This is a genomic window from Enterobacter cloacae complex sp. 2015409, from assembly GCF_041365315.1.
In the GTDB taxonomy this organism is placed as follows: Bacteria; Pseudomonadota; Gammaproteobacteria; order Enterobacterales; family Enterobacteriaceae; genus Enterobacter; species Enterobacter pseudoroggenkampii.
Genome location: NZ_JBFTVM010000008.1, coordinates 1 through 55,637, shown reverse-complemented (window position 1 = coordinate 55,637; position 55,637 = coordinate 1). Strand labels below are relative to the sequence as shown.

59 protein-coding genes and 1 other annotated feature (1 of these 60 running past the window's edge) are annotated in these 55,637 nt (G+C 57.4%); of the genes, 38 read left to right on the top strand and 21 right to left on the bottom strand.

Annotated features, from left to right (window positions below; all coding sequences use genetic code 11):
* The 4 genes in view from yidC to rpmH are tightly spaced (at most 16 nt apart) and all read right to left on the bottom strand, a layout consistent with a single transcriptional unit that may run on beyond the window.
* Positions 1-228: the 5' portion of a membrane protein insertase YidC gene (gene yidC / locus ACDO57_RS21900; protein WP_032648576.1), read on the bottom strand. The gene continues 1,416 nt to the left of window position 1, outside the view; the window shows 228 of its 1,644 coding nt (coding positions 1-228); it begins with the start codon at positions 226-228; the stop codon falls past the left edge of the window.
* Between the two features lie 2 nt (positions 229-230).
* Positions 231-488: a membrane protein insertion efficiency factor YidD gene (gene yidD, locus ACDO57_RS21895; protein ID WP_001307474.1), complete on the bottom strand. Its 258-nt coding sequence runs from the start codon at positions 486-488 to the stop codon at positions 231-233.
* Positions 452-811, bottom strand: a complete 360-nt coding sequence (rnpA, locus tag ACDO57_RS21890; protein ID WP_032640303.1) for a ribonuclease P protein component — start codon at positions 809-811, stop codon at positions 452-454. The genes yidD and rnpA overlap by 37 nt, the downstream gene beginning before the upstream one ends.
* A 16-nt stretch (positions 812-827) precedes the next feature.
* Complete coding sequence (gene rpmH, locus ACDO57_RS21885; RefSeq protein ID WP_000831330.1) at positions 828-968, bottom strand: 50S ribosomal protein L34; 141 nt, start codon at positions 966-968, stop codon at positions 828-830.
* Positions 969-1,567: 599 nt separating this feature from the next.
* On the opposite strand from rpmH, the gene dnaA reads away from it, so the two are divergent.
* The 4 genes from dnaA to gyrB are packed head-to-tail and all read left to right on the top strand — an operon-like array spanning position 1,568 to position 7,580.
* Positions 1,568-2,962 carry a chromosomal replication initiator protein DnaA gene (gene dnaA / locus ACDO57_RS21880; RefSeq protein ID WP_010426558.1) on the top strand — a complete coding sequence of 465 codons (1,395 nt, stop codon included), beginning with the start codon at positions 1,568-1,570 and terminating at the stop codon, positions 2,960-2,962.
* 4 nt (positions 2,963-2,966) lie between these two features.
* A complete protein-coding gene (gene dnaN, locus ACDO57_RS21875) occupies positions 2,967-4,067 on the top strand; it encodes a DNA polymerase III subunit beta (RefSeq protein ID WP_008500170.1) in 1,101 nt (366 codons plus the stop codon).
* The gene (gene recF / locus ACDO57_RS21870) at positions 4,067-5,140 is read left to right on the top strand and encodes a DNA replication/repair protein RecF (protein WP_024907872.1); all 1,074 of its coding nucleotides are present in this window, start codon (positions 4,067-4,069) and stop codon (positions 5,138-5,140) included. The genes dnaN and recF overlap by 1 nt, the downstream gene beginning before the upstream one ends.
* A 28-nt stretch (positions 5,141-5,168) precedes the next feature.
* Entirely contained in the window at positions 5,169-7,580 is a 2,412-nt protein-coding gene (gene gyrB, locus ACDO57_RS21865) for a DNA topoisomerase (ATP-hydrolyzing) subunit B (protein WP_048030320.1), read from the top strand.
* Between the two features lie 34 nt (positions 7,581-7,614).
* On the opposite strand, the gene ACDO57_RS21860 is transcribed toward gyrB, so the two are convergent.
* On the bottom strand, positions 7,615-8,550 hold the full coding sequence (locus ACDO57_RS21860) for a LysR family transcriptional regulator (RefSeq protein WP_157188395.1): 936 nt from the start codon (positions 8,548-8,550) through the stop codon (positions 7,615-7,617).
* Positions 8,551-8,660: 110 nt separating this feature from the next.
* Here ACDO57_RS21860 and ACDO57_RS21855 point away from each other — a divergent pair, with 110 nt between their 5' ends.
* The 8 genes from ACDO57_RS21855 (at position 8,661) to ACDO57_RS21820 (ending at position 16,843) form a co-directional block, all read left to right on the top strand.
* Positions 8,661-9,686, top strand: a complete 1,026-nt coding sequence (locus ACDO57_RS21855; protein WP_048990806.1) for an NAD(P)-dependent alcohol dehydrogenase — start codon at positions 8,661-8,663, stop codon at positions 9,684-9,686.
* Between the two features lie 114 nt (positions 9,687-9,800).
* Positions 9,801-10,613: a sugar-phosphatase gene (gene yidA / locus ACDO57_RS21850; RefSeq protein WP_370884589.1), complete on the top strand. Its 813-nt coding sequence runs from the start codon at positions 9,801-9,803 to the stop codon at positions 10,611-10,613.
* Between the two features lie 226 nt (positions 10,614-10,839).
* Positions 10,840-11,529 carry a D-galactonate utilization transcriptional regulator DgoR gene (gene dgoR / locus ACDO57_RS21845; RefSeq protein ID WP_003861109.1) on the top strand — a complete coding sequence of 230 codons (690 nt, stop codon included), beginning with the start codon at positions 10,840-10,842 and terminating at the stop codon, positions 11,527-11,529.
* Positions 11,526-12,404 carry a 2-dehydro-3-deoxygalactonokinase gene (locus tag ACDO57_RS21840; RefSeq protein WP_370884588.1) on the top strand — a complete coding sequence of 293 codons (879 nt, stop codon included), beginning with the start codon at positions 11,526-11,528 and terminating at the stop codon, positions 12,402-12,404. Before dgoR ends, ACDO57_RS21840 begins: the two co-directional genes overlap by 4 nt.
* Entirely contained in the window at positions 12,388-13,005 is a 618-nt protein-coding gene (locus tag ACDO57_RS21835) for a 2-dehydro-3-deoxy-6-phosphogalactonate aldolase (protein ID WP_370884587.1), read from the top strand. The genes ACDO57_RS21840 and ACDO57_RS21835 overlap by 17 nt, the downstream gene beginning before the upstream one ends.
* A complete protein-coding gene (dgoD, locus tag ACDO57_RS21830) occupies positions 13,002-14,150 on the top strand; it encodes a galactonate dehydratase (RefSeq protein ID WP_047957400.1) in 1,149 nt (382 codons plus the stop codon). The genes ACDO57_RS21835 and dgoD overlap by 4 nt, the downstream gene beginning before the upstream one ends.
* 74 nt (positions 14,151-14,224) lie before the next feature.
* Positions 14,225-15,562 carry an MFS transporter gene (locus ACDO57_RS21825; RefSeq protein WP_080350511.1) on the top strand — a complete coding sequence of 446 codons (1,338 nt, stop codon included), beginning with the start codon at positions 14,225-14,227 and terminating at the stop codon, positions 15,560-15,562.
* Between the two features lie 51 nt (positions 15,563-15,613).
* Entirely contained in the window at positions 15,614-16,843 is a 1,230-nt protein-coding gene (locus ACDO57_RS21820) for a DUF3748 domain-containing protein (protein WP_370884586.1), read from the top strand.
* Here ACDO57_RS21820 and ACDO57_RS21815 read toward each other — a convergent pair.
* Entirely contained in the window at positions 16,840-17,172 is a 333-nt protein-coding gene (locus ACDO57_RS21815; protein WP_024907391.1) for a YceK/YidQ family lipoprotein, read from the bottom strand. The genes ACDO57_RS21820 and ACDO57_RS21815 overlap by 4 nt on opposite strands.
* A 249-nt stretch (positions 17,173-17,421) precedes the next feature.
* Positions 17,422-17,493: a sequence feature (ROSE (Repression Of Heat Shock gene Expression) occurs in the 5'-region of heat shock genes and acts as an RNA thermometer to modulate expression.), on the top strand.
* Here ACDO57_RS21815 and ibpA point away from each other — a divergent pair.
* The 3 genes from ibpA (at position 17,487) to ACDO57_RS21800 (ending at position 20,289) form a co-directional block, all read left to right on the top strand.
* Positions 17,487-17,897, top strand: coding sequence for a small heat shock chaperone IbpA (gene ibpA, locus ACDO57_RS21810; RefSeq protein ID WP_008500162.1), 411 nt, complete (start codon positions 17,487-17,489; stop codon positions 17,895-17,897). Its footprint overlaps the feature before it by 7 nt.
* A gap of 136 nt (positions 17,898-18,033) precedes the next feature.
* Positions 18,034-18,462, top strand: a complete 429-nt coding sequence (ibpB, locus tag ACDO57_RS21805; protein WP_024907389.1) for a small heat shock chaperone IbpB — start codon at positions 18,034-18,036, stop codon at positions 18,460-18,462.
* A 165-nt stretch (positions 18,463-18,627) separates the two neighbouring features.
* Positions 18,628-20,289, top strand: coding sequence for a putative transporter (locus tag ACDO57_RS21800; RefSeq protein ID WP_024907388.1), 1,662 nt, complete (start codon positions 18,628-18,630; stop codon positions 20,287-20,289).
* Here the strand turns inward: ACDO57_RS21800 and ACDO57_RS21795 are convergent.
* Complete coding sequence (locus ACDO57_RS21795) at positions 20,257-21,003, bottom strand: GntR family transcriptional regulator (protein WP_024907387.1); 747 nt, start codon at positions 21,001-21,003, stop codon at positions 20,257-20,259. The genes ACDO57_RS21800 and ACDO57_RS21795 overlap by 33 nt on opposite strands.
* A gap of 221 nt (positions 21,004-21,224) precedes the next feature.
* Here ACDO57_RS21795 and ACDO57_RS21790 point away from each other — a divergent pair, with 221 nt between their 5' ends.
* The 4 genes from ACDO57_RS21790 to ACDO57_RS21775 all read left to right on the top strand — a co-directional run bounded on the left by ACDO57_RS21790 (position 21,225) and on the right by ACDO57_RS21775 (position 24,943).
* Positions 21,225-22,847 carry an alpha-glucoside-specific PTS transporter subunit IIBC gene (locus tag ACDO57_RS21790; RefSeq protein ID WP_157188400.1) on the top strand — a complete coding sequence of 541 codons (1,623 nt, stop codon included), beginning with the start codon at positions 21,225-21,227 and terminating at the stop codon, positions 22,845-22,847.
* The gene (locus ACDO57_RS21785) at positions 22,844-24,166 is read left to right on the top strand and encodes a 6-phospho-alpha-glucosidase (RefSeq protein ID WP_370884585.1); all 1,323 of its coding nucleotides are present in this window, start codon (positions 22,844-22,846) and stop codon (positions 24,164-24,166) included. The genes ACDO57_RS21790 and ACDO57_RS21785 overlap by 4 nt, the downstream gene beginning before the upstream one ends.
* Before the next feature lie 92 nt (positions 24,167-24,258).
* Positions 24,259-24,606, top strand: a complete 348-nt coding sequence (locus ACDO57_RS21780; RefSeq protein WP_024907384.1) for a YidH family protein — start codon at positions 24,259-24,261, stop codon at positions 24,604-24,606.
* Positions 24,596-24,943, top strand: a complete 348-nt coding sequence (locus tag ACDO57_RS21775) for a DUF202 domain-containing protein (protein ID WP_024907383.1) — start codon at positions 24,596-24,598, stop codon at positions 24,941-24,943. The genes ACDO57_RS21780 and ACDO57_RS21775 overlap by 11 nt, the downstream gene beginning before the upstream one ends.
* Before the next feature lie 35 nt (positions 24,944-24,978).
* Here ACDO57_RS21775 and dsdA read toward each other — a convergent pair whose 3' ends face one another.
* Together dsdA and dsdX are read right to left on the bottom strand one after the other, a co-directional pair.
* The gene (dsdA, locus tag ACDO57_RS21770) at positions 24,979-26,265 is read right to left on the bottom strand and encodes a D-serine ammonia-lyase (protein WP_370884584.1); all 1,287 of its coding nucleotides are present in this window, start codon (positions 26,263-26,265) and stop codon (positions 24,979-24,981) included.
* A gap of 17 nt (positions 26,266-26,282) precedes the next feature.
* The gene (dsdX, locus tag ACDO57_RS21765; RefSeq protein WP_290094220.1) at positions 26,283-27,620 is read right to left on the bottom strand and encodes a D-serine transporter DsdX; all 1,338 of its coding nucleotides are present in this window, start codon (positions 27,618-27,620) and stop codon (positions 26,283-26,285) included.
* A gap of 204 nt (positions 27,621-27,824) precedes the next feature.
* On the opposite strand from dsdX, the gene dsdC reads away from it, so the two are divergent.
* Together dsdC and ACDO57_RS21755 are read left to right on the top strand one after the other, a co-directional pair.
* A complete protein-coding gene (gene dsdC, locus ACDO57_RS21760; protein WP_024907380.1) occupies positions 27,825-28,751 on the top strand; it encodes a DNA-binding transcriptional regulator DsdC in 927 nt (308 codons plus the stop codon).
* An 84-nt stretch (positions 28,752-28,835) separates the two neighbouring features.
* Complete coding sequence (locus ACDO57_RS21755; RefSeq protein ID WP_248166094.1) at positions 28,836-29,924, top strand: cellulase family glycosylhydrolase; 1,089 nt, start codon at positions 28,836-28,838, stop codon at positions 29,922-29,924.
* On the opposite strand, the gene emrD is transcribed toward ACDO57_RS21755, so the two are convergent.
* From emrD to tisB, 4 genes are all read right to left on the bottom strand, one after another.
* A complete protein-coding gene (emrD, locus tag ACDO57_RS21750; RefSeq protein ID WP_032648550.1) occupies positions 29,827-31,011 on the bottom strand; it encodes a multidrug efflux MFS transporter EmrD in 1,185 nt (394 codons plus the stop codon). The two genes, ACDO57_RS21755 and emrD, sit on opposite strands and share 98 nt — an antisense overlap.
* A gap of 175 nt (positions 31,012-31,186) precedes the next feature.
* Positions 31,187-32,020, bottom strand: a complete 834-nt coding sequence (locus ACDO57_RS21745; protein ID WP_032648548.1) for an EamA family transporter — start codon at positions 32,018-32,020, stop codon at positions 31,187-31,189.
* A 62-nt stretch (positions 32,021-32,082) separates the two neighbouring features.
* Positions 32,083-32,529 carry a GNAT family N-acetyltransferase gene (locus ACDO57_RS21740; RefSeq protein WP_025910712.1) on the bottom strand — a complete coding sequence of 149 codons (447 nt, stop codon included), beginning with the start codon at positions 32,527-32,529 and terminating at the stop codon, positions 32,083-32,085.
* Positions 32,530-32,593: 64 nt separating this feature from the next.
* A complete protein-coding gene (gene tisB / locus ACDO57_RS21735; RefSeq protein WP_023309830.1) occupies positions 32,594-32,683 on the bottom strand; it encodes a type I toxin-antitoxin system toxin TisB in 90 nt (29 codons plus the stop codon).
* A 488-nt stretch (positions 32,684-33,171) separates the two neighbouring features.
* On the opposite strand from tisB, the gene ACDO57_RS21730 reads away from it, so the two are divergent.
* From ACDO57_RS21730 to uhpT, 9 genes are all read left to right on the top strand, one after another.
* On the top strand, positions 33,172-33,486 hold the full coding sequence (locus tag ACDO57_RS21730; RefSeq protein WP_024907375.1) for a type II toxin-antitoxin system HigB family toxin: 315 nt from the start codon (positions 33,172-33,174) through the stop codon (positions 33,484-33,486).
* Complete coding sequence (locus ACDO57_RS21725; protein WP_148769206.1) at positions 33,483-33,902, top strand: type II toxin-antitoxin system HigA family antitoxin; 420 nt, start codon at positions 33,483-33,485, stop codon at positions 33,900-33,902. The genes ACDO57_RS21730 and ACDO57_RS21725 overlap by 4 nt, the downstream gene beginning before the upstream one ends.
* Before the next feature lie 147 nt (positions 33,903-34,049).
* Complete coding sequence (ivbL, locus tag ACDO57_RS21720; protein ID WP_057979964.1) at positions 34,050-34,148, top strand: ilvB operon leader peptide IvbL; 99 nt, start codon at positions 34,050-34,052, stop codon at positions 34,146-34,148.
* 106 nt (positions 34,149-34,254) lie between these two features.
* A complete protein-coding gene (gene ilvB, locus ACDO57_RS21715; protein ID WP_370884583.1) occupies positions 34,255-35,943 on the top strand; it encodes an acetolactate synthase large subunit in 1,689 nt (562 codons plus the stop codon).
* A 3-nt stretch (positions 35,944-35,946) separates the two neighbouring features.
* Entirely contained in the window at positions 35,947-36,234 is a 288-nt protein-coding gene (ilvN, locus tag ACDO57_RS21710; RefSeq protein WP_008500144.1) for an acetolactate synthase small subunit, read from the top strand.
* Positions 36,235-36,316: 82 nt separating this feature from the next.
* On the top strand, positions 36,317-36,910 hold the full coding sequence (gene uhpA, locus ACDO57_RS21705) for a transcriptional regulator UhpA (RefSeq protein WP_024907372.1): 594 nt from the start codon (positions 36,317-36,319) through the stop codon (positions 36,908-36,910).
* The gene (gene uhpB, locus ACDO57_RS21700) at positions 36,907-38,412 is read left to right on the top strand and encodes a signal transduction histidine-protein kinase/phosphatase UhpB (RefSeq protein WP_148769208.1); all 1,506 of its coding nucleotides are present in this window, start codon (positions 36,907-36,909) and stop codon (positions 38,410-38,412) included. Before uhpA ends, uhpB begins: the two co-directional genes overlap by 4 nt.
* A complete protein-coding gene (locus ACDO57_RS21695; protein ID WP_024907370.1) occupies positions 38,405-39,715 on the top strand; it encodes an MFS transporter in 1,311 nt (436 codons plus the stop codon). Before uhpB ends, ACDO57_RS21695 begins: the two co-directional genes overlap by 8 nt.
* Positions 39,716-39,847: 132 nt before the next feature.
* Complete coding sequence (uhpT, locus tag ACDO57_RS21690) at positions 39,848-41,239, top strand: hexose-6-phosphate:phosphate antiporter (protein ID WP_023309834.1); 1,392 nt, start codon at positions 39,848-39,850, stop codon at positions 41,237-41,239.
* A gap of 63 nt (positions 41,240-41,302) precedes the next feature.
* On the opposite strand, the gene ACDO57_RS21685 is transcribed toward uhpT, so the two are convergent.
* Complete coding sequence (locus ACDO57_RS21685) at positions 41,303-42,103, bottom strand: MBL fold metallo-hydrolase (protein WP_290094987.1); 801 nt, start codon at positions 42,101-42,103, stop codon at positions 41,303-41,305.
* A gap of 197 nt (positions 42,104-42,300) precedes the next feature.
* Here ACDO57_RS21685 and ACDO57_RS21680 point away from each other — a divergent pair, with 197 nt between their 5' ends.
* Together ACDO57_RS21680 and nepI are read left to right on the top strand one after the other, a co-directional pair.
* A complete protein-coding gene (locus ACDO57_RS21680; protein ID WP_024907368.1) occupies positions 42,301-42,753 on the top strand; it encodes a DUF1198 domain-containing protein in 453 nt (150 codons plus the stop codon).
* A gap of 102 nt (positions 42,754-42,855) precedes the next feature.
* Positions 42,856-44,046 (top strand): purine ribonucleoside efflux pump NepI, encoded by a 1,191-nt coding sequence (nepI, locus tag ACDO57_RS21675; RefSeq protein WP_370884582.1) that lies wholly within the window; start codon positions 42,856-42,858, stop codon positions 44,044-44,046.
* Positions 44,047-44,094: 48 nt separating this feature from the next.
* Here the strand turns inward: nepI and ACDO57_RS21670 are convergent, their stop codons facing one another.
* The 6 genes from ACDO57_RS21670 to ACDO57_RS21645 form a co-directional block, all read right to left on the bottom strand.
* A complete protein-coding gene (locus ACDO57_RS21670; protein WP_370884581.1) occupies positions 44,095-45,000 on the bottom strand; it encodes an EamA family transporter in 906 nt (301 codons plus the stop codon).
* A gap of 134 nt (positions 45,001-45,134) precedes the next feature.
* On the bottom strand, positions 45,135-46,514 hold the full coding sequence (locus ACDO57_RS21665) for a carbohydrate porin (RefSeq protein ID WP_370884580.1): 1,380 nt from the start codon (positions 46,512-46,514) through the stop codon (positions 45,135-45,137).
* Positions 46,515-46,652: 138 nt separating this feature from the next.
* Complete coding sequence (locus tag ACDO57_RS21660) at positions 46,653-46,955, bottom strand: PTS lactose/cellobiose transporter subunit IIA (RefSeq protein ID WP_008500136.1); 303 nt, start codon at positions 46,953-46,955, stop codon at positions 46,653-46,655.
* Positions 46,956-46,960: 5 nt separating this feature from the next.
* Positions 46,961-48,337: a glycoside hydrolase family 1 protein gene (locus tag ACDO57_RS21655; protein ID WP_032654357.1), complete on the bottom strand. Its 1,377-nt coding sequence runs from the start codon at positions 48,335-48,337 to the stop codon at positions 46,961-46,963.
* 17 nt (positions 48,338-48,354) lie between these two features.
* Positions 48,355-49,683 carry a PTS sugar transporter subunit IIC gene (locus tag ACDO57_RS21650; protein ID WP_031275290.1) on the bottom strand — a complete coding sequence of 443 codons (1,329 nt, stop codon included), beginning with the start codon at positions 49,681-49,683 and terminating at the stop codon, positions 48,355-48,357.
* A gap of 11 nt (positions 49,684-49,694) precedes the next feature.
* Positions 49,695-50,009, bottom strand: coding sequence for a PTS sugar transporter subunit IIB (locus tag ACDO57_RS21645; protein ID WP_021242703.1), 315 nt, complete (start codon positions 50,007-50,009; stop codon positions 49,695-49,697).
* Between the two features lie 293 nt (positions 50,010-50,302).
* Between ACDO57_RS21645 and ACDO57_RS21640 the strand changes: the two genes are divergently transcribed.
* A complete protein-coding gene (locus ACDO57_RS21640; protein WP_023293714.1) occupies positions 50,303-51,253 on the top strand; it encodes a LacI family DNA-binding transcriptional regulator in 951 nt (316 codons plus the stop codon).
* A 61-nt stretch (positions 51,254-51,314) separates the two neighbouring features.
* Here the strand turns inward: ACDO57_RS21640 and ACDO57_RS21635 are convergent, their stop codons facing one another.
* Positions 51,315-51,611, bottom strand: coding sequence for a YicS family protein (locus ACDO57_RS21635; protein ID WP_048992761.1), 297 nt, complete (start codon positions 51,609-51,611; stop codon positions 51,315-51,317).
* Between the two features lie 141 nt (positions 51,612-51,752).
* Between ACDO57_RS21635 and ACDO57_RS21630 the strand changes: the two genes are divergently transcribed.
* From ACDO57_RS21630 to ACDO57_RS21610, 5 genes are all read left to right on the top strand, one after another.
* Entirely contained in the window at positions 51,753-52,172 is a 420-nt protein-coding gene (locus ACDO57_RS21630; protein ID WP_148769209.1) for a GNAT family N-acetyltransferase, read from the top strand.
* 147 nt (positions 52,173-52,319) lie between these two features.
* Positions 52,320-53,120 (top strand): lipoprotein NlpA, encoded by an 801-nt coding sequence (gene nlpA, locus ACDO57_RS21625; protein ID WP_370884579.1) that lies wholly within the window; start codon positions 52,320-52,322, stop codon positions 53,118-53,120.
* A gap of 122 nt (positions 53,121-53,242) precedes the next feature.
* Positions 53,243-54,022: an MBL fold metallo-hydrolase gene (locus tag ACDO57_RS21620; protein WP_370884578.1), complete on the top strand. Its 780-nt coding sequence runs from the start codon at positions 53,243-53,245 to the stop codon at positions 54,020-54,022.
* A 26-nt stretch (positions 54,023-54,048) separates the two neighbouring features.
* Positions 54,049-55,002, top strand: a complete 954-nt coding sequence (locus tag ACDO57_RS21615; RefSeq protein ID WP_061716241.1) for a GlxA family transcriptional regulator — start codon at positions 54,049-54,051, stop codon at positions 55,000-55,002.
* A 182-nt stretch (positions 55,003-55,184) separates the two neighbouring features.
* Positions 55,185-55,637, top strand: a 453-nt coding sequence (locus ACDO57_RS21610; protein WP_370884593.1) for a POTRA domain-containing protein, incomplete at its 3' end; no start/stop codon positions are given.

Genomic DNA, 55,637 nt, shown 5'->3' with positions numbered 1-55,637 from the left:
ACCACCACGGGTGTTGATAGTCAGCTCAAGCACATCGGTCTTAACCGTAATCTGTTTCCCCTGGCCACTGGCCGGTACGCCCTGGTCGGCGGCGCTACCCGCTGCGGTGGTCGTTGTCTGCGTGACCTGCTGTTGTGGTTGAGGATTTTTATCCTGCTCCCACGCCTGCCAGATCATGAAAGACACGAACAACAAAGCGATGATAAGAAGATTGCGTTGCGAATCCATCGTTAGTGTTCTCTGGTATCAAAGGGTCCTGGGGGGACGGGGTCGTCTCCACCTGGGTGTAAAGGGTGGCATTTTAATACGCGTTTCACCGTCAACCAACTGCCTTTTATCACTCCAAACCTGCGCAATGCCTCAATTCCGTAGCTTGAGCATGTTGGTGTGAAACGGCAGTGCGGCCCGAGTAGCGGACTAATCAGGCGTTGATAGACCCGAATGAGGGCTATCAGGACCCGTGAGCCAGGCGACAGTGGCGGCGCCATAATTTTTCCAACGCTTCCGAGAGAGCACGGTTATCGAGGTCGGCAACCCCTTTCTTCGCCACCACCACGAAATCCATTGAAGGCAGTTCGTGCTGACGTAAACGGAAGCTTTCACGCGTCAGACGTTTAATCCGATTGCGTTCATGCGCACGCTTAACATTTTTCTTGGCGACTGTGAGACCGATACGGGGATGCCCCAGCGAATTTTGGCGGCCGAGGATGGTGATTTGCGGCGTGCCAGCCCGTAGTGGCTGCTGGAAGACGAAAGTGAAATGAGCGGGAGTTAACAAACGTAACTCCCTGGGAAATGCTAGCTTAACCACTCAGGGGTTAGCTTTATTACTTGGAAACGGTCAGACGAGCGCGGCCTTTAGCACGACGACGTGCCAGAACCTGACGACCATTTTTAGTAGCCATACGAGCACGGAAGCCGTGAGAACGGTTGCGCTTCAGTACAGACGGTTGAAAAGTGCGTTTCATGGCGATTTCTACCTAAACTTGAATAAATTCACTGACTTTTGCGTATACCCGAACGAGTTTCGAACGACTAACGCCTCAGCGTGGGTGATTAAAGAGGCCGGATTGTAATAATTGTACACTCCGGAGTCAATTCTCTTTCCTTATTTCCCGCGTATTTCCGCACGTTTTCGCGTGGAAAATGAGCAACGGACGACGCAGGAAGATGAGCATCACGCGCCGGGTCGAGGATTATACGGGCTCAACGATAAAGCGCAAGGATCGTCCCGGATCTTCGTTAGATCATTTAAGCAAAAAATTGTCTGTGCTCATTAATTTTTCCAATATGCGGACTAAATCGTGGGGCACTCCCGTCAGGATCGTTTACACTTACCCGGTTTCGGATCTTCCTGTGGATAAATCGGGAAGAATCTGTGAGAAACAGAAGATCTCTGGCTCAGTTTAGGCTATGATCCGCGGTCCCGATCGGGATCCCAGGATCCTGGTCAGGATAAATTGCAGATAGCAATTCGCACGTCCCCCTTTACACAGGGTCATGTCGATGTGCGCCAACAATCATGAATATTCAATAGTTTTCTTTTATTGTTCGAGTGGAGTCCGCCGTGTCACTTTCGCTTTGGCAGCAGTGTCTTGCCCGATTGCAGGATGAGTTACCAGCCACAGAATTCAGTATGTGGATCCGCCCGTTGCAGGCGGAACTGAGCGATAACACGCTGGCTTTGTATGCGCCAAACCGTTTTGTGCTCGATTGGGTAAGGGACAAGTACCTTAATAACATCAATGGACTGCTGAACGATTTCTGCGGGTCAGATGCCCCGCAGCTGCGCTTTGAAGTGGGTACAAAGCCGGTCACCCAAACCGTTCGTGAAACCGTGAACGTCGCAGCGCCTGCTCAGGCCGCTCCTGCTCCGGCCCCTCGCGTCGCCCCCGCTCGTCAGGGCTGGGATAATGTTCCCGCACCGGCTGAGCCAACCTACCGCTCTAACGTTAACGTGAAACACACGTTCGATAACTTCGTTGAAGGTAAGTCGAACCAGCTGGCGCGCGCGGCGGCTCGCCAGGTTGCTGATAACCCCGGTGGAGCCTACAACCCGCTGTTCCTTTATGGCGGCACGGGTCTGGGTAAAACGCACCTGCTGCATGCGGTGGGCAACGGCATTATGGCGCGCAAGCCCAATGCCAAAGTGGTGTATATGCACTCCGAGCGCTTCGTTCAGGACATGGTAAAAGCCCTGCAAAACAATGCGATCGAAGAGTTTAAACGCTACTATCGTTCCGTTGACGCGCTGCTGATCGATGACATTCAGTTCTTTGCCAATAAAGAACGATCGCAGGAAGAATTTTTCCACACCTTCAATGCCCTGCTGGAAGGTAATCAGCAGATCATTTTGACCTCGGATCGCTATCCAAAAGAGATCAACGGCGTTGAAGATCGTCTGAAATCCCGCTTCGGCTGGGGCCTGACCGTGGCGATCGAGCCACCGGAGCTGGAAACCCGCGTCGCGATCCTGATGAAGAAAGCCGATGAAAACGACATTCGCCTGCCGGGCGAAGTGGCGTTCTTCATTGCCAAGCGTCTGCGCTCCAACGTGCGTGAGCTGGAGGGGGCACTGAACCGCGTTATCGCCAATGCCAACTTCACCGGTCGTGCGATCACCATCGATTTTGTGCGTGAAGCGCTGCGCGATTTGCTGGCATTGCAGGAAAAACTGGTCACTATCGACAATATTCAAAAGACAGTGGCTGAGTACTACAAGATCAAAGTGGCAGATTTACTGTCTAAACGTCGTTCCCGCTCGGTGGCGCGTCCGCGTCAGATGGCGATGGCGCTGGCAAAGGAGTTAACCAACCACAGTCTGCCGGAAATCGGGGACGCGTTTGGTGGCCGTGACCATACGACCGTGCTGCACGCTTGTCGCAAGATTGAGCAGTTACGCGAAGAAAGCCACGACATAAAAGAAGATTTTTCCAATCTAATCAGAACATTATCATCGTGACGCTATGAAATTTACCGTTGAACGTGAACATTTATTAAAACCGCTGCAACAGGTGAGTGGCCCATTAGGTGGCCGCCCAACGCTGCCTATTCTCGGAAACCTGCTGCTTCAGGTCGCGGACGGTACGCTGTCGCTGACCGGTACAGATCTGGAAATGGAAATGATCGCGCGCGTTACGCTGACGCAGCCGCACGACGCGGGCGCGACCACGGTTCCGGCACGTAAATTCTTTGACATCTGCCGCGGGCTGCCGGAAGGCGCTGAAATCGCCGTCCAGCTGGAAGGCGACCGTATGCTGGTGCGCTCTGGCCGCAGCCGTTTCTCGCTCTCCACGCTGCCTGCTGCGGACTTCCCGAACCTGGACGACTGGCAGAGCGAAGTTGAATTCACCCTGCCGCAGGCGACGATGAAGCGTCTGATTGAAGCCACGCAGTTCTCCATGGCGCATCAGGACGTTCGTTACTACTTAAACGGCATGCTGTTCGAAACCGAAGGTGAAGAGCTGCGTACCGTGGCCACCGACGGCCACCGTCTGGCGGTCTGTTCTATGCCGATTGGCGACTCACTGCCAAACCATTCGGTGATCGTGCCGCGTAAAGGGGTGATTGAGCTGATGCGTATGCTCGACGGTGGCGACACGCCGCTGCGCGTGCAGATCGGCAGCAATAACATCCGCGCCCACGTGGGCGACTTTGTCTTCACATCGAAGCTGGTTGACGGTCGTTTCCCGGATTATCGCCGCGTATTGCCGAAGAACCCGGACAAAACGCTGGAAGCAGGCTGCGACAGCCTCAAGCAGGCCTTTGCCCGTGCCGCGATCCTCTCTAACGAGAAATTCCGCGGCGTGCGCCTGTATGTGAGTGAAAACCAGATCAAAATCACCGCTAACAACCCGGAGCAGGAAGAAGCAGAAGAGATTCTGGACGTCACCTACGCCGGGGCTGAGATGGAAATCGGCTTCAACGTCAGCTACGTGCTGGATGTGCTGAACGCGCTGAAATGCGAGAACGTGCGCATCCTGCTGACCGACTCCGTTTCGAGCGTACAGATTGAAGATGCCGCATCACAGTCGGCTGCCTATGTTGTCATGCCAATGAGACTGTAATGTCGCTCACCCGTCTGTTGATCCGCGACTTTCGCAATATCGAAAGCGCGGATCTCGCTTTATCCCCTGGCTTTAACTTCCTGGTTGGCGCGAACGGCAGCGGCAAAACCAGCGTACTTGAGGCCATCTATACGCTCGGCCACGGCCGGGCGTTTCGCAGTTTGCAGATTGGTCGCGTCATTCGCCACGAGCAGGAATCCTTTGTTCTGCATGGGCGTTTGCAGGGCGAGGAGCGGGAGACCGCCATCGGCCTGACCAAAGACAAGCAGGGCGACAGCAAGGTGCGCATCGACGGTACCGACGGCCACAAGGTGGCGGAGCTGGCGCTGCTGATGCCAATGCAGCTGATAACGCCGGAGGGGTTTACTTTACTCAACGGCGGCCCCAAATACAGAAGAGCGTTCCTCGACTGGGGATGCTTTCACAACGAAGCCGGATTTTTTAACGCCTGGAGCAACCTGAAGCGTCTGCTCAAGCAGCGTAACGCCGCGCTGCGCCAGGTGACGCGCTACGCTCAGCTGCGTCCGTGGGACATGGAGTTAATTCCTCTTGCGGAACAGATCAGCCGCTGGCGTGCCGAATACAGCGCAGGTATCGCCGAAGACATGGCCGACACCTGCAAACAGTTTTTACCCGAATTCTCTCTCACCTTCTCCTTCCAGCGCGGCTGGGAGAAAGAGACGGATTATGCCGAGGTGTTAGAGAGAAACTTCGAGCGCGACCGCATGTTGACCTACACCGCGCACGGCCCGCACAAGGCGGATTTCCGCATTCGTGCCGACGGCGCGCCGGTGGAAGACACGCTGTCGCGCGGGCAGCTCAAGCTCCTGATGTGTGCGCTACGTCTGGCACAGGGGGAGTTTCTCACCCGCGAGAGCGGGCGGCGCTGCCTGTACCTGATAGATGATTTTGCCTCGGAACTTGACGACGCGCGGCGCGGGCTGCTTGCCAGCCGCTTAAAAGCCACGCAGTCGCAGGTTTTCGTCAGCGCCATTAGCGCTGAACACGTTATAGACATGTCGGACGAAAATTCGAAGATGTTTACCGTGGAAAAGGGTAAAATAACGGATTAACCCAAGTTGAAATGAGCGAGAAACGTTGATGTCGAATTCTTATGACTCCTCCAGTATCAAAGTCCTGAAAGGGCTGGATGCGGTGCGTAAGCGCCCGGGTATGTATATCGGCGACACGGATGACGGCACCGGTCTGCACCACATGGTATTCGAGGTGGTAGATAACGCTATCGACGAAGCGCTCGCGGGTCACTGTAAAGACATCGTGGTCACCATCCATGCGGATAACTCCGTCTCCGTCACCGATGACGGTCGTGGCATCCCAACCGGTATTCACCCGGAAGAGGGCGTCTCTGCGGCGGAAGTGATCATGACCGTCCTGCACGCAGGCGGTAAGTTCGACGATAACTCCTATAAAGTTTCCGGCGGCCTGCACGGCGTAGGTGTTTCGGTAGTAAACGCCCTGTCGCAGAAGCTGGAGCTGGTTATCCAGCGCGAAGGCAAAATCCACCGTCAGCTCTATACGCACGGCGTGCCGCAGGCACCGCTGGCCGTCACGGGCGACACCGACAAAACCGGTACCATGGTGCGTTTCTGGCCGAGCCTCGAAACCTTCACCAACGTCACCGAGTTCGAGTACGACATCCTGGCGAAACGCCTGCGTGAACTGTCGTTCCTGAACTCTGGCGTCTCGATTCGCCTGCGCGACAAGCGTGACAACAAAGAAGACCACTTCCACTACGAAGGCGGTATCAAGGCGTTTGTTGAGTATCTGAACAAGAACAAAACGCCAATTCACCCGAATATCTTCTACTTCTCCACCGAAAAAGACGGTATCGGCGTGGAAGTGGCGCTGCAGTGGAACGACGGTTTCCAGGAAAACATCTACTGCTTTACCAACAACATTCCACAGCGTGACGGTGGTACTCACCTTGCGGGCTTCCGTGCGGCGATGACCCGTACCCTGAACGCCTACATGGACAAAGAAGGCTACAGCAAGAAAGCGAAAGTCAGCGCCACCGGTGACGATGCCCGTGAAGGCCTGATTGCCGTTGTCTCCGTGAAGGTGCCGGATCCGAAGTTCTCCTCACAGACCAAAGACAAGCTGGTCTCTTCTGAGGTGAAATCGGCGGTTGAGCAGCAGATGAACGAACTGCTGAGCGAATACCTGCTGGAAAACCCGTCCGACGCGAAAATCGTGGTGGGTAAAATTATCGATGCGGCGCGTGCCCGTGAAGCGGCGCGTAAAGCCCGTGAAATGACCCGTCGTAAAGGCGCGCTGGACTTAGCTGGCCTGCCGGGCAAGCTGGCTGACTGCCAGGAACGCGATCCGGCGCTGTCCGAACTGTACCTCGTGGAAGGGGACTCCGCGGGCGGTTCTGCGAAGCAGGGCCGTAACCGTAAGAACCAGGCGATTCTGCCGCTGAAGGGTAAAATCCTCAACGTTGAGAAGGCGCGCTTCGACAAGATGCTCTCTTCTCAGGAAGTGGCGACACTCATCACCGCGCTGGGCTGCGGCATCGGCCGTGACGAGTACAACCCGGACAAACTGCGCTACCACAGCATCATCATCATGACCGATGCGGACGTCGACGGCTCGCACATTCGTACGCTGCTGTTGACCTTCTTCTATCGTCAGATGCCTGAAATCGTTGAACGTGGTCACGTCTACATTGCCCAGCCGCCGCTGTACAAAGTGAAGAAAGGCAAGCAGGAACAGTACATCAAAGATGACGAAGCGATGGATCAGTACCAAATCGCGATCGCACTTGATGGCGCAACCCTGCACGCGAACTCGCACGCTCCTGCACTGGCCGGTGAGCCGCTGGAGCGGCTGGTGTCCGAGTTCAACGCCACGCAGAAAATGATTACGCGTATGGAACGCCGTTATCCGAAAACGCTGCTGAAGGAGCTGGTTTATCAGCCAACCCTGACCGAAGCCGATCTGAGCGACGAGCAGACCGTCACCCGCTGGGTGAATGCCCTGGTGACCGATCTGAACGAGAAAGAGCAGCACGGCAGCCAGTGGAAATGCGATGTTCAGCAGAACGCCGATCATCAGTTCGAGCCGATCGTTCGCGTGCGTACCCACGGCGTCGATACCGACTACCCGCTGGAGCACGAATTTGTGACCGGTCCGGAATACCGTCGTATCTGCACGCTTGGCGAGAAGCTGCGCGGCCTGATCGAAGACGATGCGTTCATCGAACGTGGCGAACGTCGTCAGCCGGTAGCCAGCTTCGAGCAGGCGCTGGACTGGCTGGTGAAAGAGTCCCGTCGTGGCCTCGCGATCCAGCGCTATAAAGGTCTGGGCGAAATGAACCCGGAGCAGCTGTGGGAAACCACCATGGATCCGGAAAGCCGCCGCATGCTGCGCGTTACCGTTAAAGACGCGATTGCTGCAGACCAGCTGTTCACGACCCTGATGGGTGATGCGGTTGAACCACGTCGTGCGTTCATCGAAGAGAACGCCCTGAAAGCGGCAAATATCGATATTTAATCGGTTTGAAACCGCACGATAACTGGCCGCGCTTTTAGCGCGGCTTTTTTATGGGCGCAGGCATATCCAGCGACATTGCGGACGGTAAACGGCTCGCCAGCGTATCTATCGCAATTCTTACCCTCAGCGGCAGGTGCGGCGTCTGCTGCCACACCGCATGAACGTCGAAATGCACGTCCGGTGCCTGCTTCAGGAGCGGGACGAGTTTACCCTGGTGAATATCTTTAACGACCATCCAGCAGGGCAGCCATGCAATGCCGTGTCCGGCCAGCGCAGCGTCGCAGATCGCCTGCAAATCATCCATATTAAGTGATGACCGGGGAGTAAAGGTGTGCGACGTTCCTTCGTTATCCATCAGTTGCCAGGACAGCACTCTGCCTGCGCGCAGATAGTTAATAGCCGTATGCTGGGGTAAATCAGCCACGCTTTGCGGTTGGCCTTTCTTCTGCAGATAATCCGGCGCGGCGCATAGCACCATGCGGTGTTCTCCCAGCCTTCTGGCGACCAGCACGCTGCTGTCCTGAAGCGTGCCGTTACGCACCGCCATATCAAACCCTTCCTCGACGAGATCCACCACCCGGTCACTGAATGACATTTCCAGTTCAAGCCCGGGGTGTTCCTGCGCCAGCGCTATCAGCAGCGGGGCGACGCACTGGCGACCAAACAGCACCGGCATGGCAACGCGCAGGCGGCCACTGACCTGCTGTTTCCCTGTTTCCAGCAGCGATTCCGCGCCCCGAATCTCCTCCAGCGCGCGCAGGCAGCGTTCATAAAAAAGGGCGCCGTTATCGGTCAGCCTCTGGCTACGGGTGGTGCGGTGAAAAAGACGTACCCCCAGCCGCTCTTCAAGGCGAGCGATGCTTTTCCCTACCGCCGAGCGTGACAAATGCAGGCGAATTGCGGCCTGAGCGAAACTTCCCGCCTCAACGGCGGCCACAAAAACAGGAATATCCTTCAGCGTATCGGTCATGGATTGTATCGATTATGGCGTCAATAAAGAGAAAACTTATCGCCACAGGTGACCTTTAGTCAACGGTAGACTGTCAGGACTAAAGCTCATCTGATGGCAGGAGAAATAAAATGACAGAGACAATGCAACGCTGGTCCATGGACGCCCTCGGGCGCGAGAACCTCAAGCTGACTCAGGCACCCGTTCCACAGCCCGGCCCGGGTGAAGTGCGCGTGCGGGTGAATGCCGTTGCGCTCAACTATCGCGATAAAATGGTTGTTGAAGGCACAATGCCAATCCCACTTTCCTTCCCGTTTACCCCGGCGTCTGACATGGCGGGCGTCGTAGACAGCGTGGGTGAAGGCGTCACGCGCTTCCAGCCCGGCGCTCGCGTTATCTCAACCTTCTTCCCGGAATGGATCGACGGTAAACCGCAGGCGGACGCGCGCAATTTGCCCTATAAAACGTCCGGTGGATACTTCCAGGGGATGCTGGCCGAGTATGTGATTGTGAAGGAAGACGCGCTGGTGGCCTCCCCGGAGACCCTGGATGACGCCGAGGCCAGTACCTTACCCTGCGCAGGGCTTACCGCCTGGTTTGCGCTGGTGGAACGCGGACAGCTGCGCGCCGGGCAATCGGTGCTGGTGCAGGGCACGGGCGGGGTGGCGATTTTCGCCCTGCAAATTGCAAAAGCGCACGGCGCAGAGGTATTTGTCACCTCGGGGAGCGATGAAAAGCTGGCGCTCGCCAAAAAACTGGGGGCCAGCCAGGGCATCAACCGCCTGAAAGGCGACTGGGCTGAAAATACGCTGGCGCTCACGCAGGATCGCGGCATCGACCATATTATTGAAACCGTGGGGGGAGAGAACCTGAAGCACTCCCTGCGCGCCGTTGCCGTTCACGGACGTATCTCCGTTATTGGCGTGCTGGCCGGGACGGAGATTACCCTCTCTGCTGGCGAGCTGTTGCTGAAATCCCCCGTCATTCAGGGAATCGGCGTGGGACACCGCCGGGCGCTGGAAGATTTCGTCCGCGCTGTTGATGTCACCGGACTGAAACCCGTGATTGAGCATCGCTACCGTTTTAACGAGCTTGAACAGGCGTTTGAACATCTCGATCGCGGCGCGTTCGGTAAAATCGTTCTCACCCGCGAGTAGGTCTTTGTTCCCCGGGATAAGCGTAAAAGGGGGCTTTTGTTGCGCAATGTAGCTCTATTTTTGTGTGCTTAATCGCGTTAGCATGAGGCAGCACTCATTTATTCCGGGGAACTCATGGCTATCAAACTTATTGCAATCGATATGGACGGCACGCTGTTGCTGCCAGACCACACTATCTCTCCAGCCGTTAAGAACGCGATCGCCGCGGCACGCGCAAAGGGCGTGAATGTAGTCCTGACCACGGGGCGTCCGTATGCGGGCGTGCACAGCTACCTGAAAGAGCTGCACATGAATCAGCCTGGCGACTACTGCATCACCTATAACGGCGCGCTGGTGCAGAAAGCCGCGGATGGCAGTACGGTTGCGCAAACCGCGCTGAGCTACGATGACTATCTGTTCCTGGAAAAACTGTCCCGGGAAGTGGGGTCCCACTTCCACGCCCTCGATCGCAATACGCTTTACACCGCCAACCGTGATATCAGCTACTACACGGTGCATGAATCCTACGTTGCGACCATTCCGCTGGTGTTCTGTGAAGCGGAGAAAATGGACCCTGCCACCCAGTTCCTGAAAGTGATGATGATCGACGAGCCGGAGATCCTGGATAAAGCGATTGCACGCATTCCGGCCGAGGTGAAAGATAAATACACCGTGCTGAAAAGTGCGCCGTACTTCCTCGAAATCCTTGATAAACGCGTCAATAAAGGCACCGGCGTGAAATCACTGGCCGATGCGCTGGGCATTAAGCCGGAAGAGATTATGGCGCTGGGCGACCAGGAAAACGACATCGCGATGATTGAATTCGCGGGCATGGGCGTGGCGATGGATAACGCCATTCCGTCGGTGAAAGAAGTGGCCAACTTCGTGACCAAATCCAACCTGGAAGACGGCGTTGCCTACGCGATCGAGAAGTTTGTGCTGCAGTAACGCTTATTTCTAATCATCGGCCTCGGTTATCAACCGGGGCTTTTTTTTGCGCTGAATTTATCGAATTGTTCTTTTTGTGATCTTTATTGTAGTACAACATTGATTGATTGTACTACATTGTCACCACAGCAAAGTCGAACGCTCTCACGTTTGTACTGCAAAAGTGAGGTGAAATTCAGCGGTCGCGGTAAAGTAGTGATGGACATACAGAGCACAAGGACTCTCCATGACTCTCAATAAAACCGATCGCATCGTCATTACGCTGGGCACCCAGATTGTGGGTGGCAAATACGTTCCCGGTTCGCCGCTGCCTGCAGAGGCCGAACTGTGTGAGGAGTTTGAAACCTCGCGCAACATCATCCGGGAAGTCTTCCGCTCGCTGATGGCGAAGCGGCTGATTGAAATGAAGCGCTATCGCGGCGCGTTTGTTGCCCCGCGCAACCAGTGGAACTACCTCGATACCGACGTACTGCAGTGGGTGCTGGAAAACGATTACGACCCACGGCTTATCGGCGCGATGAGCGAAGTCCGAAACCTGGTTGAACCGGCCATCGCCCGCTGGGCGGCGGAGCGCGCAACCTCTGGCGATTTGGCGCAGATTGAGTCGGCTTTAAACGACATGATCGCCAATAACCAGAACCGGGAGGCGTTTAACGAGGCGGATATCCGCTACCACGAAGCGGTGCTGCAGTCGGTGCATAACCCGGTATTACAGCAGCTTAGCGTGGCGATCAGCTCGCTACAGCGAGCAGTATTTGAACGTACCTGGATGGGCGATGAGGCCAACATGCCGAAAACGCTCCAGGAACATAAAGCGCTGTTCGATGCGATACGGCATCAGGACGGCGATGCGGCAGAGCAGGCGGCGCTTACCATGATTGCCAGCTCGACACGAAGGCTGAAGGAAATCACATGACATCTCGCTACATCGCAATTGACTGGGGATCGACCAATCTGCGCGCCTGGCTGTACCAGGGCGAACAGTGCCTGGAGAGCAGGCAATCAGAAGCAGGCGTGACGCGCCTGAACGGTAAATCCCCCGAGGCGGTGTTAGCAGAGGTCACACAAAACTGGCGCGACAGCGCCACGCCGGTGGTCATGGCGGGAATGGTCGGCAGCAACGTTGGCTGGAAGATAGCGCCTTATCTACCGGTTCCTGCCCATTTCTCCGCGATTGGCGAGCAGTTAACGTCCGTTGGCGACAATATCTGGATAATTCCCGGTTTGTGCATCTCTCGCGGGGATAACCACAACGTGATGCGCGGCGAAGAGACGCAGCTGCTTGGCGCGCGCACGCTTTCTCCTTCTTCTGTCTACGTCATGCCCGGAACGCACTGCAAGTGGGTCCAGGCCGACGCTGAGCAAATCCACGATTTTCGCACCGTGATGACCGGCGAGCTGCACCATTTGCTGCTCAATCATTCACTGGTGGGAGCCGGTTTGCCGGAGCAGCAAGCCTCGTCAGAGGCGTTTGCTGCCGGGCTTGAACGTGGGATCGCTTCTCCTGATGTTTTGCCGCAGCTTTTTGAGGTTCGCGCCTCGCACGTGCTGGGAAATCTCCCGCGCGAGCAGGTCAGCGAATTTCTCTCCGGCCTGCTAATTGGCGCAGAGGTCGCCAGCATGCGTGATTTCGTCGCGCACGAGCAGGCCATCACCCTTGTCGCTGGCACATCGCTAACGTCGCGCTATGAGCAGGCGTTTCGCGCCGTTGGACGAAACGTTTTAACGGTATCCGGCGACACGGCATTTCAGGCAGGAATAAGGAGCATCGCTCATGCAGTGGCAAACTGATCTTCCCCTTATCGCGATTTTGCGCGGCATCACGCCCGATGAGGCGTTAGCCCACGTCGGCGCGGTTGTTGACGCCGGATTCGACGCGGTGGAAATCCCGCTTAACTCTCCGGAGTGGGAAAAAAGTATTCCGGCCGTGGTGGAGGCCTTCGGCGATAGGGCGCTGATTGGCGCAGGCACCGTGTTACGGCCTGAGCAGGTAGATCGGCTGGCAAAGATGGGCTGTAAGCTTATCGTCACGCCCAACATTCAGCCTGAGGTGATCCGCCGCGCGGTGGGTTACGGCATGACCGTCTGCCCGGGATGCGCCACCGCCACGGAAGCCTTCACTGCTCTGGATGCGGGCGCACAGTCGCTCAAAATTTTCCCGTCATCGGCTTTTGGACCGGACTACATCAAAGCGCTGAAAGCGGTATTACCCACCAGCGTGCCGGTCTTTGCCGTGGGTGGCGTAACGCCAGAAAACCTGGGCCAGTGGATGAGCGCGGGCTGTGTGGGCGCGGGGCTGGGCAGCGATCTTTATCGCGCCGGTCAGTCCGTGGAACGTACCGCACAGCAGGCGGCAGCATTTGTGAAAGCGTATCGAGAGGCAGTGAAATGAAAATAACCAAACTCACCACGTACCGTTTACCCCCGCGCTGGATGTTCCTGAAAATCGAAACCGATGAAGGGGTCGTGGGCTGGGGCGAACCGGTAATTGAAGGACGTGCGCGCACCGTAGAAGCGGCGGTGCACGAGCTGGGTGAATACCTGATTGGCCAGGATCCGGCTCGCATCAACGACCTGTGGCAGGTGATGTACCGCGCGGGCTTCTACCGCGGGGGGCCGATCCTGATGAGCGCCATCGCCGGTATCGACCAGGCGCTGTGGGATATCAAAGGCAAAGTGCTGAACGCGCCGGTCTGGCAGCTGATGGGCGGCCTGGTGCGCGACAAAATTAAAGCCTACAGCTGGGTCGGCGGCGACCGTCCTGCGGAAGTGATCGACGGCATTACGCAGCTGCGCAACATCGGTTTTGACACCTTCAAACTCAACGGCTGCGAAGAGATGGGCGTTATCGACAACTCGCGCGCGGTGGATCGCGCGGTGAATACTGTCGCGCAAATCCGTGAAGCCTTCGGCAACGAGATCGAATTTGGCCTGGACTTCCATGGCCGCGTTAGCGCGCCGATGGCCAAAGTGCTGATCAAAGAGCTGGAGCCGTATCGTCCGCTGTTTATCGAAGAGCCGGTGCTGGCCGAACAGGCCGAGTACTATCCGAAACTGGCTGAACAGACGCACATTCCCATCGCGGCGGGTGAACGCATGTTCTCGCGCTTCGAGTTTAAACGCGTGCTGGAAGCGGGCGGCATTGCCATCCTGCAGCCGGATCTCTCTCACGCGGGCGGCATCACCGAATGCTACAAAATTGCCGGGATGGCCGAAGCCTACGATGTGGCGCTGGCGCCGCACTGTCCGCTTGGACCGATTGCGCTGGCGGCCTGCCTGCACGTCGACTTTGTCTCCCGCAACGCGGTGTTCCAGGAACAAAGCATGGGGATTCACTATAACAAGGGCGCGGAACTGCTCGATTTTGTGAAAAATAAAGAAGACTTCAGCATGGAAGGCGGTTTCTTTAAACCGTTAACGAAGCCGGGCCTTGGCGTAGAGATTGACGAAGCCAAAGTCATTGAGCTGAGTAAAAACGCGCCGGACTGGCGTAACCCGCTGTGGCGTCATGAAGACGGTTCCGTAGCCGAGTGGTAAATCGCCGGTAAGCGCAGCGCCATCGGCCAAAAAAACGTACCTACAAAAATATAACCCTCTGTAAATTACAGGGCATGGTGAGCGGCTTCGCTATGCCCAAAATCTGGAGACAGATTGCGATGGATATTCCAGTTACCGCTACAAAAACCGGGCGTCGCCGCTACCTGACGCTGATTATGATCTTTATTACCGTGGTCATTTGCTATGTCGACCGCGCCAACCTTGCCGTGGCATCGGCCCATATTCAGGAAGAGTTTGGCATCACCAAAGCGGAAATGGGTTACGTCTTCTCGGCGTTTGCCTGGCTGTATACGCTCTGCCAGATCCCGGGCGGCTGGTTCCTTGACCGCGTGGGTTCACGTTTGACCTACTTTATCGCCATTTTCGGCTGGTCCGTGGCGACACTTTTCCAGGGCTTCGCTACCGGGCTGATGTCGCTGATTGGCCTGCGTGCCATTACCGGGGTTTTCGAAGCGCCCGCGTTTCCGACCAATAACCGCATGGTGACCAGTTGGTTCCCGGAACACGAGCGCGCTTCCGCCGTTGGCTTTTACACCTCCGGGCAGTTTGTTGGTCTGGCGTTCCTGACGCCGCTGCTGATTTGGATCCAGGAGCTGCTGAGCTGGCATTGGGTGTTCATCGTCACAGGGGGGATTGGCATTATCTGGTCGCTGATCTGGTTCAAGGTCTACCAGCCGCCGCGTCTGACCAAAAGCATCACCAAAGCCGAGCTGGACTACATCCGCGACGGCGGTGGCCTGGTGGACGGTGATGCGCCGGTGAAAAAAGAGGCGCGCCAGCCGCTGACCAAAGCGGACTGGAAGCTGGTCTTCCACCGTAAGCTGGTGGGCGTTTATCTGGGCCAGTTCGCGGTGACCTCCACGCTGTGGTTCTTCCTGACCTGGTTCCCGAACTATCTGACCCAGGAAAAGGGCATCACGGCGCTAAAGGCGGGCTTTATGACCACCGTGCCGTTCCTCGCGGCGTTTTTCGGCGTACTGCTCTCCGGCTGGCTGGCCGATAAGCTGGTGAAAAAAGGCTACTCGCTGGGTGTGGCGCGTAAAACGCCGATTATCTGCGGCTTGCTGATCTCCACCTGCATCATGGGCGCCAACTACACCAACGATCCGGTGTGGATTATGGCCCTGATGGCAGTGGCGTTCTTCGGTAACGGTTTCGCCTCTATCACCTGGTCGCTGGTGTCGTCTCTCGCGCCGATGCGGCTGATTGGCCTGACCGGCGGCGTGTTCAACTTTGTCGGCGGGCTTGGCGGGATCACCGTACCGCTGGTCATCGGCTACCTGGCGCAGGACTACGGCTTCGGCCCGGCGCTGGTGTACATCTCCGCCGTGGCGCTGATCGGTGCGCTCTCCTACATCCTGCTGGTGGGTGATGTGAAACGAGTAGGCTAATCCCTGCGGATGTTTTACCCTGATGCACTCACCGTGCATCAGGGTATCCTCATGAAACAAATCACCTTCGCTTCCCGCAACCACCAGCTGACCAACATCAATACCTGGACGCCGGACAGCCAGTGGCTGGTCTATGACGTGCGCCCGTCCGGTGCATCGTTCACCGGTGAAACCATCGAGCGGGTCAACGTCGGTACGGGCGAGGTCGACGTGGTTTATCGCGCCACCGATGGCGCGCACGTTGGCGTGGTGACCGTTCATCCCGCGCAGGAGAAATACGTCTTTATCCACGGCCCGAGAAACCCGGATGCAGACTGGCACTACGATTTTCATCATCGTCAGGGAGTCATTGCCTGTAACGGTCAGGTGAGCAATCTTGACGCGATGGATATCACTGCGCCCTACACCGCAGGCGCGCTGCGCGGCGGCAGCCATGTGCACGTCTTCAGCCCGAACGGTCAGCTCGTCAGCTTCACCTATAACGACCACGTGCTGCACGAGCGCGATTCGAAGCTCGATTTACGCAACGTCGGCGTGGCTGCGCCTTACGGCCCTGTGAACCCGCAGGGGAACCATCCCCGTGAGTATCCGGGAACCTTCTGGAGCGTGCTGGTCAGCCGCACGACGCCCAACCCGCAGCCGGGCAGCGACGAGATTAACCGCGCCTATGAAGAGGGCTGGGTAGGCAACACCAGGCTGGCGTTTATCGGCGATACCCTCTCTGCGCAGGGCGAAAAAGTACCCGAACTGTTTATCGTCGACCTGCCGGAAGACGAGCAGGGCTGGAAGCGTGCGGGCGATGCGCCGCTGCAGGGCACCGAAGAGACCCTGCCAGCCCCGCCAGCAGGGGTAATGCAGCGTCGTCTGACCTTTACGCATCAGAGGGCTTATCCGGGCCTGGTGAACGTGCCGCGCCACTGGGTTCGCAGCAACCCGCAGGGGACGCAGATCGCGTTTCTGATGCGCGACGATAACGGCATTGTGCAGCTGTGGCTGATCTCGCCTGAGGACGGTGAGCCTCGGCAGCTGACGCGTAACGGGAGCGATATTCAGTCTGCGTTTAACTGGCATCCGGCGGGTGACCGACTGGGATTTGTGCTCGAAAACCGGATCGCCTGCTGCGACGCGCAGACTGGAGAGGTGACGTTTTTGACGTCCGATCACGGCAATCCGCCGTCTGCTGATGCCGTCGTGTTTTCTCCGGACGGGCGCTTTATCGCGTGGATGGAAGAGACAGGGGGTTTCCGTCAACTTTGGTTAACGGAAACCGCGCAGAACTAGCGTGGAGGCATCTCTGCGGGCGGGATAACGGCGTTTGTCGCCAGATTCTCCTGCTCGCTTTTTTCTACCCGTGAGCGCACGGAGTTGTCCTTACGAAACATATCCCACGGCAGCAAAAGCGTATCCGCCACAGCCGTAAACGGCATATCCAGGATAACCAGGGATTTGGTGCCCCAGTTTGTATCGTCATCGGAGATCATCGCCGCGCTGGCGCGCGTCCCCGGATATGTTCCTTCTTTACCGCCGGTGTGAGACATCACGCTCGAACACCCGCAAAGTAAAACTACCCCGCTGAACGTCGTCAGCTTTATCAGAACATTTTTCATCATCACTCAGTCATCGTTAATGGCACTGCATAGACCTGCAACTCAGGGTTATAACGAGCCTTAACCAAAATGGATAGCCCGATAACCCCGCACTGTGGCAGCCATCGCAATTTAACCCTTTGTGCTGTTGTCCCAGTCTAAGCGAGATGCAGGAAAGTGCAAAAAAAAGTGCAGTCGTCGCGCTTGAAAAGCCCGGTTGTAGACCCATTTTAAGAATACGACCCGATAACGAACTCGCCTGATGGGTGTTCGGGGGGCGCAAAGGCCTGTCCATGGTGGAAGGCTACATTTTCTCGCTGATTTCAGGAGTTTTATTTATGCGTAACTTCGATCTTTCTCCGCTATACCGTTCTGCAATTGGTTTTGACCGCCTGTTTAACCATTTAGAAAATAACCAAAGCCAGAGCAACGGCTACCCTCCATACAATGTTGAGCTGGTTGACGAAAACCACTACCGCATTGCCATTGCCGTCGCCGGTTTTGCAGAAAACGAACTGGAGATCACCGCGCAGGACAACCTGCTGGTGGTGAAAGGTTCCCATACGGCCGAGCAGAAAGAGCGTACTTACCTTTACCAGGGCATCGCCGAGCGCAACTTTGAACGCAAGTTCCAGTTAGCCGAGAACATTCACGTTAAAGGCGCGAACCTGGTCAACGGCCTGCTGTTTATTGAACTGGAACGTGTGATTCCGGAAGAGAAAAAACCGCGTCGTATCGAAATTAACTAATTATGCGGGTCGCGCGAGCGGCCCACCCAGAATTGCTTGCCGTAACGGGAGCATATGCGAATCCATCAGGATTTGCAGGAACAACTGCGCACAAAATTAAACTGTGCCGAACTCGCTTCTCAGAAGGAGATTTAGTATGCGTAACTACGATTTATCCCCCCTGCTGCGTCAGTGGATTGGTTTTGACAAACTGGCTAATGCCCTGCAAAACACCGCTGAGCAACAGACGTTTCCGCCGTACAACATCGAAAAAAGCGACGATAACCACTATCGTATTACCCTGGCGCTGGCCGGCTTCCGTCAGGAGGATCTGGATATCCAGCTCGAAGGCACCCGCCTGACCGTGAAAGGTACGCCGGAGAAACAAGAGACCGAGACCAAATGGCTGCATCAGGGGCTGGTTAATCAGCCGTTTAGCCTGAGCTTTACCCTGGCAGACCATATGGAGGTGTCCGGCGCCACGTTTACCAACGGGCTGCTGCATATTGACCTGACCCGCAACGTGCCGGAAACCATCCCGCCGCAGCGTATCGCCATTAGCGACCGGCCGGCGTTAAACAGTTAACAGTGTGCGGGTTGATGCCCTCACCCCGGCCCTCTCCCACAGGGAGAGGGTGAAAAGATAAAGCCCTGCCCCGGCAGGGCTTTTTTGTGCGCCATCGCCCATACAACCGCCCACGGCTCTGAGAGAATCCTTAGCATAGCTAAGGTTATGCCAAGGAAGTGGATCATGAGTGATATCGCGTTAACCGTCAGCGTGTTGGCCCTGGTCGCTGTTGTTGGCCTGTGGATAGGGAATATCAAAATCCGCGGCGTCGGGTTTGGGATCGGCGGGGTGCTGTTTGGCGGCATTTTTGTCGGCCACTTTGCCGACCAGCTCGGGCTGGTGCTGAGCGCCGAGATGCTCCACTTTACTCAGGAGTTCGGCCTGATCCTCTTCGTCTATACCATCGGGATTCAGGTGGGGCCGGGGTTTTTCGCCTCACTTCGGGTTTCCGGATTGCGGCTCAACCTGTTTGCCCTCGGCATTGTGGTGATGGGCGGGCTGGTCACCGCCATTCTGCATAAAATCTTTGCTATCCCGCTGCCCGTGGTGCTGGGCATTTTCTCCGGAGCGGTCACCAACACGCCCGCGCTCGGTGCCGGACAGCAAATCCTGCGCGATTTGGGCATCGAACCCGGCATCGTCGACCAGATGGGGATGAGCTACGCCATGGCCTATCCGTTTGGCATTTGCGGCATTCTGCTCTCCATGTGGCTGGTCCGCGTCCTGTTTCGCATTAACGTTGATAAAGAGGCGAAAGACCACGAAACCACGCTCACCAACGGCCATATGCCGATTAAAACCATCAACATTCGGGTTGATAACCCCAACCTGAACAATATGGCGATTCAGGACGTACCGATCCTGAACAGCGCCAATATCATCTGCTCGCGCCTTAAGCGCGACGATATGCTGATGGTGCCCGCGCCTGGCACCATCATTCAGCAGGGCGATCTGCTGCATCTGGTCGGCCAGCCCGGCGATTTAAACAACGCGCGGCTGGTGATTGGTCAGGAAGTGGATACCTCTCTCTCAACCCGTGGCACCGATATGCGCGTGGAACGCGTTGTGGTGACTAACGAGCATGTTCTTGGCAAAAAAATACGCGATCTGCAGGTAAAAGAACGCTATGACGTGGTGATCTCCCGCCTCAACCGTGCGGGCGTTGAACTGGTCGCCAGCCCGGAGGCCAGCCTGCAGTTCGGGGATATCCTCAACCTGGTTGGGCGACCGTCGTCCATCGACGCCGTGGCGGATATGGTGGGTAACGCCCAGCAAAAACTGCAGCAGGTGCAGATGCTGCCGGTGTTCATCGGTATCGGGCTTGGCGTACTCCTTGGCTCGATCCCGCTGTACGTGCCGGGCTTCCCGGTGGCGCTCAAGCTGGGCCTGGCGGGCGGGCCGCTGATTATGGCGCTGATCCTCGGGCGTATCGGCTGCATCGGTAAGCTCTACTGGTTTATGCCGCCGAGCGCCAACCTGGCGCTGCGCGAGCTGGGCATCGTGCTGTTCCTGGCGGTGGTCGGGCTGAAGTCCGGCGGGGATTTTGTCGATACGCTGATCAAGGGCGAAGGGATGAGCTGGGTCGGCTATGGCATCTTTATCACGGCGATTCCTCTGCTGACGGTGGGCATACTGGCGCGGATGTTCGCCAAAATGAACTACCTGACGCTGTGCGGCATGCTGGCGGGCTCCATGACCGATCCGCCCGCGCTGGCCTTTGCCAACAACCTGCACGCCACCAGCGGCGCGGCCGCGCTCTCCTATGCCACCGTCTACCCGCTGGTGATGTTCCTGCGCATCATTACGCCACAGCTACTGGCGGTGCTGTTCTGGGGGATGGGCTAGCAGGTCGTCCGGGTGGATGCGCCGCAGATGGTAGTCCACCTGGTAATCGCTGGTATTTCGGAACATCACGGAATAATTGAGGAACTCGCCGCTGTCGCTGTAGGAGAGGGACGTAATGCGCAGCAGCGGCGTCTGTTCCGGCAGGTTCATATAACCGGCCAGCGTTTTATCTGCCAGCACCGGCGTCAGGCTCTCGTAGTTGCCGCTGATGGTGATCCCGCACTCCTTCTCGATGTAATCAAACTTTGACCCTTCAAGATGCGCCAGCGACAGATTGCGAAACAGCTTCACCGGCATAAAACTGTCCTCCAGCATCAGCGGCTTTCCGTCCACGTAGCGCACCCGTCGGGAAAAGTAGATCCGCTCATCCACCTGAATTCGCAGCTGGCTGGCGATGGCGGGCGGGGCGGGCATCACTTCGAACTGCAGCACCTTGCTCTGCACCTCTTTTCCCTGCTGGCGCAGCACCTCCACCAGCCCGGTCAGGTTGGTGGTTTCGTGGTGAACGTCTTTGCGCGACACAAACGTTCCGCTGCCGTGCCGCCGCTCAACCAGCCCCCAGCTCACCAGCAGATCCAGCGCCTTGCGGATGGTCATTCGCGCCACACCGAACTCTTGCGCCAGCGCTTTTTCGCCGGGCAGCGGGCTGCCGATGTTGTAGTCCGACGAATTCAGCCGCAGCCGCAATCTGTCGGCAATAGATTTGTAGATCACCAGTAGACCTCTCTGCCCTTATCAGGGCGTGGATGGCGTCCTGACATGTCTATATTTACCGCAAAAAGTAGACCTGATTGGTCAAAATAAAACCATGAATGCGATCACGAATCGCAGCGGCACGCCATGTTCGCGCATCAGTAAGTTCTTATGCTCACCTCAGGCCAGCAAAAAACCATAAAGGCCTCTACCCCTACAGGTTGTTTCATGAGGATTTAAAAATGCTCAGTCAAATACAACGTTTTGGCGGTGCCATGTTTACCCCGGTGTTGCTGTTTCCGTTCGCCGGGATCGTGGTGGGAATCGCCATCATGCTTCGCAACCCGCTGTTTGTCGGCGAAGCCTTAACGGCCCCCGATCATCTTTTCGCGCAGATTGTTCACATCATTGAAGAGGGCGGCTGGGCGGTGTTTCGCAATATGCCGCTGATTTTTGCCGTCGGCCTGCCGATTGGCCTGGCGAAGCAGGCCCAGGGCCGCGCCTGCCTGGCTGTGCTGATTAGCTTCCTGACCTGGAACTACTTCATCAACGCGATGGGGATGACCTGGGGCCACTTCTTTGGCGTCGACTTCTCCGCCGAACCGACGGCGGGAAGCGGGCTGGCGATGATTGCCGGCATCAAAACGCTCGATACCAGCATCATCGGTGCCATCGTGATTTCAGGCATCGTCACCGCCATCCACAACCGCTATTTTGACAAGCCGCTGCCGGTATTTCTGGGGATTTTCCAGGGCAGCTCGTTTGTCGTTATCCTCGCATTCTTCGTCATGATCCCCTGCGCCTGGCTGACGCTGCTGGGCTGGCCGAAAGTGCAGATGGGCATTGAGTCTCTGCAGGCGTTCCTGCGCTCTGCCGGGGCGCTGGGCGTGTGGGTGTATACCTTCCTGGAACGCATTCTGATCCCAACCGGGTTACACCACTTCGTCTACGGCCCGTTTATCTTCGGCCCGGCGGCGGTTGAGGGGGGGATTCAGGTCTACTGGGCGCAGCACCTGCAGGAATTCAGTCAGAGCACCCTGCCACTGAAAACTCTCTTCCCGGAAGGCGGCTTCGCCCTGCACGGTAACTCAAAAGTGTTTGGTTCGGTCGGGATTGCGCTGGCGATCTGGTACACCGCGTCGCCGGAAAACCGCGTCAAGGTCGCGGGGCTGCTGGTCCCGGCAACGCTCACCGCCGTGCTGGTGGGCATTACTGAACCGCTCGAATTCACCTTCCTGTTTATCTCGCCGCTGCTGTTTGCCGTTCACGCCGTGCTGGCGGCGACCATGGCGACGGTGATGTACACCTTTGGCGTGGTCGGGAACATGGGCGGCGGCCTGCTGGATCAGTTCCTGCCGCAAAACTGGATCCCGATGTTCCATAACCACGCCGCGACGGTCTTCACCCAGATCGGCATTGGCCTCTGCTTCACCGGAATTTACTTCGTGGTCTTCAAAACGCTGATTGCACGTCTGAACCTGAAAACCCCGGGCCGGGAGGAGAGCGAAATCAAGCTCTACAGCAAGGCCGACTATAAGGCGGCGCGTGGGCAAACCACAGCTCCGGCTGCGGCCAGCCAGCAGGTCGGGCAGGCCGCCGGATTCCTGCAGGCGCTGGGCGGTGCGGCCAACATCGAAAGCATCAACAACTGCGCCACCCGCCTGCGCATCGCCCTGGTCGATATGGCGAAAACGCAAAGCGATGACGTCTTCAAAGCCCTCGGCGCCCACGGCGTGGTACGACGTGGCAATGGCATTCAGGTGATTGTCGGCCTGCACGTTCCTCAGGTGCGCGACCAGCTGGAATCGCTGATGAAAACCCCCTTAACGAATGAACAAACCACCCTGACAGAGGCTATATCATGAAAAAATTCTCAGTTGTCATTGCAGGCGGCGGCAGCACCTTTACGCCTGGTATCGTCCTGATGTTGTTAGCCAACCGTGACCGTTTCCCGCTGCGCGCCCTGAAGTTCTATGACAACGACGGCGCGCGTCAGGAGACCATCGCCGAAGCGTGCAAAATTATCCTTAAGGAACAGGCTCCGGAGATTGAGTTCAGCTACACCACCGACCCGAAAGCGGCCTTTAGCGATGTCGATTTCGTGATGGCGCATATCCGCGTGGGTAAATACCCGATGCGCGAAAAGGATGAAAAAATCCCGCTGCGCCACGGCGTGCTGGGTCAGGAAACCTGCGGTCCGGGCGGGATTTCCTACGGCATGCGCTCTATCGGCGGCGTGCTGGAGCTGGTGGATTATATGGAGCAGTACTCTCCGAACGCGTGGATGCTGAACTACTCCAACCCGGCGGCGATTGTCGCGGAAGCCACGCGCCGCCTGCGTCCGAACGCCAAAATCCTCAACATCTGCGATATGCCGATCGGCATTGAAGGGCGCATGGCGCAGATTGTCGGCCTGAAGGACCGCAAAGAGATGCGCGTGCGCTACTACGGCCTGAACCACTTCGGCTGGTGGACGTCGATTGAAGATCTGAACGGCAACGATTTGATGCCGAAACTGCGCGAATACGTGGCGAAAAAGGGCTATGTTCCGCCTTCAGAAGATGCGCATACCGAAGCGAGCTGGAACGATACGTTCGCTAAAGCAAAAGACGTGCAGGCGCTGGATCCGGACACCATGCCGAACACCTACCTGAAGTATTACCTGTTCCCGGACTACGTGGTCGCGCATTCCAACCCGGAACGCACCCGCGCCAATGAGGTCATGGATCACCGTGAGAAGCACGTGTTCAGTTCCTGCCGGGCGATTATCGAGGCGGGTAAATCCTCTGCCGGTGAGCTGGAAATCGACGAACATGCGTCGTACATCGTCGATCTGGCGACGGCAATCGCCTTTAACACCCAGGAGCGGATGCTGCTGATTGTGCCCAACAACGGGGCCATCCATAACTTTGATGCCGACGCGATGGTGGAGATCCCGTGCCTGGTGGGCCATAACGGGCCGGAGCCGCTTACGGTGGGCAATATTCCGCACTTCCAGAAAGGGCTGATGAGCCAGCAGGTGGCGGTGGAAAAACTGGTGGTGGATGCCTGGGAGCAGCGCTCGTACCAGAAACTCTGGCAGGCGATTACCCTGTCGAAAACCGTGCCGAGCGCGTCCGTCGCGAAGGCGATTCTGGATGACCTGATCGAGGCCAACAAAGAATACTGGCCAGAGCTGCATTAATCGTCCTGACCGGCATCGTCCGATGCCGGTCTCCTTGTCCTTGTCGATTTACGCTATGCTGAAGCCTGCCCGTAGCTCGACAAGGAACCTTCATGAAAATTTCCCGCCTCGGCGAAGCGCCGGACTACCGCTTCTCGCTGGCTAATGAACGCACGTTTTTAGCGTGGATCCGCACCGCGCTGGGATTCCTTGCCGCCGGGGTGGGGCTCGATCAGCTCGCGCCCGATTTCGCCACGCCGCTGATCCGCGAGGTGCTGGCGCTGCTGCTGTGCCTGTTCGCGGGCGTGCTGGCGATTTACGGCTACCTGCGCTGGCTGCGCAATGAGAAGGCGATGCGTCTGAAGCAGGATCTGCCCTATACCCGCGGGCTGCTTATCATCAGCGCGATTCTGCTGGCGGTGGCGGGCGTAGTGATGGTGCTGGTGTTCTATGGCGGATAGCCGCAAAGCGCGACGCGAAGCGGACCCCGGCCTGCAGCCGGAGCGGACGTCACTCGCCTGGCTGCGCACGCTTCTGGGGTATGGCGCGCTGATTGCCCTCGCGATTAAGCACAACTGGCACCGCACCGGGGTGCCGTTCTGGATCTCGCTTGTCGTGCTGGCGCTGGTGGCGATTATTTTATGGCGCTATACCCGCAGTCGAAACCTGATGGACGTGGCGCAGAACGATTTTGTGCAGCCGAAGGCGGTGAGGGATAAGTTCCTGATCGCCCTGGCCGTGCTGTCTCTGTCTTTACTCTTCGCAGTGACTCACATTCAGCAAATTGTGAGCTTTTAAAGCCCGGTGGCGGCTACGCCTTACCGGGCCTACGATTAACGGCCTTTTGCTAAATACTTCGCCATCTCGTCTTCCGGCACCATGCCGCCGCCGGTCGCCCATACCAGGTGGGTAACGCTGGCATCTGAACGCACGCGCAGCGGCCCGGCCATGCCCGCCAGCGCGGACGGTTCCAGCCGAATGCCTTCCTCCTGCGCCAGCCAGCCGAGCATGTCGTACATGCTTTGGTCGGAAAGGGTGTAGAACCCGTCAAGCAGGCGTTCCATCGCACGCCCCACGAAGCCGGACGCGCGCCCTACCGCCAGACCGTCCGCCGCCGTAACGTTATCAATGCCCAGATCCTGCACCGCAATCTCATCGTGCAGGCCGGTGTAAACACCCAGCAGCATGCACGGGGAGTGCGTTGGCTCCGCGAAGAAGCAGTGGACGTTATCGCCAAAGGCCAGCTTCAGGCCAAACGCCACGCCGCCAGGGCCGCCGCCGACGCCGCACGGCAGATAGACGAACAGCGGATGATCCGCATCCACCACGCGGCCCTGTGCGGCAAACTGCGCCTTCAGTCGCTCGCCTGCCACCGCGTAGCCCAGGAACAGGGTGCGGGAGTTTTCATCGTCAATGAAGAAACAGTTCGGATCGCTTTCTGCCGCCTTGCGTCCCTGCTCCACCGCCACGCCATAATCCTGCTCATATTCCACGACGATCACGCCGTGGCTGCGCAGTTTGGCTTTCTTCCACTCGCGGGCGTCGGCAGACATATGCACCGTCACCTTAAAGCCGATGCGTGCGCTCATAATGCCGATGGACATCCCGAGGTTGCCGGTTGAGCCGACCGCAATGCTGTACTGGCTGAAGAAGTCCTTAAAGCGCGGCTCCAGCAGAACGCTGTAGTCGTCTTCAACGCTCAGCAATCCGGCTTCCAGCGCCAGTTTCTCCGCGTGGGCCAGCACCTCATAGATACCGCCGCGCGCTTTAATCGAGCCGGAAATCGGTAGATGGCTGTCTTTTTTCAGCAGCACGGTGCCGGGAATAGACTTAGCAGATTCTTTCTCCAGCCGCGCCTGCATTGCCGGGATCGCGACCAGCTCGGATTCGATAATCCCGCCCGTGGCGGCCGTCTCCGGGAATGCTTTCGCCAGATACGGCGCGAAGCGTTTCAGGCGAGCGTGCGCGTCGTCCACGTCGGCTTTGGTCAGCCCGACATAGGGCAGCCCTTCCGCCAGCGTGGTGGTACGCGGGTTAAGCCAGGTGGTTTCTTTCAGGGCAATCAGATCCTCAACCAGAGGAAACTGTGCGGTTAAAGTAGTGATAGTTGCGTTTTCCATAATACGTCTCTTCGCGCTCAGATAATGAAGGAAAGCAGGAATGTGCCGCCAAGTGCAAGCACCGAGGCGATAAACGTCGCCGTCGTATAGTATTTGAAGGTCTCATTCAGGGTCGCGCCGCAGTATTGCTTCACCAGCCAGAAGAGGGAATCGGTCACGATCGTGCAGCCAATGGCGCCGGAACCGATGGCAATGGTGATGATCTCAGGGCTGACGTTCGGGTAGAGCGGCAGCATCGGCGCGACTATCGCCGTCGCCCCCATCATCGCCACCGTCGCGGAGCCGACAGCGGCATGCAGCACCAGCGCCACCAGCCAGGCAAGCAGGATAGGATGCATGTGCAGGTTCGAGAGAATATGCGCCAGTGAGTCCGCCAGTCCGCTGGTTTTCAGGATGGCGTTGAACGCGCCGCCCGCGCCGATAATCAGCAAAATGTTGGCGATAGAGCCGAAGCCGTGCTCGGTGTGCGTCAGCATCGCGCCCATGCCCATGTGCTGGCGGATCCCCAGCAGGTAATAAGCGACAAACACGGCGATAAACATGGCGGTGATCGGGTTGCCGATAAACTCCAGCACCGTATACAGCGTGCCTTCTTTTGCCATATTCAGTTCGGCGATGGTCTTCACCAGCATCAGGGCAATCGGCAGCAGCACCGTGAACAGCGTGGCGCCCAGCGACGGCAGGGTGTGCTCTTCCCGTACCTTCAGGTCTGAAAATTCTGCCGGAACCGGTTTAAACGGCAGACGATTGCCGAGCAGTTTCAGGAACAGCGGGCCGCCGACCAGCGAGGCCATCAGGCCTACCATCAAACCGTAGACAATAACCGTCCCGACGTCCGCACCTAATTTATTGGTCACAAACAGGGCAGCAGGATGCGGCGGCACCACGCAGTGCACCGCCATCAGCGCGGTACAGAGCGGAATAGCCAGCTTGAGCAGCGACGTGTGGGTCTTTTTGGCGATGGAAAACGCCAGCGGGATGAGCAGGACTACGCCCACTTCCACGAACAGCGTGATACCGCAGATCAGGCCCACCAGCACCATAATCACGTCTGCTGACAGCCAGCGGCAGCGCTGCAGTGCGATCCCGATGCGCTCTGCCGCGCCGGAGACTTCCATCATCTTGCCGAGAATGGTGCCCAGACCAATCACCGCCGCCAGGAAGCCCAGCGTGCCGCCAATGCCGTTCTCAATGGCGTTCACCATATCCAGCGGGCTCATCCCCATCATCGCGCCGACGAAAAAGCTCGCCAGCAGCAGCGCGAGGAACGGGTGAAACTTCAGTTTTACGATGGTTAAAACAATCAACACAATGCTGACCAGCAGCGTTGCCACAACCCAGACCTGAGATCCCATATCTCACCTCACCCTTATGTCATCTGAGGGTATTGGACGAAAAATCGGCGTGGGCTGACAAACGATATAAATTGGCGTTCAGGTGAGCCAGATTGGATCAACTGAGTGACTGCGCTCTAAAAAGCGCACTTAATCCGCATTAGGTTCACATAAATTCACCCTTAAACAGTATGCTGAGCGCAGAAACCACGCGTGAGAATTGTGATGACCGATGCAAATGAAGCCAGAAACCGGCTGTTAAACGGCTGGCAGCTGTCGAAAATGTACACCTTTGAAGTGGCCGCCCGGCATGAGTCCTTCGCGCTGGCGGCGGAGGAACTGTCGCTTAGCCCCAGCGCGGTGAGCCACCGCATCAACCTGCTGGAAGAAGAGTTGGGCATTCAGCTGTTCGTCCGCTCGCACCGTAAAGTCGAGCTGACGCAGGAGGGAAAGCGCGTCTACTGGACGCTAAAATCATCCCTCGACACCCTGAATCAGGAGATCCTGGATATCAAAAATCAGGCGCTCTCCGGTACGCTGACGGTCTACTCCCGGCCATCGATCGCCCAGTGCTGGCTGGTGCCCATGCTGGGTGATTTTACCCGTCGCTACCCGTCGATTTCGCTCACCATCCTGACCGGCAATGATTACGTCAATATGCAGCGAACAGGTATCGATCTGGCGCTTTATTTCGACGATACGCCGCCTAACCATCTCTCTCATCACTTCCTGATGGACGAGGAAATTTTGCCCGTCTGTTCACCACAATATGCCCGTGAGCATGAACTGTTGAAAAACCCCGATAACCTCAGCCACTGCACGCTGCTGCATGACCGTCAGGCCTGGAGCAATGATTCCGGTACGGATGAGTGGCTGAGCTGGGCGCAGCACTTTGCGGTGAATATGCCGCCATCGTCTGGTATTGGTTTCGATCGTTCTGATTTGGCGATTATTGCTGCCATCAACCACGTCGGCGTTGCGATGGGGAGAAAGCGGCTTGTGCAGAAACGGCTGGAACGAGGCGAGCTGATCGCCCCGTTTGGCGAAAAGACCCTGAAATGCCATCAGCACTACTATATTTCGACGCTTTCTGGCCGTCAGTGGCCGAAAATTGACGCCTTTATCGGCTGGCTGAGAGAACTGGCAGGTTGAAGAATTATTACGCTTTCGCTCTACACCAAATATGAAAAAGCGTGCTAAATACAGGTAATGCTTTCGATTTATCCAGGGTAAACCGTGTTAAAGCCTTTTATTGTCTCTGCATTACTGATCTCTTCCGGCTGGGCGATTGCCGCTGAGCCGCCGCTGACGGCTGCCCATTATGCGCAGCAGCTTGGCGTCGGGATGGATGTGGACTGGGCGCGCACCGAGCGCGGCATACGCGAATTCGACCCGCTGGTGGTCCGCGATTTTCGTGCAAAAGGCATTACTCACGTGCGCATCCGCGTGGCCGATGAGCCGACGGAAGCGCGGCTGATTCACCTGCGCAAGCTGGTGGAAGCCTGCGAGCAGTATGGCGTGATCCCGATAATCGCTTATCAGGCTGATGAATATAAAAACGACCCAAAAGCCGACAACGAAAAAGAGACGATCAACTGGTGGATTGCCGTTGCGCACTATTTCGGTCAGAGCTACCCGCTGCTGGGTTTTGATCTCATTTATGAGCCAGCCGACAAGCTTAACCACAACCTCGCGTCGCTAAACCGCGTGTATGAAAAAACCATTAAAGCGATCCACGACATGGACCCGCAGCGCATGATCTTTATTGCGCCGCGCCTGCGTGCCGCGCCGGAGGATTTATCCAGCCTGAAGCTGCCTGCGCACAGCCAGAACTACCTGCTGGCGGAGTGGCATATTTTCCCGTGGGGGCCGCTGAAAAATAGCGGTAAATACCCGTGGACGTCCGGCACGGCGGCGGAGAAAGCGGCTATCCATAACCGCATCAACGCCGCGCTGCACTGGCAGCAAAAAACCGGGCACGTTAGCTGGGTCGGGGGCTGGGGCGTGGGAGAATCAAGCCGCTTTACGCCAACCGCTTCGCAGCTGGCCTTCGCCACCTTTATGGCCTGCGAGCTGCAAAAGGCGAAAATCCCGTATGCGCTTAACGCGGATTTCCAGTTTTACGACGGAGAAGAGGGCGCCTGGCGGCCAGCGCCAGAGCCGTTATTGCAGGCGATGATCGCCCCTGTCTGTGAAAAGCCCGGCGATAAGCCGGGCCATCATGCGGTTAAACCGGCTGCTCGTGATGCGGGACACGCGACGCCAGCGGCAGCCAGCACAGTAAAATCAGCAGCCCCATCAGCGTCATCAGCAGGCCCAAACTAGCCTGCCCGGTCTGCGGCATCATCGCCGAGAGCCAGGCCAGCGCGCCGGAGCCGATATTCTGCAAGCCGCCCACCAGCGCGCCCGCCGTACCTGCGAGGAACGGGAACGGCTCCATCGCGCCGCTGGTGGCGAGCGGGAACAGCATCCCCGCGCCGAAGAAGAACAGCGCTGCCGGGATGAGCAGCGTCCAGACCGACATCACGTCAAACAGCCCCGGGATCCACATCATCAGACCCGCCAGCAGACAGCTGATCACCGACTGCCACATCAGGGTGGAGAAGCGTTTGTTTGGTCGCCCGGCAAACCACGCGCCAAAGAACGCCGCCGGGATCGGCAGAATAAACAGAATGCTCACCACCATGCTGCTCAGGCCCAGCCCCGCGCCCAACAGCACGCCGGAACAGGCTTCGAACACCGCAATGCCCGCCAGGCCGCCGATCAGCATCAGCAGATAGCAGGTAAACGCGCCGTTGCCGAACAGCGTTTTATAGCTGGTGATAAGCTTCGTGCGCGGCGCATCCTGCGGGCGCGTTTCCGGCATCCAGCGCGCCATGCTGAAGGTGACAATCACGCAGAGCACCAGCAGGAAGGCGTAGCAGGCGCGCCAGGACCACATCGTGTCCAGCAGGCCGCCGATCAGCGGGGCCAGCAGCGGGCTGACCAGAATACCCATGTTTAACAGGCTGTTGGCATGGCGCAGCTGGGTACCCTGATACATATCGCGCGGTAAGGTACGCGCCATCACCCCGCCGACGCCGGTCCCGACGCCCTGCAGGGCGCTGGCGGCAATCAATACGGTCAGGCTGTGGGTGGTAATGGCAATTACCGTCGCCACCATGAAAATGCTCATGCCCACCAGGATCACCGGGCGACGTCCGACGCGGTCGGACAGCGGGCCGTAGAAGAGCTGCGAAACGCCATAGGTCAGCAGATAGGCTGCCATTACGCTCTGTACCGCGCCCTCGCGGACGTTTAATTCCTTTGCCATGTCGGCAATCGCCGGAATGTAGATGGTTTGCGCCATCTGACCGACGGCCACCAGTAACACCAGCATCAACAATAAGTTAACGTTCCGTTGCTTTTTCATGTCGCTGAATACTTTTGCCAAAAGAGAAAAATGAAGAATAAGTGACTGCGCATTCCCATAAATGCGCGAGGAATCTACCACAGAGAGATGACAATTTAAGCATTGTCTTGGTGAATGAAAAAACCGGCAAAGGCAGGATTTGTAAACAAGAACGGCAACTAATGTTGCCAGTGCTTTACGCCAGGCGCAGCAGAATGGCGCCGCCGGCAATGCCCAGCGCCGCCGCGATGCGCAGGCCTGCAACCTTCTCTTTTAAAAGCAGAAAAGCGATCAGTGCGCCAAAGAGTATGGAGGTTTCCCGCAGCGCCGCGACCACCGCCAGCGGTGCCTGCGTCATTGCCCACAGCGCCAGACCATATGAGCCCATCGTGCCAACGCCGCCGAGCAACCCCTTTTTCCAGTGCAGACGCAGGTAGCCGGACGCCTCGCGCCGACGCGCCACCATCGCCCAGCTCAGCAGGCAGAAGCCGTTCATAAAGAAGGTCCATAGCGTATAGCCCAGCGCGGTGTCCGACAGCCGTACGCCGGTGCCGTCCACCAGCGTATATCCGGCAATAAAACAGGCGTTCAGCAGCGCCAGCCAGATCCCTTTCCGCGACTGCGTGCGCCCGTTCATCGCCATCGCCAGAATCGACAGGCAAATTACCCCGATCCCGGACCAGGCGAGCCACGAAAGGCTATCGCCGAGCGCCAGCACGCTGATCAGCGCCACCAGCAGCGGGGCGGTGCCGCGCATCAGCGGGTATGTCTGGCTCATGTCGGAGACCTGATAGGTTTTCGCTACCAGCACGGTGTACACCACCTGCAAGGCGCAGGAAACAATTAAAAACGGCCAGCTTGCGGCAGAGGGCTGTGGAGAAAACGGCAGTAAGACCAGAGCGATAACCGTGGCGGAGCCGCTGACGCTTATGGCGGAATAGAGCTTGTCCGTTCCGGCTTTAACGATGGCGTTCCAGCTGGCATGCAGCAGTGCGGCGAACAGCAAAATGCAGAAAACGGTGATGGTCATGGCGTATCGGGTGGTGAATTGTCACTCAACTGTAACATTCACATCCTGATGCTGCCAGCCGGTTACACCGCACAAAAAAGGCGGTGCGTTACCCGCGGTTCGTCCGAGACCAGCGTAAATCCTGCCCGGCGATAAAACCCGTAGGCAGCGTCCGGCGCATGGGTATTGAGGAAATCAAACCAGATGCTGGCATCGGCCATCACGACGGTTAAAAGCTGCTTGCCAATCCCCAGCCCGCGGCACTTCTCGCTGACGTAGAGATGGCGAATACGTCCGGCGCGCGGCTGCTGGCTGAACGGATCGCGGTTGAGGCCGCACACGCCCACCAGCTTGCCGTTAAGAAACGCACCTAACAGCTTTTCACCCGGCGCGTTAAAGCGGTTCTCACCCCGCTGCCAGCTCTCTTCGAGCCTGCGCAGCATGTTAAAATTCAGTGCAATACTTTCCGCCTTCAGGGCGATATACCCCGGCTCATCCGGTGTGACAGGCTCAATTAACAGACGCGACATAGCATTCCCTCGTTATTAAAGAGGGGCGGTTGCCCGCCCCTCTCAGGTGCGACTTGAACCTGAATTACCGAAGGAATTTCAGGACAGCATCAAGCAGTTGCAGTACAGCAACAATGAGTTTGAGGATAAGTATCACCATATCCACTACGCTCATACGCGTCTCCTTTTGGTTAAAAGGAGCACGATGCTGGCGTACCTTTCCGCCGCCTGTTGCCAGCACCTGGATTGACGTAACACAGTGTGCTCACTTCAGGGGTTAAGGCACTGACGGCACCACCCGTTTCAGCCAGGACTTCGTTGCGCCGGTAGAACTGCGGCCCCCTCGCTCACTGCGAACACCCTCAGTATAGATAAATACTGTATGTATGAACAGTATTTTTTGGACAAAAATCGAAAGGCGATCCATACTCAAAAACGTCAAAATCCGTGCCGGAATTGCGCGTTCGTCTTCGATCGCGTATACTTTTTGCGTTGACGTAACACAGTGTGTTCTGCGGCGACCAACCGCAAAACCCTGATAAAAACCTCGCTCCGGCGGGGTTTTTTGTTTTCAGATGTTAGATGGCGCAACGATGTTTGTTGACACATTGGCAATGCATGGTATTGTTGCCATAATGGCAACGGACGCGGCAGGCATGCAGTATGCATTTAATCTCTATGAAGGCAATTTATGATGCGGTAACTCAGTTTCCGCAGCACAAGGAAGAGCTCCTGTTTTTAGGCCGCACCATCGAAAAGAGCCATTGCCCGACACCTGCTGCGCTGAAAAAACTGTTTCCGACGCTGGATAACTTTAAGTATCTGGATAAGCATTATGTTATTGATATTGCAAACAACAATCTCAGAGTAGTGGCTCTCATCTTCTTTGAAAGCCAAAAGTTTTATGTGCGCCATGTTTTTACTCATAAGGAATATGACCGTTTTACGGAGAAACATCGCACTAAGGGGAAGAAATGATGATCGTCGCTGATGCAATGAAAGCTACGCATGCCCTTGTTGCGGCTGTTCCTTTACTGGGTGAACAGCCGAGCGAGAAAGATTATAAAGATGCGCTTGAGCTGGTTGAGTATCTGCTCATGAACGAGCCCGATAGCCCCTTGCTGGATATTGTGTGCGCCAGGATTAGCCGTTACGAAGCCAACCGGCCAGAGATAGTCGCATTACGCAAGGAGATGGAGTCCGTTCCCGTCGGTGTTGCGGTTTTAAGAACCTTAATGGATCAGTACAACCTGACGATATCGGATTTTCAGGATGAAATTGGCAGTAAATCGATGGTTTCACGGGTTCTGAATGGTCAGAGACAGCTTACGCTGAACCATATTAAAAAGCTGGCGGCCAGATTTGGGGTATCACCTGCGCTGTTTATTGAGTGAGTCAAAGTCGACTTTTTGAGTGTCACCACCCAACAAACGAAACGTGATCCCTGACGCATTTTTGCGCAGATGAAAATATTTCCATTGTCACGCCCGAAAACCTGTGTTTGTATAAATTCAATCAATGATTCCAAACACAGGTCCCCAATGACTTCATCCATCTTCACTTCGACCCTACTAAAAACTGCGCAACCAGCCGCAGTGGTCGTCGTGCGTGTGGTGGTGGTCGTCGGCAATGCGCCGTAGGGACTGGATCAACACACGAATCCAAAACCCCGCCGGCGCAAACCGGGCGGGGTTTTTCGTTTAAGAGCCTCCCCGGAAAGTCGGCCCAGAAGAAAAGGACTGGAGCATGGCAAGTTCGGGCACAACATCCAACAAGACGCGTTTTACTGGCGCGCAGCTGATCGTTCATCTGCTGGAGCGACAGGGCATCACCACGGTTGCGGGCATCCCCGGCGGCACGGTGCTGCCGCTGTACGATGCGTTAAGCCAAAGCACGCAGATCCGCCACGTCCTGGCACGTCACGAGCAGGGGGCAGGCTTTATCGCTCAGGGCATGGCGCGTACCCAGGGTAAACCGGCGGTCTGTATGGCCTGCAGCGGGCCGGGCGCAACCAACCTGGTGACCGCTATCGCCGACGCGCGCCTCGACTCCATTCCGCTGATCTGCATTACCGGCCAGGTGCCGTCCTCGATGATCGGCACCGATGCGTTCCAGGAAGTGGATACCTACGGCATCTCTATCCCCATCACCAAACATAACTATTTAGTTCGCGATATCAGCGAACTTCCTCAGGTTATCAGCGATGCGTTCCGCATTGCGCAGTCCGGCCGCCCGGGCCCGGTGTGGATAGACATTCCTAAGGATGTCCAGACCGCAGAGATCGAGATCGACGTGCTGCCGGAGCCGGGCGACCGTGCCCCCGCGCCAGCATTCAGCGCGGAGAGCGTGCGCGATGCTGCCGCCATGATCAACGCCGCTAAACGTCCGGTGCTCTATCTGGGCGGCGGGGCGATTAACGCTGCGGATGAAATCCGTGAGTTTGCGGAAAAAGCCAACCTGCCGACCACCATGACCCTGATGGCGCTCGGCATGCTGCCAAAAGCGCACCCGCTGTCCCTGGGGATGCTGGGCATGCACGGCGCGCGCAGCACCAACTACATCCTGCAAGAGGCGGATTTGCTGATTGTGATGGGCGCGCGTTTTGATGACCGGGCGATTGGCAAAACCGAGCAGTTCTGCCCGAACGCGAAAATCATTCACGTGGATATCGACCGCGCCGAGCTGGGTAAAATCAAGCAGCCGCACGTGGCGATTCAGGGGGACGTGGCGGAAGTGCTGGCGGAGCTGATCCCGCAGACGGACGCAGCCGACCGCGCCGACTGGCGCCAGCTGGTGGCGGATCTGCAGCGCGAGTTCCCGGGCTCCATCCCAACCGAAGGCGATCCGCTGAGCCACTATGGTCTTATCAACGCCGTTGCCGCCTGCGTGGACGACAGCGCGATTATCACCACCGACGTGGGCCAGCATCAGATGTGGACCGCCCAGGCCTACCCGCTGAACCGTCCGCGCCAGTGGCTGACCTCCGGCGGCCTCGGCACCATGGGCTTTGGTCTGCCTGCAGCAGTAGGTGCGGCGCTGGCGAATCCGGACCGCAAGGTCATCTGCTTCTCCGGCGACGGCAGCCTGATGATGAACATTCAGGAGATGGCGACCGCGGCCGAAAACCAGTTAGACGTGAAAATCATCCTGATGAACAACGAGGCGCTGGGTCTGGTGCATCAGCAGCAGAGCCTGTTCTACAAGCAGGGCGTGTTTGCGGCGACCTACCCGGGAATGATTAACTTTATGCAGATTGCCGCCGGTTTTGGCCTGCACACCTGCGATCTGAACGCTGAAGAGGATGCCCACGCGGCGCTGCAGGCGGCGATTTCTCGCCCTGGCCCGGCGCTGATCCACGTGCGTATCGACCCTGAACAAAAAGTGTATCCGATGGTGCCGCCGGGTGCGGCAAATACTGAGATGGTGGGAGAATAAGCCATGCAGAAACAACATGATAACGTCATTCTGGAACTCACCGTCCGCAACCACCCTGGCGTCATGACCCACGTCTGCGGGCTGTTTGCCCGCCGGGCGTTTAACGTGGAAGGCATTCTCTGTCTGCCGATTCAGGGCAGCGAGCACAGTCGCATCTGGCTACTGGTCAACGATGACCAGCGTCTGGAGCAGATGATGGCGCAGATCGACAAGCTGGAAGATGTCACCAACGTGGCGCGTAACCAGTCCGATCCCACCATGTTTAACAAAATTGCGGTGTTTTTCGAATAGATCGCTTAAGGTAAGCGTCTTTCGCTCTTGTAGGCCGGATAAGCGCAGCGCCATCCGGCGTTTTCAGACCGCAGGAAGACACATGACCACCATCGCCCTTATCGACGACCACCTTATCGTCCGCTCTGGCTTTGCCCAGCTTCTCAACCTCGAACCAGATTTCCAGGTCGTGGCCGAGTTTGGCTCCGGTCGCGAGGCGCTGGCGGGCCTGCCGGGGCGCGGGGTGCAGGTCTGTATCTGCGACATCTCGATGCCGGATCTCTCCGGGCTGGAGCTGCTAAGCCAGCTGCCGAAAGGAATGTCGACGATTATGCTGTCTGTCCACGACAGCCCGGCGCTGGTCGAGCAGGCGCTCAACGCGGGGGCGCGCGGGTTTCTCTCCAAACGCTGTAGCCCGGACGAACTGATCGCCGCCGTGCGCACCGTCTCCACCGGCGGCTGCTATTTAACGCCGGATATCGCCATCAAGCTGGCGGCCGGACGTCAGGATCCGCTCACCAGACGCGAGCGCCAGGTTGCGGAAAAACTCGCGCAGGGAATGTCGGTAAAAGAGATTGCCGCCGAGCTGGAACTGTCCCCGAAAACCGTACACGTTCACCGCGCCAACCTGATGGAAAAACTTAACGTCAGCAACGACGTCGAGCTGGCGCGCCGCATGTTCGACAGCTGGCAATGAGTCCCGTCTTTTCGCGGCTGATCGCCGTCGTTGCCAGCTTTTTTATCTTCTCCGCCGCATGGTTCTGCTTATGGAGCATCAGCCTGCACCTGGTGGAACGCCCCGAGCTGGCGGTGCTGCTGTTCCCCTTCGGCCTGCGACTGGGGCTCATGCTCCAGTGCCCGCGCGGCTACTGGCCCGTTTTGCTGGGCGCAGAGTGGCTGCTGCTGGTCTGGCTGGCGCAGGAAGTCGCTCTGGTGCACCTGCCATTATTGATGACCGGAAGCCTGCTCACGCTGCTCCCTGTTGCCCTCATTTCCCGCTACCGTCACCAGCGCGACTGGCGTACGCTGCTGCGACAGGGGGCGGCGCTGATTGCCGCCGCGCTGCTGCAGTCCCTGCCGTGGGCGGGTGATAAGGAGATGCTCAACGCGCTGCTGCTGACCCTCACCGGCGGCCTGACCCTCGCGCCGACCTGCCTCGTTATCTGGCATTACCTCACCAGTACCGTCTGGCAGCCGCTCGGCCCGGCGCTGGTTTCCCAACCGGTGAACTGGCGCGCCCGGCACCTCATCTGGTATCTGCTGCTGTTCGTGGTGAGCCTGTGGCTTCAGTTGGGTTTACCTGCCGAGCTTTCACGCTTTACCCCATTTTGCCTTGCGCTGCCGATTATCGCCCTGGCCTGGCACTACGGCTGGCAGGGGGCGCTGATCGCCACCCTAATGAACGCCATCGCGCTGATCGCCAGCCAGACCTGGCACGACCATCCGGTGGACCTGCTGCTTTCCCTGCTGGCCCAGAGCCTGACCGGGCTGCTGCTCGGCGCGGGCATTCAGCGCCTGCGCGAGCTGAACCAGTCCCTGCAAATCGAGCTGGCGCGCAACCGGCGTCTGGCTGAACGCCTGCTGGAGACCGAAGAGAGCGTGCGGCAGGAGGTCGCCCGCGAGCTGCACGATGATATCGGCCAGACGATCACCGCCATCCGCACCCAGGCGGGCATTGTCCAGCGTCTGGCGGCGGAAAACGCGGGCGTGAAGCAGGGCGGAGCGCATATCGAGCAGCTTTCGCTGGGCGTGTATGACTCGGTGCGACGTCTCCTCGGCAGGCTGCGTCCGCGTCAGCTCGACGACCTGTCGCTGGAGCAGGCGGTGCGTTCCCTGATGCGCGAGATGGAGCTGGAAAGCCGCGGCATTGTCAGCCATCTCGACTGGCGAATTAACGAATCTGTCCTGAGCGAAGGCCAGCGCGTGACGCTGTTCCGCGTCTGTCAGGAGGGGCTGAACAATATCGTCAAACACGCCAGTGCCAGCGCGGTCACGATACAGGGCTGGGAGCAGGACGAACGTCTGATGCTGGTAATTGAAGACGACGGCTGCGGCCTGCCGCCGGGCTCCGGCCAGCAGGGCTTTGGCCTGGCGGGCATGCGCGAGCGCGTGAAGGCGCTCGGCGGCACGCTGAACCTCTCCTGCACCCACGGGACGCGCGTCAGCGTCAGCCTGCCGCTAAGGAGCCACCATGTTTAAGACCCCCGCGAACGCCGCACCGATAGGTGACAAAGCGGAAATCGACGCCCGCTACCGCTACTGGCGTCGCCATATTCTGATCGCTATCTGGCTCGGCTACGCGCTCTTCTACTTTACCCGCAAAAGCTTCAACGCCGCCGCGCCGGAGATCCTCGCCAGCGGCGTGATGACGCGCACCGATATCGGCCTGCTGGCGACGCTGTTTTACATCACCTACGGCCTGTCGAAGTTCTTCTCCGGCATCGTCAGCGACCGCTCTAACGCGCGCTATTTTATGGGCGTTGGGCTGATCGCCACCGGCGTGGTCAACATTCTGTTTGGCTTCTCGACGTCGCTGTGGGCCTTCGCCCTGCTGTGGGCGCTGAACGCCTTCTTCCAGGGCTGGGGCGCGCCGGTCTGCGCCCGCCTGCTCACCGCCTGGTATTCGCGCAACGAGCGCGGCGGCTGGTGGGCAATCTGGAACACCGCGCATAATGTCGGCGGGGCGCTGATCCCGATGGTGGTCGGTGCCGCAGCGCTGCACTACGGCTGGCGCGCGGGGATGATGATTGCCGGCGGGCTTGCCATTCTCGCCGGGCTATTCCTCTGCTGGCGCCTGCGCGACAGGCCGCAAACCGTTGGCTTGCCCGCGGTGGGCGACTGGCGGCACGACGAGATGGAAATGGCGCAACAGCAGGAGGGGGCGGGGCTGACGCGCAAAGAGATCCTCACCAAATATGTGCTGAAAAACCCGTATATCTGGCTGCTGTCGCTCTGCTACGTATTGGTGTACGTGGTGCGTGCGGCCATCAACGACTGGGGCAATCTGTACATGTCCGAGACGCTCGGCGTGGACCTGGTGACCGCCAACTCGGCGGTGACGATGTTCGAACTGGGCGGGTTTATCGGCGCGCTGGTGGCGGGCTGGGGCTCGGACAAGCTGTTCAACGGCAACCGCGGCCCGATGAACCTGATATTCGCCGCCGGGATTTTGCTCTCCGTTGGCTCGCTGTGGCTGATGCCGTTTGCCAGCTACGTGATGCAGGCGGCGTGCTTCTTCACCACCGGCTTCTTCGTGTTCGGCCCGCAGATGCTGATCGGCATGGCGGCGGCAGAGTGCTCGCACAAAGAGGCGGCAGGCGCGGCGACGGGCTTTGTCGGGCTGTTTGCTTACCTTGGCGCATCGCTCTCCGGCTGGCCGCTGGCGCGGGTGATCGACATCTGGCACTGGAGCGGATTCTTCGCGGTGATCGCCATCGCGGCGGGGATCTCCGCCCTGCTGCTGCTGCCGTTTTTGAACGCGCAGGCGCCGCGCGAAGCGTGACGCGCCTCACCTTTTGCTGCCGAGTGGCGCAAAACTAAGAAATTTTCCCGGTTTCACCTGGACGCTGTCTCAGGCATCTCTCCCGGCTGGTTTTTACAATGCTGCAAAAATCAGCTCAGGAGTAACTCAGTCATGCTGGCCTTCTTAAATCAGGTGCGCAAGCCGACCCTGGATCTGCCGCTCGACGTGCGGCGCAAAATGTGGTTCAAACCGTTCATGCAGTCTTATCTGGTGGTCTTCATCGGCTACCTGACCATGTACCTGATCCGCAAAAACTTTAACATCGCGCAGAACGACATGATCTCCACCTACGGGCTGAGCATGACGCAGCTGGGGATGATTGGCCTGGGCTTCTCCATCACCTACGGCGTGGGTAAAACCGTCGTGTCCTACTACGCGGATGGCAAAAACACCAAGCAGTTCCTGCCGTTTATGCTGATCCTCTCCGCCATCTGTATGCTCGGCTTCAGCGCCAGCATGGGCGCAGGGTCCGTTAGCCTGTTCCTGATGATCGCCTTCTACGCCCTGAGCGGTTTCTTCCAGAGTACCGGCGGGTCGTGCAGCTACTCCACCATCACCAAATGGACCCCGCGCCGCAAGCGTGGTTCGTACCTCGGCATGTGGAACATCTCCCACAACCTCGGCGGTGCCGGTGCGGCTGGCGTGGCGCTGTTTGGCGCTAACTACCTGTTCGACGGCCACGTGATCGGCATGTTTATCTTCCCGTCGATTATCGCCCTGATTGTCGGCTTTATCGGCCTGCGCTACGGCAGCGACTCCCCGGAATCGTACGGCCTCGGCAAAGCCGAAGAGCTGTTCGGCGAGGAGATCAGCGAAGAGGACAAAGAGACCGAAGAAAACGAGATGTCCAAATGGCAGATCTTTGTTGAGTATGTGCTGAAAAACAAAGTGATCTGGCTGCTGTGCTTCTCGAACATCTTCCTCTACGTGGTGCGCATCGGCATCGACCAGTGGTCGACCGTGTATGCCTTCCAGGAGCTGAAGCTCTCTAAAGAGGTGGCGATTCAGGGCTTCACCCTGTTCGAAGTGGGCGCGCTGGTTGGTACCCTGCTGTGGGGCTGGCTCTCCGACCTCGCCAACGGCCGTCGCGCGCTGGTGGCTTGCGTCGCGCTGGCACTGATTATCGCCACGCTCGGCGTCTACCAGCACGCCAGCAACCAGTACGTTTACCTGGCGTCACTGTTCGCGCTCGGCTTCCTGGTGTTTGGTCCGCAGCTGCTGATTGGCGTGGCAGCAGTGGGCTTCGTCCCGAAAAAAGCGATCGGCGCCGCCGATGGGATTAAGGGCACCTTCGCCTACCTGATCGGCGACAGCTTCGCCAAGCTGGGTCTGGGGATGATTGCTGACGGCACGCCGATTTTCGGCCTCACCGGCTGGGCGGGCACCTTCGCGGCGCTGGATGCAGCAGCGATTGGCTGTATCGTCCTGATGGCGATGGTTGCCGTGCTGGAAGAACGTAAAATTCGCCGTGAGAATCGTGCGCAGAAATTAAAAACAGCCTGAGTGTGCAGGTAACTTCTTTGCCCGGTGTGTGATGCCGGGCTTTTTTATTAGCTGAGTTAAGACCTACCCCAGAACAAAAATATCCCCTGTTGCCGGGGTAACCGCGTCCGGCAACCACAAATTGCCCCATTTTCCCGTACAATGGCAGCCCATTATTTTGTCGGGTTGTAGGCCGTGCAGAAACTGCCTGAGTGCCCAGAGCTTACGCGGTGACGCACAGCGAAGATGGAAACCACCGAAAATTGCATGAATATGGTTGATGCCGGTTATTCTCTGACAGTGACGCACAATATCGATCAGACCTCGGTGCCCACAGCCGATAAAAATGACCAGGCCACGGTCAGATTTATAAATTAGAACCCCTTCATCTTTCACATAATCCACATTCGCATTTTTACTACCGATAACACCGTATGCGTGCGGTTTGGCGACAGGGATCTCCCCTGACCATATAAAGCGCTTCCCAATCTGGAGCGGGGTGCTGCTGTACTCCATGCGATAGTGTGAATAATCATTTTTCAGCGACAACTTTTTTAATCTGGCGGTATACCCTGAAAACTGTATTGCCGAGTAGCGCTCGCAGGCCACGTCGGGATGGCAGACGATCCGGCAATTATCCGGTAACCACGGAACGCCGCCGCAATGGTCATAGTGCCCGTGAGAAAGTACAGCTGCGGTCAGGCGGGTCAAATCGACTCCCATCAGAGCTGCGTTATGTATGAAGCTATCATCCGGACCGGTATCAAACAGAATGGAATCATTTTCATCCTGTATAAACAGGCTGAGTCCTGCTTTAGCTCGCAGTAAATTTTTAGCGCCGGGATTAGGTCTGTTCTCCAGCAGGACACTGATTGTTATGGACATGTTCGCTCTTTCCCTGAAGTGAAGATTCGTTACCGCCAGGCATTGACCATACACCGTGTATATATAATCGTCCCCATAAAAACTAAAACGACTTTCCTGCCGTTTTTCCAGCGCTTTTCCATTCACTATTATGCTTCTATCCGCTGTCGACGCCGTGCGTTTCCCGCTATGATGAGCGGCTAGTCTAAGGAGAACGCATGGTCTGGATAATGCTGGCAACGCTTGCCGTGGTGTTTGTGGTGGGATTTCGCGTCCTGACCTCAGATTCCCGCCGCGCCATCAAACGTTTAAGCGAGCGTCTGGGCATCACCCCGATGCCGGTCGAGTCGATGATCGACCAGTTTGGTAAAACGTCGGGCAATGAGTTTATCCGCTACCTTGAGCGCCCGGACGAAGCGCATCTGCAAAACGCGGCGCAGGTGCTGCTGATCTGGCAGGTCTGCATTGTCGACGGTAGTGAAGAGAACCTGCACACGTGGCACCGCCTGCTGCGTAAAGCCCGCCTGGCTGCGCCTATCACCGATGCACAAATTCGTCTCGCGCTTGGCTTTATGCGCGAGATGGAACCCGATCCGCAGGAGCTGAACGCCTTCCAGCTGCGCTATAACCAGCTCTTCCTGCCGGAAGAGGGCGTGTTTTATCTGCACTGATCCCCTGTAAAAACGACAAAAGTTGTCTAAACGTTAAATTCGTCACACTTTTGATGATAAACTGCGCGACTTTTCCGTACGTTTTTATCTTCAGGTGATGCCATGACAGAACATATCCAGCCCACGACCAGACCGCAGACCAACGAGGTTTCACGCCCCAACTGGTCGGCCGTCTTCGCCGTGGCGTTCTGCGTCGCCTGCCTGATTACCGTTGAGTTTCTGCCGGTCAGCCTCCTGACGCCGATGGCGCAGGATCTGGGCATTTCCGAGGGCGTGGCGGGTCAGTCCGTTACCGTCACCGCCTTCGTGGCGATGTTCGCCAGCCTGTTTATCACCCAGGTGATTGGCACCATCGACCGCCGTAAAGTGGTCATCCTGTTCAGCGTGCTGCTGACGCTCTCCTGCCTGCTGGTCTCCTTCGCGGAAAGCTTCACCCTGCTGCTGCTCGGGCGCGCCTGTCTGGGGCTGGGATTAGGCGGCTTCTGGGCGATGTCGGCCTCGCTCACCATGCGCCTGGTGCCCGCGCGTACGGTGCCAAAAGCGCTTTCCGTTATCTTCGGTGCGGTTTCTATCGCGCTGGTGATTGCCGCGCCGCTGGGCAGTTTCCTGGGTGGGATCATCGGCTGGCGTAACGTCTTCAACGCGGCGGCAGTGATGGGCCTGCTCTGCATTATCTGGGTGTGGAAGGCGCTGCCGTCCCTGCCGGGCGAAGCGGCGCATCATAAGCAGAACATGTTCAGCCTGCTGAAGCGCCCCGGCGTGCTGGCAGGGATGACCGCGATCTTTATGTCCTTTGCCGGGCAGTTTGCCTTCTTCACCTATATACGCCCGGTGTATATGACCATGGCGGGCTTTGACGTCGACGGCCTGACGCTGGTGCTCCTGAGCTTCGGCATCGCCAGCTTTGTCGGCACGTCGCTGTCGTCTCAGTTCCTGAAGCGCTCCCTGAAGGTGGCGCTGGCGGGTGCGCCGCTGGTGCTGGCAGTGAGCGCCACGGTGCTGGTGCTGTGGGGCAGCGATAAGTGGGTCGCGTCGGCGATTTCGATTATCTGGGGCTTTGCCTTCGCGCTGGTGCCGGTGGGCTGGTCGACGTGGATCACCCGCTCGCTTGCCGATCAGGCGGAAAAAGCCGGGTCGATTCAGGTGGCGGTGATCCAGCTGGCAAACACCTGCGGCGCGGCCATTGGCGGCGTGGCGCTCGACCACCTGGGGCTGACGTCACCGCTGGTGATTTCCGGCACGCTGATGCTGCTGACGGCGCTGCTGGTGGCAAGGAAGGTTAAAGCGAAGTAGTGTTTTTCTCCCTCTCCCGTGGGAGAGGGTTGGGGTGAGGGCATCAGGCTACGCCGATGCCTTAACCCTTCTACGCGAATCCATCGAAATCAGCACCACCGACGACACAATCAGCAGCGTTCCCAGCCAGTCCGGCAGGGTGAACGCCACGCCCAGCAAAATCACCGACAGCAACGCGCTGCTCAGCGGTTCGGCACAGCTCAGAATGCTCGCCTTCGGCCCGCCGATCATCTGCGCGCCTTTCAGATACAGGCTGAACGTCAGCGCCGTGCCGATCACAACCAGATAGAAAAACGCCAGCAGCAGGCTGCCGTCAATCACGAAGGTCGTCCCGCGCCCGGCGTAGAACGGCGTCAGCATTAACCCGGCAATCAACATGCTCCAGCCGACAATCGGCAGCGTACCGTAGCGGGCGATAAGCGTTGACGGGTACGTCGTATAAAACGCGGCGGCAAACGCCGAGGCGATGCCGAAGAACAGCGCGGCAGGCGAGATGGAGAGCGAGGTTGGGTCGCCGTGGGTCACCAACAGGAAGGTGCCAACAAGCGACGTCATGATGGCCGAAAGCACAAACACGCCGGGACGCTTTTTCCGCGCCAGCGCGAACCACGCCACAATGATGGTCGGTGACAGAAACTGCAGCACGGTAGCGGTCGCTGCGTTGGATTTTTCAATCGTCAGCAGGAAGGTGAGCTGCACGGTGAGCGCGCCGACCAGCGAGAAAAACAGCAGGCTGAGGGCGTCTTTGCGATGCTTGATGACCGAGAAAATCTTGTCGCCGTGAACGAAGGAGAGCGTCAGCAGGATCACGCCGGTAAACAGCAGGCGAACCATGGTCAGGTAAGGCGAAGAAATGTGGCTTTTCTCCATGATGTACTGCGCGCAAACGCCGGAACTGCCCCATAAAACGGCGGCGATCAGGACGTTCAGCATCCCTTTACGTGTGGAACCCATTTTCTCCCCTGTTATGTTGGTTTTTTTGTAGCATAACATGGGATCTTGCCGGGTGGCGCTACGCTTACCCGGCCTACAAAACCTTGTAGGCCCGTGCAAGCGCAGCGCCGCCGGGCGAAACAAACGGCGCTCTACTAGAACCACGCCTCCCACATCGCGCCGACGTTGAAGTCGTCGAGCGTCTCGTCTTTGGTGTTATTCACGCGCGCGGTGCGTGCGTTATCCACCTTGCCGCCGGTCACGTAGAAGCGCAGCATCGGACGGAACTCTGGCCCCATGGCGATAGACATGTTCTGCGACAGGGTCAGCTTCCAGCCCTTATTATCGCCGCCGTTGTCGTAATCCACGTGCTGCCAGCCCGCTTCCAGCCAGGTGGAGTGAACGTCGTTCCACCAGTGCATCGGACGCACGATGGCGTTGTAGTTCTTACGGTTGTCGGTCTTATCACGGCTGTTGTCGTAGTCGTGGAAGGCGAGGATGTACTCCACCTGCGTGGCCTGGGTGAATTTGTACAGCCCTTCGAAGCTGGCGTAGACCGTGGTCAGGTCTTCGGTTTTATTGAACACGCTGTTGTCCGAGTTATCGGAGTAGCGGGCAATCATCTTGTTCACGCCGCTGTCGTTGGTGTGGCTCAGCACCACGCCGCCCTGCCAGGCGTTCAGACGCTCATCGCTCTCCACCGCTTTTGAATCAAAGCCGTAGTTGGCGTACAGCTCCAGATCCAGCGGACCGAGCTTCATACCGTGGATTTTAGAGGTGGCCGCGTAGTTACCTTTGTCGCCCGTGCCGGACCCGCCGGTACAGGTGATGCGTGACGGGTTCGCTTCGTCTTCCATCACTTCCGGGCTACAGGATTCCACTGCCGCCACGGCAGCGACGTCAAACTGCACGCCGCCGATATCGAAGTTCTTCACCCCGGCGCCCTGGCCGTCGTGGTTCATCCAGAAGTAATCGTTGATGCCCTGCTGCGGACGCTGGTGGAAGTCGCGACCGGCCCAGAAATAGGCATTCGGGTTGGAGGCCATAATATTGGTCACCCCCGCGTAGGCCTTTTTCAGGTTAACTTCGTCGCCCCAGTGGTCGATCATCACGTTGATGTCCCAGATGGCGCCGTTTTCGCCCTTGAAGGCTTTAGAGAGCTGGAACTCGCCGCCGTTGCCTTCGTTACCCAGACGACCAATTGCGGACGCGCCGTTGTAGGAGCCATCGACCGCCACATATTTCTGATCGGCGGCCTGGAAGTGCGCGCCATAGCGGGCGTAGCCGGTAAATTTAATCCCGAACGGAATCGCCATGTCCGGGGATTGCGCCGCGCTCTGCGGCTCGGTCACCACGTCCGCTTTTTTCGCGACGGCGGCATCCATTTTGGCCTGACGTTCGGCCAGGGCTTTATCCACCGCTTTCGCCACAATGGCGTCGATTTGCTCCTGCGTGAATTCCTGGGCGAGCACGGAAATTGGGCAAAGCGCGGCGATAACCGCCATAGTTAATGGAAGTTTTTTAATCGTATTCATGGTTATCTCAATATAGTTTAATTTTATTCAGACAATAACCATCCCGCTCCGATCTGACAGAATATGTCGCTATCATCAGAACAAGTGGATTTCTAGTTTTAGGTACAGAGGTATTACAGTAATTTATTTCGCCATAGACTATCTCTGATATAAATGAATAATTTCTTCGGATAATTCACGCGCTAATAAGGAGTTCATTAAATGATCCTGCGCGTGCACCATAATTAAGGTCATCGGCTGGCGGGCTTCGCCCGCGTCCTGCTCAATCAGTTTGGTCTGCATCTTGTGCGCCTGACGCGCGTAGCCGTCGGCTTCGCGCAGCAGGCTTTTGGCTTCGTCAATGTTGCCCTGGCGCGCCGCGTGCAGCGCTTCAAAGCACAGGCTGCGGGACTGCCCGGCGTTGACGATAATTTCCATTACGGCTTCTTCTAGTGCGATCATCATCATTACTCTTTATCAAAGCTATTATTTAAGGCGGTGGCGGCAAACCACTCCCCGCTTTTCTTAATGGTGCGCTGCTGCGTCTCCAAATCGAGCTGGATAAATCCGTAGCGATTTTTATAGGCATTACACCACGACCAGTTATCAATAAATGTCCACATATGGTAGCCAAGACAATTACACTCTTCGCTTATGCCTTTATGCAGCCACGTTAAATGCTCAGATATAAAATCAATGCGGTATTGATCGTTAATCTGGCCATTTTCAATAAAACGTTGCTCGTTTTCGACGCCCATGCCGTTTTCAGAAATAAAGCAGCGGGGGTTGCCGTAATTGTCGCGCAGGTTAATCAGAATATCGTAAATACCCGGCGCGTAGATTTCCCAGCCGCGGTAGGGGTTCATCTTGCGGCCCGGCATCTCGTAGCTATCAAAGAACCATTCCGGCATAAACGGCGACTGCGGGTTCACCGCGCTGTCGCGACACTTCACGCGACGCGGCTGATAGTAGTTAATGCCGAGCAGGTCGATTTTCCCTTCCGCAATCAGGAAACCGTCTTCCGGCTTGCAGGCGGGCAGCTGGTCGTAAGATTTCAGCAGCGCCACCAGATCGGCCGGGTATTCGCCGCGCAGGACCGGATCGAGGAAGCTGCGGTTAAACATCAGATCCGCAACGTGCGCCGCCTTCACGTCTGCCGGGTTCTGCGAACGCGGATACGACGGCGTCAGGTTCAACACGATGCCGATCTCCCCCGCGTAGTGCCCGGCGCGGTAGGCCTGAACCGCCTTCGCATGGGCCAGCACCGTGTGATAAGCCACGGTGGCCGCCCGGCGGAAATCCACTACGTTGGGGTAGTGGAAGTCGTACAGATAACCGCCTTCCACCGGCACGATCGGCTCGTTGAAGGTAAACCAGTGCAGCACGCGGTCGCCGAACAGCTCGAAGCAAATCTGCGCATAGCGGGCGTACGCGTCCACTACGTCACGGTTTTCCCAGCCGCCAATTTCCTGCATCGCCATCGGCATGTCGAAATGGAACAGGGTGATAAACGGCGTGATGCCCTGTTCATTCAGCTCATCAATGACCTGATTATAAAAATCGACCGCGTCCGGGTTCACTTCACCGATACCGTCGGGGATCAGGCGCGCCCAGCTAATCGAGGTACGAAAGCTGTTGTGGTTCAGCTGTTTTAACAGCTGAATGTCCGTTTTCCAGTGCTGATAAAACGTGGAGGTGTGCTGCGGCCCCACGCCGTTGTGAAAACGGTTCGGCTCGCGGGCAAACCAGTAGTCCCACGTGGTTTCACCCTCTCGTGTCCCTTCCGTCTGGAGAGCGGAGCTTGCGCTGCCCCACCAGAAGTTATCGGGAAATGCGTATTTCATGACCCTTCCTCTTTGACTTAATTACTTGTGGCTTCAGCGGCACCCACGGCTGCAGCCTGGGCTTTCTGCTCTTCGTTTTTAATCAGCGTACGCTCATAGGCGCGCAGGAACGGCAGGTACATCAGCGCCGACATCACCATGCAGACGAGGCACATCACCACCGGGCTCAGCGCCCAGTTCGCCGCCCACGAGGCGCCAATCGGCGCGGGCGTAGTCCACGGGGTTAACGAGACCACCTGTGCCAGCCAGCCGAGCTTCGTGGCGCCGTACGCCAGGCAGGCGTTGACCAGCGGAACGAACACGAACGGGATAAACAGCATCGGGTTCATGATGATCGGCGCGCCGAACAGAATCGGCTCGTTGATGTTAAAGAAGCTTGGCACCACGCCCATTTTGCCGATGGTGCGCAAGTGGGTAACGCGGCTGCGCAGCAGCAGGAAGGCCAGCGGCAGGGTGGAACCGACGCCGCCAATCAGCAGGTAGTGATCCCAGAAACCTTGCAGATAAACGTGCGGCAGCGCCGCGCCTGCGGCCAGTGCCGCCTGGTTTGCCGAGAGGTTCGCCATCCAGAACGGGTTCATGATGCCGGTAACAATCAGCGAGCCGTGGATACCCGCGAACCAGAAGATCTGGCACAGCAGCACGGAGAGCAGAATGGCGGGCAGGGAGTCAGACGCGGACACCAGCGGCTCCAGCAGGTGCATGATCGCCTGCGGGATAATCATCCCGGTCTGCGCTTCAATGAACAGGTTCAGCGGGTGCAGCGTGCCGATCACCACCATCACCGGGATCAGGATCTCAAACGAACGCGCCACGCCGGTGGGCACTTCCTTTGGCAGGCGGATGGTGACGTTGTTCTGCTTCAGCCAGGCGTACACGCGGGTTGAGTAAATGGCGGCGATCAGCGCGGTGAAGATGCCCTGGCCGGAGAGGTACTGGGTTGAGATTTTGCCGTCGGCATACGGCGCGGCGACCAGCAGGAAGGCCATAAAGGCCAGCAGGCCGGACATCACCGGGTCGAGGTTAAACTGACGCCCCAGGCTCGCCCCAATCCCTACCGAGATGAAGAAGGTCATCACGCCCATGCTGAGGTTAAACGGCAGCATCAGCTGTTCGCGGTAGGTTTGGGAAAAATCCAGCCAGCCGCGGGCGAAGCTGTTAGTGGTATCCGCCGAGAACGGCGGGAAGATGAACACCAGCATAAACGAGCCGATGATCATAAACGGCAGCGCGGCGGTAAAGCCGTCGCGGATGGCAATCACGTACTTTTGCTGACCGAGCTTCGCGGCCAGCGGGGTAATTGACTGCTCAATCACCGCAACCATGGATTGATATAACGAACTCATGTGAACACCTTTTAGTGTGCCGCTTCGATGAGCGACAGAGCAAAGTCCAGTACTTTATCGCCACGCTGCATGCCGTAGTCCATCATGTCGATGGGCTGCACCGGAATGCCATGCGTCGCCGCCTTGTCTGAGAGTGTCTGTAACATGTATTTCACTTGCGGTCCGAGAAGTACCACCTGGTATTGCGGAAACTGCGTATCAAATTCGGAAACACCGTACGCATCAATCTTCACCGACAAACCACGTTCTTTCGCGACATCGACCATTTTGCTGACCAACAGGCTGGTGGACATCCCGGCAGAGCAGCACAGCATAATCTTGAACATCGACAACCATCCTCTAAATGTAAAAAGTTATTGCGAGGATGATTGGACATGATACGGAAACCGGTTTCCATTCATAAAAGACAGAACTGTGACAACCATCAAGATCCAATACTTATGAGGCTAATTAACCGGATGCAGGTCACATAATTTGGCTGTTTTGACATCATTTGGAGTGGAAACGGAAAATCGGTTTCCATGGAAAACGGAAACGGATATACTCCGCTCTGGCTATAATGTGAGCCGAAGCGGTCATGGAATTTGCAGGCGCGAGGTAAGCCTGCCAGGGGAAAGAGATGTCGACAATCAATGATGTATCACGTCTTGCCGGGGTGTCTAAAGCCACGGTATCGCGAGTGTTGAGTGGGTCGCGTGGCGTAAAGGAAGCCAGCCGTCAGGCCGTTCTGAAGGCAGTGGATGAGCTTAACTACCGGCCTAATGTGATTGCCCAGTCGCTGCTGAGCCAGTCTACGGGCTGTATCGGGGTGATTTGCGCCCAGGAAAACATTAACCAGACCACCGGTTATCTCTACGCGCTGGAAAAACAGCTCAGCCAGCATCAAAAACACCTGCTGCTGCGTTTCGCGCACAGCAAAGCGGAAGTGATGCACGCTCTTGAGGAACTCTCCTGCGGGCTTTGCGATGACATCCTGGTGATTGGCGCGCGTTTCCCGCTGGACGTCGACATGGACAACGTCATTCTGGTGGACTGCATGGAGTCTGATAATTCCAACAGCATCCAGTTCGATCACGCCTTTGCCGCCGAAACCGCCTGTAACTACCTGACCAGCCAGGGGCGACGCCAGATTGCCCTGATCCATCCGCACGGCAGCGGTTTTGCTGACCAGGTGCTGCTCGGCTACAAGCACGCGCTGGAGAAAAATTTCCTGCCCTTTAATCGCAACCTTGTGTTCATGGACGCGACCTCGTCGTCCGTTGCGCTACAGGAGCTGCTGAATAACGCCAGCACGCTGAACTTCAACGCGCTGCTGGTGGCGGACGAGCAGGAAGCCCAGCGGGTGATCCCGCAGCTGCAGGCGTTTAATAAATCCGTGCCGGACGACATTATGGTCTTTAGCCTGGCCGGATCGCTGCACCTGCCGGGTATTCCGGTGATCCCGGCGATTGAATATTCTATGGATGCCATGGCGGCGCGTATCGTGAGCTGGCTGACGGAGAAAACGCAGATGCTGGGATCGTATGTGCTGCGCGGGGATTTGATCATTCCAGACGTGCGTAAGCGTTAAACATGTTGTGTAGGCCGGGAAAGGCGCAGCCGCCACCCGGCGAGAAGCACGTTTCCAGCCCTCAGTAATCTTCCATACAATCCACCTGACCAACCGCCGCCCAGTAGGCATCCAGGTTGTCGCGCTTCACGGCGGTAACGGCATTTTTGATCAGCAGCTGATTGGCCTCGGAGGACAAAATCATCGCCTGCCAGGCCTTATCGCTCTGCTTTTTCTGTGGCGTACAGGTTTTCTTAATATCTTTCAGGACCTGCTGCTTTATTTGCGCCTCTTTCGCCGGATCCTCCTTTTCCTGAGCATGGACAAACGCGGCGAAGAGCAGACAAACCAGCAGGCAGACAAGGTGTGCAGCTTTCATCAACAACCCCCTTTTGACGTCACAGGCTTCCCATGAAATATATCGTTACATTCAGTGTAGCGCCGCCAGCCGAAAGTATGAATTTTCTCTACGTTGCGTGTGTGAGATAGTGAAACGGCACAGATAACAAGGAGAAAAAATATGCACCTGAGCATTACTCATGCGGTTACGGCGCAGGAAAAAGAAGAGTTACTCACCGGCCTGAGAGCCTACAATGCGCAGTTTCTGGATCTCTCCACATTCAGCGGGGATATTGGCGTTTACGTGCGGGACGACATCGGCACCATGCTCGGCGGGCTCATTGGGGTGCGCAAAGGCGACTGGCTGAATATCGACTTTCTCTGGGTGAGCGATGCCGTGCGCGGATCCGGCGTGGGCAGCCAGCTCATCAGGACGGCCGAAGAAGAAGCCAGGCGCAAAGGCTGCAAGCACGCGCTGGTCGATACCGCCAGCTTCCAGGCGCGTCCGTTCTATGAAAAACAGGGGTACCAGCTGCAGATGTCTTTGCAGGATTATCCGTACCCGGGCATGCAGCGACATTACCTGGCGAAAGCCCTTTAAGCCCTTAATCTGTAGGCCGGGTAAGCGCAGCGCCACCCGGCCATACCCGCATATAACCGATCCTTCTTATTGATTCTTTTTCGGTTTTTATTTCCCCGCCTCGTTGTCGATATAGTCACTAAAACATTCAGCAAAAGGAACTGTCTTGTGAAACGTCGATTGGGTGCTCTGGTACTGGCTGGCCTGCTGCTGGCAGGGTGCGATCAAAGTGGCAGCGATGCCAAACACATTAAAGTCGGCGTCATCAACGGCGCTGAACAGGACGTGGCGGAAGTCGCCAAAAAGGTGGCAAAAGAGAAATATGGCCTGGACGTGGAGCTGGTGGGCTTCAGCGGCTCGCTGTTGCCTAACGATGCCACCAACCAGGGGGAACTGGATGCCAACGTCTTCCAGCATCGCCCGTTCCTTGAAGAAGATAACAAGGCGCATGGCTATAAGCTGGTGGCCGTGGCGAACACCTTTGTTTTCCCGATGGCCGGCTATTCCCGCAAAATTAAATCCGTGTCTGACCTGAAGGACGGGGCAACCATTGCCATTCCAAACGACCCGACCAACCTTGGCCGCGCGCTGTTGCTGTTGCAAAAAGAGAAACTCATTACCCTTAAGCCGGACACCGGGCTGCTGCCCACGGCGCTGGATATTACCGCCAACCCTAAGCAGCTGAAAATTATGGAGCTGGAAGGGGCGCAGCTGCCGCGCGTGCTGGACGACCCGAAAGTGGATGTCGCCATCATCAGTACCACCTATATCCAGCAAACCGGGCTGTCACCGGTGCATGACAGCGTCTTTATTGAAGACAAAAACTCGCCGTACGTGAACATCGTGGTGACGCGCGAAGACAACAAGGATGCGGAGAATGTGAAGGCGTTTATCGAGTCGTATCAGTCACCTGAAGTGGCAAAAGCGGCTGAGACGATCTTTAACGGTGGTGCAGTGCCGGGTTGGTAAACGATGTGACAGAAAACAGGTTGCTTCTCTTGGCCCGATTCCATCGGTAATCGCCCTTTAACCCACAGCGTCAATTGAGACGGCTGGCTATCCTCTTTATCACACCAACAGGAGGATAGCCCATGAACATTACCCACATTCGCAACGCCACCCAGCTGATTTCCTACGCCGGAAAATGTCTTTTAATCGACCCGATGCTGGCCCCAAAGGGTGCTTATCCTGGCTTCCCCGGCACGGCGTATGCCGAACGCCGTAACCCGACGGTTGAACTCCCCGTTGACGTCAACACGCTGCTGGACGCCGACGCGGTGATCGTCACCCATACCCATGACGATCACTGGGATCGCGCCGCGGCGGAGCTGATCGCCAAAGACAAACCGATTTACGTGCAAAACGACCGTGACGCCGCGCTGCTGCGCAGTCAGGGATTTAGCAACCTGACGGTCATGACCGACGCGACCACCTTCGGCGATATTCAGATTACGAAAACCCGCGGCGGTCAGCACGGGACCGATCGCGCTTATGCCGTGCCGGAGCTGGCGGATCGGCTGGGCGAGGCCTGTGGCGTGGTGCTGCGTCATCCTGATGAGAAGACGCTCTATCTTGCAGGGGATACCGTCTGGCGTGACGAGGTAGCGGCCGATCTGCAAAAGCACCAGCCGGACGTGGTGGTACTGAACGCCGGCTATGCCCACGTCATTGGTTTTGGGCCCATTATTATGGGGCAGGAGGATGTGCTCAACGTTCATTTCCTGCTGCCGCAGGCTAAAATTGTGGCGAGCCATATGGAGGCCATTAACCACTGCCTGTTGACCCGCAGCGCGCTGCGTGAATACGTTGAAGCTAATCAGGTGAGTGACGCGGTGAGCATTCCCCAGGATGGCGAAACCGTTATATTCTGAGTGCGTTAAAGGGAAAGGAGAGACAGATGTCGCTAATCAACGTCGCGATTGTCGCGGTAGACGGGTTCAGCCCGTTTCACTACTCCGTTCCCTGCATTCTGTTTGGCGACTCGGTCTCCGGCGAAAAGCGCTTTAACGTAACGATTTGCGCCGAAACGCCGGGGTTCCTTACCTCAAAAGACGGATTTGCTCTCAACGCCACGCAGGATTTTACCGCCATTGGGCAGGCCGATATTGTTGTCGTTCCCTACTGGCAGCACGTTCTGGAACGCCCGCCGCAGGTGCTGCTCGACAGCCTGGTGCAGGCGAGAGACCACGGTGCAGAAATCGTCGGGCTGTGTCTGGGATCGTTTGTGCTGGCCTGGGCGGGGATCCTCGACGGCAAACGTGCGGCCACCCACTGGGAGTTCGAACGTCAGTTTCAGTCGCTCTTCCCGAACGTTCAGCTGGATATTAATGCCCTTTACGTGGATGACGGCAATATCATCACCTCCGCCGGTACTGCCGCTGCCCTCGACTGCTGCCTGTATATCATTCGCCAGCGCTTTGGCAGCGTGGTCGCCAACCAGATTGCCCGCCGGATGATTGTTCCGCCCCACCGCGAGGGCGGGCAGGCGCAGTTTATCGCCCAGCCGGTACCCAAAGATACCCGCGACGGACGCATTAACTGCCTGATCGACTACCTGCAGCAGCACATCACCGAACCGCATAGCCTGGATTCCCTGGCGGAGGTGGTTTCGATGAGTCGCCGAACCCTGACCCGTCATTTTATTAAAGCCACGGGGATGAGCGTCGCTGACTGGCTTACCGCCGAACGCCTGCGGCGCAGCCAGATTTTGCTTGAAGCCGGAAATATGCCGATTGAACGCGTTGCTGAGCTTGTGGGATTTAATTCCGCCGTCACCTGGCGACAACAGTTTAAAGCACGTTTTGGGGTGAGCCCCGCAGAGTGGCGAAAAACGTTTCGGCTTCATGCCTAGTGTATTACCACTAACTCAAGATTTAAGGGTGAGTTAAACAATTTCTTATTTTCTCTTAATATCCTTTTCACTTTTCTGAAAGAACTATTAATTTTAGGTGCCCTAATGCAAATTAGATATACTCGCCTTAAGAATGCTCTTATATTACAAAAATAATCATTGCGGACGTTTTTGTGGCATGGATGAATAGCTCCAAAATAAAAAATAGAATAATTTCATTAGTAAATTATGCTGCTGCTATCTTATTGGCTGTCTTTTTTTTAGCGCGCGCCAATGCTGCGCCGCTGTCGCCAGCCGATCGCGATTCCATTCAACAGCAACAGCAGCAGCTTTTATTACAGAACCAGCAACAGCGTGAAGAGCTGGAGCGCAGTATTCCTCGCCCCGCGCCTGCCAGACCGCTGCCTGTTACCGGCTCCGGGCCCTGTTTCACCATTCATACCATTACCCTTTCCGGTGCGACCTTAATCTCCCCGAAAACCCGGCAGACCCTTGTCGCGCCGTGGCAGGGCCGCTGTCTGGACATGGCGAAAATAACGGAACTTCTCGCCCATATTTCTGACTGGTATATCAGCCGGGGATATATCACCAGCCGCGCTTTTCTTACCGAGCAGGATCTCTCCGGCGGCCAGCTG

Excerpts from the sequence above, each read along its gene's own strand:
- yidD (WP_001307474.1), bottom strand. The coding sequence starts at position 488 with ATGGCGCCGCCACTGTCGCCTGGCTCACGGGTCCTGATAGCCCTCATT.
- rpmH (WP_000831330.1), bottom strand. The coding sequence starts at position 968 with ATGAAACGCACTTTTCAACCGTCTGTACTGAAGCGCAACCGTTCTCAC.
- dnaN (WP_008500170.1), top strand. The coding sequence starts at position 2,967 with ATGAAATTTACCGTTGAACGTGAACATTTATTAAAACCGCTGCAACAG.
- recF (WP_024907872.1), top strand. The coding sequence starts at position 4,067 with ATGTCGCTCACCCGTCTGTTGATCCGCGACTTTCGCAATATCGAAAGC.
- gyrB (WP_048030320.1), top strand. The coding sequence starts at position 5,169 with ATGTCGAATTCTTATGACTCCTCCAGTATCAAAGTCCTGAAAGGGCTG.
- ACDO57_RS21860 (WP_157188395.1), bottom strand. The coding sequence starts at position 8,550 with ATGACCGATACGCTGAAGGATATTCCTGTTTTTGTGGCCGCCGTTGAG.
- ACDO57_RS21855 (WP_048990806.1), top strand. The coding sequence starts at position 8,661 with ATGACAGAGACAATGCAACGCTGGTCCATGGACGCCCTCGGGCGCGAG.
- yidA (WP_370884589.1), top strand. The coding sequence starts at position 9,801 with ATGGCTATCAAACTTATTGCAATCGATATGGACGGCACGCTGTTGCTG.
- dgoR (WP_003861109.1), top strand. The coding sequence starts at position 10,840 with ATGACTCTCAATAAAACCGATCGCATCGTCATTACGCTGGGCACCCAG.
- ACDO57_RS21840 (WP_370884588.1), top strand. The coding sequence starts at position 11,526 with ATGACATCTCGCTACATCGCAATTGACTGGGGATCGACCAATCTGCGC.
- ACDO57_RS21835 (WP_370884587.1), top strand. The coding sequence starts at position 12,388 with ATGCAGTGGCAAACTGATCTTCCCCTTATCGCGATTTTGCGCGGCATC.
- dgoD (WP_047957400.1), top strand. The coding sequence starts at position 13,002 with ATGAAAATAACCAAACTCACCACGTACCGTTTACCCCCGCGCTGGATG.
- ACDO57_RS21825 (WP_080350511.1), top strand. The coding sequence starts at position 14,225 with ATGGTGAGCGGCTTCGCTATGCCCAAAATCTGGAGACAGATTGCGATG.
- ACDO57_RS21820 (WP_370884586.1), top strand. The coding sequence starts at position 15,614 with ATGAAACAAATCACCTTCGCTTCCCGCAACCACCAGCTGACCAACATC.
- ACDO57_RS21815 (WP_024907391.1), bottom strand. The coding sequence starts at position 17,172 with ATGATGAAAAATGTTCTGATAAAGCTGACGACGTTCAGCGGGGTAGTT.
- ibpA (WP_008500162.1), top strand. The coding sequence starts at position 17,487 with ATGCGTAACTTCGATCTTTCTCCGCTATACCGTTCTGCAATTGGTTTT.
- ibpB (WP_024907389.1), top strand. The coding sequence starts at position 18,034 with ATGCGTAACTACGATTTATCCCCCCTGCTGCGTCAGTGGATTGGTTTT.
- ACDO57_RS21800 (WP_024907388.1), top strand. The coding sequence starts at position 18,628 with ATGAGTGATATCGCGTTAACCGTCAGCGTGTTGGCCCTGGTCGCTGTT.
- ACDO57_RS21790 (WP_157188400.1), top strand. The coding sequence starts at position 21,225 with ATGCTCAGTCAAATACAACGTTTTGGCGGTGCCATGTTTACCCCGGTG.
- ACDO57_RS21785 (WP_370884585.1), top strand. The coding sequence starts at position 22,844 with ATGAAAAAATTCTCAGTTGTCATTGCAGGCGGCGGCAGCACCTTTACG.
- ACDO57_RS21780 (WP_024907384.1), top strand. The coding sequence starts at position 24,259 with ATGAAAATTTCCCGCCTCGGCGAAGCGCCGGACTACCGCTTCTCGCTG.
- ACDO57_RS21775 (WP_024907383.1), top strand. The coding sequence starts at position 24,596 with ATGGCGGATAGCCGCAAAGCGCGACGCGAAGCGGACCCCGGCCTGCAG.
- dsdA (WP_370884584.1), bottom strand. The coding sequence starts at position 26,265 with ATGGAAAACGCAACTATCACTACTTTAACCGCACAGTTTCCTCTGGTT.
- dsdX (WP_290094220.1), bottom strand. The coding sequence starts at position 27,620 with ATGGGATCTCAGGTCTGGGTTGTGGCAACGCTGCTGGTCAGCATTGTG.
- dsdC (WP_024907380.1), top strand. The coding sequence starts at position 27,825 with ATGACCGATGCAAATGAAGCCAGAAACCGGCTGTTAAACGGCTGGCAG.
- emrD (WP_032648550.1), bottom strand. The coding sequence starts at position 31,011 with ATGAAAAAGCAACGGAACGTTAACTTATTGTTGATGCTGGTGTTACTG.
- ACDO57_RS21745 (WP_032648548.1), bottom strand. The coding sequence starts at position 32,020 with ATGACCATCACCGTTTTCTGCATTTTGCTGTTCGCCGCACTGCTGCAT.
- ACDO57_RS21740 (WP_025910712.1), bottom strand. The coding sequence starts at position 32,529 with ATGTCGCGTCTGTTAATTGAGCCTGTCACACCGGATGAGCCGGGGTAT.
- tisB (WP_023309830.1), bottom strand. The coding sequence starts at position 32,683 with ATGAGCGTAGTGGATATGGTGATACTTATCCTCAAACTCATTGTTGCT.
- ACDO57_RS21730 (WP_024907375.1), top strand. The coding sequence starts at position 33,172 with ATGCATTTAATCTCTATGAAGGCAATTTATGATGCGGTAACTCAGTTT.
- ACDO57_RS21725 (WP_148769206.1), top strand. The coding sequence starts at position 33,483 with ATGATGATCGTCGCTGATGCAATGAAAGCTACGCATGCCCTTGTTGCG.
- ivbL (WP_057979964.1), top strand. The coding sequence starts at position 34,050 with ATGACTTCATCCATCTTCACTTCGACCCTACTAAAAACTGCGCAACCA.
- ilvB (WP_370884583.1), top strand. The coding sequence starts at position 34,255 with ATGGCAAGTTCGGGCACAACATCCAACAAGACGCGTTTTACTGGCGCG.
- ilvN (WP_008500144.1), top strand. The coding sequence starts at position 35,947 with ATGCAGAAACAACATGATAACGTCATTCTGGAACTCACCGTCCGCAAC.
- uhpA (WP_024907372.1), top strand. The coding sequence starts at position 36,317 with ATGACCACCATCGCCCTTATCGACGACCACCTTATCGTCCGCTCTGGC.
- uhpB (WP_148769208.1), top strand. The coding sequence starts at position 36,907 with ATGAGTCCCGTCTTTTCGCGGCTGATCGCCGTCGTTGCCAGCTTTTTT.
- ACDO57_RS21695 (WP_024907370.1), top strand. The coding sequence starts at position 38,405 with ATGTTTAAGACCCCCGCGAACGCCGCACCGATAGGTGACAAAGCGGAA.
- uhpT (WP_023309834.1), top strand. The coding sequence starts at position 39,848 with ATGCTGGCCTTCTTAAATCAGGTGCGCAAGCCGACCCTGGATCTGCCG.
- ACDO57_RS21685 (WP_290094987.1), bottom strand. The coding sequence starts at position 42,103 with ATGTCCATAACAATCAGTGTCCTGCTGGAGAACAGACCTAATCCCGGC.
- ACDO57_RS21680 (WP_024907368.1), top strand. The coding sequence starts at position 42,301 with ATGGTCTGGATAATGCTGGCAACGCTTGCCGTGGTGTTTGTGGTGGGA.
- nepI (WP_370884582.1), top strand. The coding sequence starts at position 42,856 with ATGACAGAACATATCCAGCCCACGACCAGACCGCAGACCAACGAGGTT.
- ACDO57_RS21670 (WP_370884581.1), bottom strand. The coding sequence starts at position 45,000 with ATGGGTTCCACACGTAAAGGGATGCTGAACGTCCTGATCGCCGCCGTT.
- ACDO57_RS21665 (WP_370884580.1), bottom strand. The coding sequence starts at position 46,514 with ATGAATACGATTAAAAAACTTCCATTAACTATGGCGGTTATCGCCGCG.
- ACDO57_RS21660 (WP_008500136.1), bottom strand. The coding sequence starts at position 46,955 with ATGATCGCACTAGAAGAAGCCGTAATGGAAATTATCGTCAACGCCGGG.
- ACDO57_RS21655 (WP_032654357.1), bottom strand. The coding sequence starts at position 48,337 with ATGAAATACGCATTTCCCGATAACTTCTGGTGGGGCAGCGCAAGCTCC.
- ACDO57_RS21650 (WP_031275290.1), bottom strand. The coding sequence starts at position 49,683 with ATGAGTTCGTTATATCAATCCATGGTTGCGGTGATTGAGCAGTCAATT.
- ACDO57_RS21645 (WP_021242703.1), bottom strand. The coding sequence starts at position 50,009 with ATGTTCAAGATTATGCTGTGCTGCTCTGCCGGGATGTCCACCAGCCTG.
- ACDO57_RS21640 (WP_023293714.1), top strand. The coding sequence starts at position 50,303 with ATGTCGACAATCAATGATGTATCACGTCTTGCCGGGGTGTCTAAAGCC.
- ACDO57_RS21635 (WP_048992761.1), bottom strand. The coding sequence starts at position 51,611 with ATGAAAGCTGCACACCTTGTCTGCCTGCTGGTTTGTCTGCTCTTCGCC.
- ACDO57_RS21630 (WP_148769209.1), top strand. The coding sequence starts at position 51,753 with ATGCACCTGAGCATTACTCATGCGGTTACGGCGCAGGAAAAAGAAGAG.
- ACDO57_RS21620 (WP_370884578.1), top strand. The coding sequence starts at position 53,243 with ATGAACATTACCCACATTCGCAACGCCACCCAGCTGATTTCCTACGCC.
- ACDO57_RS21615 (WP_061716241.1), top strand. The coding sequence starts at position 54,049 with ATGTCGCTAATCAACGTCGCGATTGTCGCGGTAGACGGGTTCAGCCCG.